This is a genomic window from Pseudomonas fluorescens group sp. (assembly GCF_020093335.1).
Classification (GTDB): Bacteria; Pseudomonadota; Gammaproteobacteria; order Pseudomonadales; family Pseudomonadaceae; genus Aquipseudomonas; species Aquipseudomonas petroselini.
In genome coordinates, this window is record NZ_JAIOKW010000008.1 from 170044 (window position 1) to 227714 (window position 57671).

A 57671-nucleotide genomic window follows, 5' to 3' on the forward strand; every position below is an offset into this window, starting at 1 on the left:
AGGCGCGGCTCGTGCACCAGTGCGCGGGCGATCATCAGGCGGCGTTTCATGCCGCCGGACAACGAACGCGAAGGCACATCGCGCTTGTCCCACAGGCCCAACTGGGTCAGGTACTGCTCGGCGCGTTCCTTGGCAACTTTCGCCGGGATGCCGTAGTAGCCCGCCTGGGTCACAACAATATCGAAGGTCTTTTCAAACTGGTTGAAGTTGAATTCCTGGGGCACCACGCCGATCGAACGCTTGAGCGCCGCCGGGGATTTGTCCAGGTCATGGCCGAAGATATTCACCGTGCCGCTGGTCTTGTTGACCAGCGTGGAGAGGATACCGATGGTGGTGGACTTGCCGGCGCCGTTAGGGCCGAGCAAGGCGAAGAAGTCACCTTCGGCAACGTCCAGATCGATACCACTCAGGGCCTGGAAACCGTTGCCGTAGGTTTTGGTTAGCTGCCGGATGGACAGAGCGGAACTCATATCGGATTACGCACCAAAAGAAGGGAATAGAAAGAGTAGATGAGGGCGCAGCCCAGGTAGTTCAACGGCGGCGCATGACGGGCATGGTGCTTGCCCGCGCCGCACAAGTACAGTCACCCGTATTAATAGTGGGTATTAAGTCAACGCAGTCATCACCGCTTTGCGGTAGGCCGGCCGTTGTTGCAGGCGCTGGTACCAGGCCTCTAGATGGGGCATTGCAGGCCGTTCGATAGGCATTTCAAACCAGGCGTAGATGAAGCTGCCCAAGGGGATATCGCCCATGCCAATCTCTTCACCCGACAGATACGGCTGTGTGGCGAGTGCCTGGTCAACCGTCTTGAGCACATCGATACAGGCCTGGCGACCGGCGTGGATGCTGTCCCAGTTCTGTTTTTCCGCGGGGGTGCGCAGCACGCCCCAGAACACGGTCTTGAACGGTTCAGCGAAGGTCGAGGTGGTCCAGTCCATCCACTTTTCCGCGCTGGCGCGGTCCTTCAGGTCACCGGGATACCAGCTCGAAGCCTGCTTGGCGCAGAGGTAGCGCACGATGGTGTTGGACTCCCACAGCACAAAGTCGCCGTCCTCGATCATCGGCACCCGACCGTTGGGGTTCAACGCCCGGTAATGCGGCGTGTCGACCACACCAAAAGCCCCGCCCGCATCAATTGCTTCATAGTCCAGGCCGAGTTCCTCGGCGCACCACAGTGCTTTCCTGACGTTTGATGAATTTTTACGACCCCAGATTTTCAGCATGACCGCGCCTTTATTGTTGATGAACATGGCTGGATGAACGCAGCAGCATACGCCGGTTCACGCGCGGCTTAAATCGCTCTGCAGATCACCCAGCAGGGTCGGCATGTCCTCGGCAAACAGGTGCGGGTAACACTGCCGGATATGGGCGAAGAAAAACGCCTCGGGCACGTCAGGAAATTGCCCGTGGTCGATGACGTATTCCATCGAACGCTGGCCCTGGCGGTTGAACGCGTGGAAGACACTGTCGTTGATCCCGTCGAACGCCAGCGGCGGTACATCGAACACATCGCACAGTTGCTGGTTGAACGCGGGCGTGGCCTTGACCCAACGATCATGCAGGTACAGTTCGGTGTAGCCGTGCATGGCGAACACATCACTCTTGAGCAAGGCGAGCAGGCGCGGCGTCGATAAATGATTGCGCACGTCCGCCAGGCCGATGCGCGCCGGGATGCCGCAGTGGCGGGCGCATGCGGCAAGCAAGGTGGCCTTGGGCACACAATAGCTTTCGCCGGTGGCCAGGGCGAAGCTGGCGTTCAAGGTGTCGGGATCACGGCTGAAGGTGTAGGGGTTGTAGCGAATCGCCTCACGCACGGCATAGTAAAGGCTGACTGCCTGGTCACTTGCAGCCGCGCGGGTTCCGCGATGTTTTTCGGCGAACTCCACCACCGCAGGGTGGTCACTATCGATGAAGCGGCTGGGACTCAGGTACGTATCCATGAGCGTGATCTCCGGGGGAAGCCTGGAGTTTAACGACAGGTCTGCCACAGAGATAACGACGATTCGGCCAAATGTCGGCGCCTGCTGCCAGGTGCTCCCAGTACAACTTGTAACACCCTGATCACCCCGCTTGCTCGGATGCCGACTAAGCTCCCTGGTGGTTTCGCCCCTGGTTTCACGGAGGATTGAATATGCTGTTGTTGTGGATACTGGTTCTGGTGGTCGGCATTGCCTACCTCGCGCACCGCCGCGTCGCCCCCCTGCCCGCCCTGGGCGTGGTGGCTGTCTATCTGCTGGCGATGGGTGCCTGGAGCCACGCACCGGGTTGGCTGCTGCTGATCTTCTGGGTGTTGATTGCCGTTGTCGCCGCGCCGCTGCTGCTCCCCGACCTGCGCCGCCAATACTTCACCAAGCCGCTGTTCAGTTGGTTCCAGAAAGTCCTGCCGCCGATGTCCGAGACCGAGCGCGACGCCATCGACGCCGGCACCGTGTGGTGGGACGGCGAGCTGTTCAGTGGTCGCCCCGATTGGGACAAGTTGCTGGCCTACCCCAAGGTCCAACTGACCGAAGAAGAACAGGCGTTTATCGACGGCCCGACCGAAGAACTCTGTGCCATGGTCAGCGACTGGGAAATCGGCCAGGCCATGGACCTGCCGCCCGCTGCCTGGGAACACATCAAGACTCACGGTTTCTTCGCCCTGATCATTCCCAAGGAATATGGCGGCAAGGGCTTCTCCGCCTATGCCCACTCCCAGGTCGCAATGAAGCTCGCCACCCGCAGCGGCGACCTGGCCTCGACCGTGATGGTGCCCAACTCCCTCGGCCCGGCCGAGCTGCTGCTGCACTACGGCACCGACGAACAGCGTAACCATTACCTGCCGCGCCTGGCCCGTGGCGATGACATCCCCTGCTTTGCCCTCACCGGCCCGCTGGCCGGCTCCGATGCCGGCGCCATGCCCGACACCGGCGTGATCTGCAAAGGTGAATGGGAAGGCAAGGAAACCCTCGGCCTGCGCCTGAACTGGGAAAAACGCTACATCACTCTCGGCCCGGTCGCGACGCTGCTGGGCCTGGCCTTCAAGGCCCATGACCCGGACCACCTGCTGGGCGAAGAGGAAGACCTGGGCATCAGCCTGGCGCTCATCCCGACCGACACCCCGGGTGTAGAAATCGGCCGTCGCCACCTGCCCCTGGGCGCCGCGTTCATGAACGGTCCCAATTCCGGCAAGGATGTGTTCATTCCCCTGGAGTTCCTGATCGGCGGCCAGGAAATGCTCGGCAAGGGCTGGATGATGCTGATGAACTGCCTCTCCGTGGGCCGTTCGATTTCCCTGCCTGCGGTCGGCACCGGCGCGGCCAAGTTCACCAGCCTGGTGACCGGCCAATACGCCCAGGTGCGCGAGCAATTCAATGTGCCTCTGTCGGCCTTCGAGGGTATCCAGGAAGCGCTTGCGCGTATTGGCGGCAACGCCTGGCTGATGGACAGTGCGCGCATGCTCACCGCCAATGCCGTGGACCTTGGGGAAAAACCCTCGGTGCTGTCTGCGATCCTCAAGTACCACCTGACCGAGCGCGGTCGCGAGTGCATCAGCCACGCCATGGACGTGCACGGCGGCAAGGGCATCATCATGGGCCCGAACAACTACCTGGGTCGCAGCTGGCAAGGCGCGCCGATCTTCATCACCGTTGAAGGCGCGAATATCCTCTCGCGCAACCTGATGATCTTCGGCCAGGGCGCGATCCGTTGCCATCCGTTCGTGCTCAAGGAAATGGCCCTGGCCGGTCGCGAAGACCATGATCAGGCGCTGAAGGAATTCGATGGCCTGTTGATGCAACACATCGGCTTCGCCGTGAGCAACGCCGCCAGCACCTTGGTGCTGAACCTCGGCGTGGGTCATTTCGAGAAGGCGCCGGGCAACCGTTTGAGCCAGGGTTATTTCCGCGCACTCAACCGTCAGGCTGCCGCGTTCGCGCTGCTGGCCGACTTGAGCATGATGCTGCTGGGTGGCGAGTTGAAGCGCCGCGAACGCCTGTCGGCACGCTTGGGTGATGTGCTGAGCCATATGTACCTGGCCTCGGCGGCACTCAAGCGTTATCACGACCTGGACTCACCGGACCACCTGGAACCGCTGTTCGCCTGGGCCATGGAAGAAAGCCTCGGCGAATCGGAACGTGCCCTGGATGAACTGCTCAGCAACTTCCCGAACAAGGTACTGGGCTGCCTGCTGCGGGTCATCGTGTTCCCGTTCGGGCGTCGCCATACCGGGCCGTCCGATGCGCTGGATGCCGAAGTGGCGGCGGTGATCGGCCGCGCCAAAGGCGATCCGACCCTGGAAGAGTTGCTGGCCGGCTGCTACCGCCCGCAGTCCGTGGAAGACCCGGTGGGCGCCCTGCAACATGCCTACGACCTGCTCGGCGCCAGCCATCCGCTGCAGAAGAAACTGCACAGCGCGCTCAAAAGCGGCCAGGTCAAACCGACGGCCGGGGAACACGCCATCGATGCGGCCCTGCACGCCGGCGTGCTGCAACCCGCCGAAGCGCAAACCCTGCGTGACGCTGAAGCAGCGCGGCGCAAGGTGATCGACGTGGATGATTTCAGCAAGGAAGAGCTGACCCAGGCTGAGGGTAAAGTCCGCTGATACAGGCGGTCATATAAATACGGGCGCGAGAGGCATATACTCTCGCGCCCGTTTTTGCTTTAGAGGACTTATCTCGTGTCCAACGTCGTTGCCGATCATCTCGTCTTGCTCGACCATTTGCGCAGCATCCTGGTTGCCGTCGGCGAAGCCGAACAGGTGCCCGAGGAAAGCCATTCGCTGTTCCTGGAGCGCTTCGACGAATTGCGCGCCCTGCTGCCGATCGACCCGATCGAAAGCCAGTACCTGGGCCAGGACCTGATGAGCCAGGTCATCCTGCGCTACCCGCAAATTGCCCACCTGGTGCCGCGCGACCTGCTGTGGTTCTTTGGTGGTGACTGCCTGCACTTCATGCCCGATGAAGAACTGGACCTGTACCAGGCCCTGGAAGAACGTCGCTTCGAAGCCGAACAGAACGACGAACCGTTCGACTGGAACCAGGAAAAACAGCTGCTGGCCATGCCGGACGACCAGAGCAAGCACTGATCAGCAGAACATCACGTCGCGGCTTACTGCCGTGAGCGGGCTTGCCCCGCGCTGGGCTGCGTAGCAGCCCCATTGCCAACACCTAGTCAGATCTCAGTTGCCTGTTCTAGGGCCGCTTCGAACCCAAGCGCGGGCCGTGCGACGATTCCACAAGCCCGCTCACCCCACGCAGTGTCGGTTCGCGCGCCATACACGCCACCAGATAATCGATAAACACCCGCAACTTCGGCGGCAAATACCGCGTGGGTGAATGCAGCAACCACGCCTCGCCATGGTAAGACGCAATAAAGTCCCACGCCGGCAACACCTGCACCAACCGCCCCTCCTCCAATGCATGCCGCGCCGTAAAGTACGGCAAGCTGCCAATCCCCACATGCTGCAACACCGCATCCAGCCGCACACCGGTGTGGTTCGCCGCATACCGCCCGCGCACTGAGACCGTCACAGCCTTGCCGGCCTGGCGAAATTTCCAGCGGGAATCCCCCGGCGTTTCTCCCAGATAGATGCAACTGTGTTCCAGCAAATCATGGGGGTGGCTCGGCGTACCGTGCTCCGCCAAATACTGCGGCGTCGCACACAACAGATGCTCGATGGGTAACAACTGCCGACCGACCAAACCCGGCGGCGGGCTGTCAGTGATGCGGATGCTGAGGTCGACATTGTCATCAATCATGTCCACCTGCCGATCCTCCAGAATCAGCTGCACGTCCACCTTGGGATAACGCCGCAGGAACTCCGGCATATGCGGGTGCACCACGAATCGCCCCACCGCCTTGGGCACGCTGACCCGCACCAGCCCTTCGGCTTCATGATTGAACTGGCCGCTGACCTCCATCACCGAACGCGCGGCGTTGACCATCTCCTGGCAACGCTTGAACACCTCTTCCCCGCCCTCGCTCAGGCGCAACTTGCGCGTGGTGCGCTGCAGCAACCGTGTCGCCAGGGCCTTCTCCAGTCGCGAGATACTGCGACTCACCGATGAAGGCGACGCGCCCATCTGCCGAGCGGCCTCGGAGAAGCTGCCGGCTTCCACCACGTTGACGAAAATCGCCATTTCGCCCAACAGCGACAACGGTAGATTGATGCTCATGGTGCACAGGTCCATTGATAGTTGAGTGGATTATCACCGATGTACGCACTATTTATACTGCCCGCAGAACCCTGATGCGGATGTAGATCATGACCGAGCGCCTGTTTTTCACCCACGACCACCTGACTGCCGAGCTGGAAGTGCTGAGTTGCACACCCCATGAGGGCCAGTTTGCGGTCATCCTGCAGTCGACGATTTTTCACCCACAGGGCGGTGGGCAACCTTTCGATACGGGTTGGCTCGGTGAGAGTTCAGTGCTGCGCGTGACCCAGGAAGCCGATCGCGTGGTGCACTACGTCGACCGCCCGCTGGAGCTTGGCCCAGTCACAGCTCGGGTCGATGAACAGCGCCGTGCGTTGCACAGCCGATTGCATTCCGCCGGGCATTTGATCGGTAACGTGGGTGAAACCTTGGGCTGGATGCCGATCAAAGCCCATCACTGGCCCGGCGAAGGCAAGATCACCTTCATCCGTGGCGAAGCCGCGCAGGCGATGGAGGCCGAGACGATCCAGCAGCAGGTCAACCAATGGATCGCCGCAGACTACCCGCGCCACATGAACTTGGAAGACGGCACCCGCCAAGTAGGCTTCGGCGAACTCCCCGCGTACGCCTGCGGCGGAACTCATGTGCACACGTTGGGCGAGCTGGGCCGCGTCAGCATCCTCGCGATGTCGGAGAAAAAGGGCGCGCTGTCGGTGCGCTACGAGATCGACTGAGACGACACCTTCTCTCTGTAGAGAGCCTTCCAATATAAGGAGCGATGCGCAACACGCCGGCAGGCGCTTGTCTTTTGTAGATTGGCAGCTAGCCTGTTGACTCTACGCGCGCAGTTTTAGCGGTGCTGTGCCCGTAGCCCACTCACAAGAGCACACCACCATGAAAACCGCTTCCCTTCGCTCGTTGTTCACGTTGTTTCTACTGATTCCCCTCAGTGCCTGCATCAACAACCAGCCGACACAGACCCTGGTTACCTTCGCCGATGGTACTCGTGGCCTGAAGACGCCCGTTGACACGGGTGTCCCCGGCCCCTCCCAAGGAGACCTGTTTGTTTTCGCCCAACCGCTGATGGACCAAAACCGCCAGGATATCGGCAGTAACAACGGCTACTGCGTCACCACGCTGGCGGGTATTCACAGCCAATGTCAGTGGACGTTGATATTCGTGGATGCGACTGGAAATGTGACGGGTACCCTTGTCGTCGGCGGGCAAGAGTACGAAAAAGGCGCCTCCACCGTCGCCATCCTCGGGAGTACCGGGAAATACGCAGGCTTTACGGGATCGATGACTTCCGAGCCACAGCCCGATGGAACATTCAAGCAGACCTTGTATCGGGTGCCACATTAAGCGGTAAAAAAGCCGCTCGTTAATGCGCGGCGTTTTCGTATGAAAAGTAGGACATTTCCTTCATTCAGATCTCCCACCCCTTTCCTTCAGAGTGGTAGTGTGTGGAAATATTTCTGACAGTTCGATCAGAAACACCCTACTCACCACCTGCAAAGGAATGCCTCCAGCAATGCACTTTCCACTCAAGCAACTGGCCGCGGCCACCCTGTTCGCGGCGAGCCTCTCAGCCATCACCAGCCCCGCTTTCGCCAACATCACCGCAGAGCAAAGCACGGCAATAATCAAGCGTTTCAACGAAACGTCCGTCACCGACTTTCGGGGTTTCCTCGGTACCCTGGCCAAGGGCGATCTGGGCAAAACCAGCGATGTGGGCCCGGCGACCAGTGCCTTCCTTGATAACAAATCCTTGAGCGCCGACCAGCAGAACGAAATCAATCGCCTGCTGGGCATCTATACCCGAGTGAAATACGGCAAGGCCGCCACTGAGACGCTGCGCGAGCTGGTGGAAATCCCGACCTTTAACGTGGACGGTCTACCACAGTACAAAAACCCGGAATTCATCAAGATCGCCGGCAAGATCCAGGACTTGGCCAAGGCCTTTAACCTGAACTTCCGCAATATCGATAACCGCGTGTACGAAATCTCCTTGGAAGGAAGCGGCGACGAAGTCGTCGGCATCCACGCCCACGCCGATGTGGTGCCGGTGACACCGGAGAATTGGGTGCTGAAGGACGGCACCCAACTGGACCCGTTCAAAGTCACGCTGATCGGCGACCGCATGTACGGCCGGGGCACCGAGGATGACAAGAACGGCATCGTGGTGGCCATGTATGCCATGAAGGTGATCAAGGAAGAGAAGCTGCCGCTGGCGCGCAACTTCAAGCTGCTGGTGGACACCACAGAGGAAACCTCCGGCGACGCCATTCCCTATTACTTCGAAAAGAACCCGACACCGCAGTACAACCTGGCACTGGACGGCGGCTACCCGGTGGTGATTGCCGAGAAAGGCTACGGCACGGTGATGGCGACGTTCCCGCGGCGCAAGGGTGAAGGCAAAGGCGCGGAAATCATCTCGATGACCGGTGGCATGGCGACCAACCAGATTCCGTCGGCATCCGTTGCCACGTTCGTAAGCGACAAGCCTGCGGAATTGGCCGCCAGCCTGCAAAAGGCCGGGACTGAATATGCCAAAGGCAACGGCGGTGATTTTGAAGTCGCCGCCAAGGTCGACGGCAAGCACGTCAAACTGACGGTCACCGGCGTGTCTGCTCACTCGTCCGAGCCGGAATCCGGAGTCAACCCGGTATCGCGCATGCTGGAGCTGATCCACAGCCTCGACGGCAAGATCGCCCTCAAGCACAACCACATCACCGATGCGGCACGGTATGCGTCCGACAACTGGGGGCTGGATTACCTGGGCGGCAAATTGGGCGTGGGCTTTTCCGATGCGTTCATGGGCCCGCTGACCACCTCGCTGACGTTTGTCGGCCTGGATGACAAAGCGTTCAAGCTGGCGGTGAACCTGCGCGTGCCGAAGGGAAAATCCCCGGAAAAGCTCAAGGCCGAGATTGCCGACAAACTGAGCGCCTGGGACAAGAAAACCAAGGTCAACGTGGACTTCACCTACTCGATCGCCGAGCCGATGTACCGCAACCCGGAAGGTGAATGGGTCAAAGCCCTATTGGCGGTGGCCAGCGAAAACCTGGGCATGGAACACAAGTTCGGCACTTCGGCCGGTGCGACCTCCGTGCATGAATTGCCCAACGGCGTGCAATTCGGCCTGGCGCGCCCGGAAGTGAAATACACCGGGCACACCGACAACGAGTTCAAGACCGTCGACCAGTTCTTGCTGGACCTGCAGATCGTTACCGAAATGATGGGCCGCATCGGGCAATTGCCGAAGCTCTGAGCCCCCTCGGATCCGCCGTCCTGGCGGGTCCATCGCGTTGGCTGCCTGGCTGCGCACACACAAAAACGCCGCCCGTGACCGAGCGGCGTTTTTGCATGGGTAAGACGCTCGTAGGAAATATCTCATTTTGTTTTGAGCAGCTCTCCTTCTACCTCACGGTGTTAGCTTCGGCAGGCAATCTCAACTGCCTACGAAGATAGGAGTGCCACAACAATGAAGTCATCACTTAAGCACCTGCTCATCGCTGCCCTGGTAGTCCCCCTTGCAGCATTCACCCTGCCCGTACAGGCCAATATTTCCCCGCAACAAAGCCGCGCCATCCTCACGCACTTCAGTGAGACATCGCCCACTGACTTCCGTGAGTTCCTGAGACAGCTGGGCGTGAGTGAACCCCCCATGAGCAGCGACCTGGGCGCGGCAATCAGCGGTTTCCTTGACGGCACGGCACTTTCCACCGCGCAGCAAAACCAGATTCATCGCCTGCTTGGCCTCTATGCCCGATTGAAGTACGGCGACGCCGCCATGGGCACCCTGCGCGAACTGGTGGCCATTCCGACCTTTCGTGTGGAGGGTGTTGCCCAGCACGATAACCCCGAATTCATCAAGATGGGCAACACACTCAAGACGTTGGCAGAATCATTCAACCTCTCCTTTCGCAACATCGACAACCGCGTTTTCGAGGTCTCGCTCAACGGCACCGGCGATGAAATCGTGGGCATTCACGCGCATGCCGACGTCGTGCCTGCCAATCCGCAGGACTGGGTATTGGAAGACGGCACCCGGCTTGACCCCTTCAAGGTCTCCCAGGTCGGCAACCGCTTGTATGGCCGAGGCACGGAAGATGACAAGAACGGCATCGTGGTGGCGCTCTACGCCATGAAGGTCATCCAGGAGGAGCGGCTACCGCTGGCGAGAAACTTCAAGCTGCTGGTCGATACCACTGAGGAAATCGCCGGCGATGCAATCGCCTACTACTTTGAACGCAACCCGACGCCCCACTACAACGTGGCTCTGGATGGCGGTTATCCGGTGGTCATTGCCGAGAAAGGCTATGGCACTGTCACCGCGAACTTTGCCCGACGTACTGCACAGGGCGACGGCGCCGAAATCATCTCCATGACCGGAGGCCTCGCCGCCAACCAGATCCCGCTGACCTCGGTTGCCATACTGGTGGGGGAAAATCCGATTGAATTGGCAGCCCGCCTGCAAAAGGCGGGTAACGACTATGCGAGGCGCAATGGCGATAATTTCAACGTAATCGCCCAAGTCATCGGCAAGGAAGTCCAACTGACCGTTACCGGCGTGTCTGCGCATTCATCAGAACCCGAATCCGGTGTGAACCCCGTCGCCAGGATGTTGGGCTTCATCCACAGCCTGGACGGGAACATCGCACTCAAGCAAAACCCTATTTCCGATGCCGCGCGCTACGCTGCCGACAACTGGGGGCTGGATTACCTGGGAGGCAAACTGGGTATTGGCTTTTCGGATGCATTCATGGGGCCTCTGACTACATCACTGACCTTTATCGGCATGGATGAAAAGACCTTCACGCTGACGGTCAACCTACGCGTACCAAAGGGAAAACGCTTGGACGTGCTGAAAGCCGAGATTGCCGACAAGTTGGGCGCCTGGAGCACGAAGAACGCCATTGCAATGGACGTGGACTACTTGATGACCGAACCGATGCTCCGCGACCCTGAGGGTGAGTGGGTCAAGGCGTTGCTGGACGTCGCCAGCGAAAACCTCGACATGCCGCGAAAATTCGGCGCCTCTGCCGGCTCAACCTCCGTGCATGACCTGCCCAATGGCGTGCAGTTCGGCCTGGCCAGGCTCGACGTTAAGTACACCGGCCACACCAATAAAGAGTTCAAGACCGTCGACCAGTTCTTGCTGGACCTGCAGATCGTTACTGAAATGATGGGGCGTATCGGGCAGTTGCCGAAGCTCTGATAGCCGAATGAGCCCGTCGCGATGGCGTTTTTTTTCGTCCGGCATAAATCCCACGCAAACAAAAACGCCGATCATCACTGATCGGCGTTTTCGTTGAATATGGAGCGGGAAACGAGACTCGAACTCGCGACCCCGACCTTGGCAAGGTCGTGCTCTACCAACTGAGCTATTCCCGCAAATGGCGTCCCCTAGGGGACTCGAACCCCTGTTACCGCCGTGAAAGGGCGGTGTCCTAGGCCACTAGACGAAGGGGACACACAACTGAAACACATGGTGTGTATTTCAGTGTCCAGAGATTAAATCCGAAGATTATGCCCTGGTTTCACTCAGTACCACCCGAAGGCAATACCGCTTAAATTTGGAGCGGGAAACGAGACTCGAACTCGCGACCCCGACCTTGGCAAGGTCGTGCTCTACCAACTGAGCTATTCCCGCATATTGGCGTCCCCTAGGGGACTCGAACCCCTGTTACCGCCGTGAAAGGGCGGTGTCCTAGGCCACTAGACGAAGGGGACACACGTACAACATTCACTCCCTACCGCGTTTCGCTGTGTGCTTTACGCTGTAAGTGGCGCGCATTCTATGGATGGATTGAAAGGTCGTCAACCCCCAAGGATAAATTTATTTAAATCAATGACTTCGCCCTGCTTTCCGGGCTTATGGGAGGATTGTGCCCGCCCAGGCTTTGGCGCCTATATTCTGGCGTCCGACAAGGCGCTATAGTTCGCTCCGACAAATGATGGCAATGTGCATCCATGTAACGGACGCCTATCTATAGAGAAGCAAACTACCTGGGCAACTGGTCGATCAGCCCTATCCGCCGGATGGCCCAGTCACTACACTCCACTGTAAACCCTATAAAGAGGTCACACCGGTGACACCACTCATGATCACCCTGCTGGTAATAGCCGGGATCGTAATACTGATCGCCATTGGCTATATGAACCACGTGGTGGAAAACAACAAGCTGGAAAAGAAGCGCACCGAGATCGAGCTTAACGATCGCCTGCGCCGTTGCGGTGAAATCACCGAGACCTTCCCCGGCCAGTTGATGTCCCCGGCGCTCAAGTTGTTGCTTACCCGACTGGAACTCAACGTCAACCAGCGCCTGTTGAACCTCAACAAGACCAGCGCCCCCATCAAGGCCCGCATCGCCGAACTCAATACGCTGGTGGCTCAGGGCGAATCGATCCCGGTGAACAACCCACCCGCGCCGATCCAGACCGAAGCCAAGGCCAAGGACGTGCGCTTCCTGCTCGAAGCCCTACATGGTCAGGTCACCCGCGCCGCACAAGACGGTTTCCTGCCGGCCAACGAAGCCAAGCACTGGATCAAGGAAATCCGCCATATCCTGGTGTTGCTGCATATCGAGTTCTTCAACAACCTCGGCCAACACGCCCTGCAACAAGGCCAGCCAGGCCAGGCGCGCCTGGCCTTCGAACGTGGCGTGCAGTACCTGCGCAAACAGCCTGAACCGGTCATCTACAGCGCACAGCTGCAACAGCTGGAAGGCCAACTGGCCCGCGCCAACTCCACGGTGCTGACCAACAGCAAGCCGGCCGAAGACGAAGTCAACGAACTGACCGAAGGCCTCAAAGTGGTCGACGCCGACGCCGAGTGGAAGAAGAAAGTCATCTACGACTGATGCCCCTCTCCTTATACATAGGTATCTACACAACGCTGTAGCAACCAGCCTAACCACGATGCGAAGCGAGCCGCTCTTGATCTTGATCTCGCTTTTGATCTCAGGCGCCCCGTCAAACACGCTGGCCGGAATTCGACAGGGATTTGGGGGGTAAACCGGCAGGGATGCCGGTTTAGCCGCCCCGCGCCATGGATGGCGCGTGGCGGCGGCCCCCCAAATACCTGTCGGATTACGGGCACACCGAGCGTGAGCGAGGTGCCGAGTGTTGGGGCAAGAGCCTTTTTGGTTACTTTTGGGGCTCTTTTCCAAAAGTGACCCGCTGTAAGAGCGGAACCAACAGTGGCCGTTACCTGAATAACGGATATGCACGCGGTTTGATCCAACATCCAGGTCGTCCGTCAGGCCGCCACGGGAGCAAGCTCCCTCGCCACAGGTCCAGCGCCATATCCAGGGTGGTGTAGATACCGAGGCCCCGATGGCGCTGAATCAGTCACCTGATGAATCGACTGACACACCGCTATCGGGGGCAAGCCCCCTCCCACATTTGGATCGCGGCCTAACCGTTAGATGGCGGTCGTCTGCCAGGCCGCCAACGGGAGCAAGCTCCCTCGCCACAGGTCCAGCGCCATAGCCAGAATTGTGTAGATACCGATGCCCGATGGCGCTGAATCAGTCACCTGATGAATCGACTGACACACCGCTATCGGGGGCAAGCCCCCTCCCACATTTGGATCGCGGCCTAACAGTTAGATGGTGGTCGGCTGTCAGGCAGCCGGCGGGAGCAAGCTCCCTCGCCACAGGTCCAGCGCCATAGCCAGAATTGTGTAGATACCGAGGCCCCGATGGCGCTGAATCAGTCACCTGATGAATCGACTGGCACACCGCTATCGGGGGCAAGCCCCCTCCCACATTTGGATCGCGGTCTAACCGTTAGATGGCGGTGGGCTGTCAGGCAGCCAGCGGGAGCAAGCTCCCTCGCCACAGGTCCAGCGCCATAGCCAGAATTGTGTAGATACCGACGCCTCGATGGCGCTGAATCAGTCACCTGATGAATCGACTGACACACCGCTATCGGGGGCAAGCCCCCTCCCACATTTGGATCGCGGTCTAACCGTTAGATAGCGGTCGTCGGTAAGGCCGCCAGCGGGAGCAAGCTCCCTCGCTGCCCATCTGGCGAACACAGTTCACCACATGCCATCACTTTGCACCTATCCCCCCGCCCCCGACTAGCGTAAAAAAGTGCCCCTCACTCCATGAAGTCAGAGGCCTGCTATGCCTGTCGCCGTCATTGATGGACAACCGCTGCACTACGTCGACCAGGGTTCCGGCCCGGTCGTCCTATTGGGCTCAAGTTACCTGTGGGACCGCGACATGTGGGCGCCGCAGATCGAAGCCCTCTCGCAACAGTACCGTGTGATCGTGCCCGAGCTATGGGGGCATGGCGAATCAGGCCCGTTGCCGACGCAAACTCACTCCCTCGATGACCTTGCGCGCCAGATCCTGGCCCTGCTGGACCATCTGGACATCGCACACATCAACCTGGTGGGGCTCTCGGTCGGCGGCATGTGGGGCGCACGCCTGGCACTGGTGGCACCCGAGCGGATCAACAGCCTGGTGCTGATGGACACGTACCTGGGCGCCGAGCCCGAGGCCACGCGCCAGTACTATTTCTCACTGTTCAAGATGATTGAAGATGCCGGCGCCATCCCTGAGCCTTTATTGGACGTGATCGCACCGATCTTCTTCCGCCCGAACATCGACCGCGAATCCGCGCTGTACCAGGACTTCCGCAAACAATTGCAGGGCTACTCCAAAGAGCGCCTGCTGGAGAGCATCGTGCCCCTGGGCCGCTTGATCTTCAGCCGCGAGGCTGTGCTGGAGCAGTTGCCACGCCTGGACGCCGACACCACACTGGTGATGTGCGGCGAACAGGACAAACCGCGCCCACCCGCCGAGTCCGAGGAAATGGCCGAACTGATTGGTTGCAGCCTGATCCTGATCCCGCAAGCCGGGCATATCAGCGCCAGGGAAAACCCGGACTTCGTCAACGAAGCCCTGCTGACCTTTCTCGCCAACCACGCCTGACCACCCTCCCCTGTGATCGCTGCGCAGGCGCGGTGATCACAGGCGGAAGTGCCCCACCATCCCCTTGAGCTCGGCCCCCAACTGCGCCAGTTGAATACTCGACGCGGCGTTGCCCTGCATGCTCAGCGCCGACTGATCGGCACTGGCGCGGATACTGGTGACACTGCGGTTGATCTCTTCGGCCACCGAGCTTTGCTGCTCGGCCGCCGCCGCAATCTGCTGGTTCATCTGCTGGATCAACGACACCGCCACCGCGATGCTGCCCAGGGCACTTTCGGTTTCCAGCGCATCACTCACCGCCAGTTTCACCAGCTCACCGCTTTGCTGGATCTGCTGCACCGATGACTGTGCCGCGCTGCGCAAGGTGCTGACCAGCCGCTCGATCTCTTCGGTGGATTGCTGGGTGCGCTTGGCCAAGGCCCGCACCTCATCGGCCACCACCGCAAAACCGCGCCCCTGCTCGCCGGCACGCGCGGCTTCGATAGCGGCGTTGAGGGCCAGCAGGTTGGTCTGTTCGGCCACGCTTTTGATCACACTCAACACGGTGCCGATATGCTGGATCTCGGTGCTCAGGCTCTCGATGCTCGCGCTGGCGCGTGTGCTGGAGGTGGCCAGCAACTCGATGCGCTGCAAACTCTGGCGCACCACCTGTTGGCCACTGTCGACTTTGTCGTCCGCCGTCTGTGCGGCCTGCGCAGCCTCCTCGGCGTTGCGCGCCACATCGTGCACGGTGGCGGTCATCTGGTTCATCGCCGTGGCGACCTGCTCGGTTTCTTCTTTCTGGCTGCTGACTTCGACGTTGGTCTGCTCTGTCACACTGGACAAGGAATGCGCCGAGCTGGCCAGTTGCTCGATACCGGCTTGCAGGCCGCTGACCATCTGGCTCAGGCCGTTGCCCATCTGTTGCATTGCCTGCATCAACTGGCCGATTTCATCGCGGCGGCTGACCTCCATGCGCCCGCTCAAGTCACCGGCGGCAATCTGCTGGGCCACGGCGATCACACTGCGCAGCGGCGCGACGATCAACCGGGTAATCACCCACGCTGCAATCAACCCCACCAGCAAGGCCAGGGCCGAAGAGCCGATGATCAGCATCGCGCTTTTCTTCAACTGCGCCTGCATCGACAGGTCTTCGGCGGCATAGGCCTGGTTGACCCGGCCGACCACTTGCTCCGCCCGATCATGCAATTGCGTGTAGACCACCTTCTCCTGCGCCAGCAGGCCGGTGTACTCACCGAGCTTCTCGCTGAACGCGGCGATATGCCCAGCCACTTCGTTAAGCACCGTCTGGTAGCCGGGGTCCTTGACCGAGGTCTTCAGTTGCTCAACCTGAGCCAGCGCCTGGTCAGCTTGCTCGATCTTGCCTTGCTCGGCGTCGTCCTGGTCCGCCTTGCGGCTCTGGTCCAGGCGTACGTGAGCTTCGTTCATGGCTTGCAGCATCAGCCGCGACACCTGGCTGACCTGCCCCGCCTGCTCGATAAACTCGGCACCTTCCTTGCCCTGGCTTTCCTTAAGGCCATAAGCACCGTCGTCTGCCAGCCCGGCCTGCAATACGTCGAGGTTATTGGCCACGCTGGACACCGACCAACTGGCCATTTCCAACGCAAGGTCCTTGGTCTGGGTCAATTCGACAAACTCATCGAACGCCTTGCGGTATGCGGCCAGGGCCTGTTCGACCTCGGCCATGACCGGCACGTTGGCGGCCGATTCGGCTTTGAGGCTGGCGGCGAGGGCCGCCAAGGCATCCACACTTTCATGCAGCGCGTCGACGTCCTTGGGGTCGGCATGCAACGCATAGTTCTGCTCGATCAGGCGCACCTTGAGCAAGCCGCTGTTGAGCGACGACATGACCTTGAGGCCTTCGAAACGCTGGCCAACGGTTTGCAGGGACCACACGCCGATCGCCGCGACCAAGGCCGTCAACAGCAGCACGAGGGTGAAGCCCAAGCCCAGTTTTTTTGCCATACCGAGGTTGGCGAATTGTCGTTGCACGGCCGAAATCATTGCACTTGAATCCTCTTGCAATGGCAATTGCCATCGAGCCCGGTTTACATCGGCGAGATTGGCAACCACAAGGCCCTGAGCACAAGTCGTTGGCGCCACAATAATGGCAAAAAGCTACAGGTTCGTCGTTTTCAGAATGCTCGAGGTCGATCTGGCGGGTCCCATGGCGCGGAACAATGCCAAAGCCCGTTGATCAGCAGCATAGGCCACATTGATGCGTAGCCACTCACTGGGTTCGTTGGTCGGGCTGAACAACGCCCCCGGCGATAACAAAACCCCTAGACGCCGGGCACACGCCTGCAACCGTGAGTGATCCGCCTGCCCCGGCCGCGCCCACAAGAACATACCGCCGGCGGGAGTGGCGAACACCTCCCACTCCTCGTCTTCCAGCACTTGCAAGGTCGCCGCCATTTCCATACTCAAGCGCTTGCGCAAGCGTTGCACCCACTTACGATAGGTGCCATTAGCCAGCAGCGTGGCCACCACCGCCTCGGCAAACCGCGAGGTGCCGAAGCCGGTCAACGTCTTGAGGCTCGTCAATTGAGTGATGATCGCCGTGCTGGCACTGAGATAGCCCACGCGCAAGGCGCTGCTCAGGGTCTTGGAAAAGCTCGCGACGTAGATCACCCGGTCATCATGGGGCATTGCCGACAGCCGCGTGCAGCTGGCGTGTTGCAGGTCGCCGAACACGTCCTCTTCGATAATCAGGAAGTTCTCCCGGTGCGCCAGCGCCAATAAGCGCTCCGCCACCTCGCGACACAGGCTGGAGCCGGTCGGGTTGTGATACAGGCTGTTGATAAACAGGCATTTGGGCCGATGCCGCTGCAGCAAAGTTTCCAGTGCAGGAATGTCCGGGCCACCCCGCGTGCGCGGCACTTCCAGCAACTGCACACCGTGGAATGCCAGTTGCCGATAGAGGTTGCCGTACCCCGGCGTTTCGACCACCACGCAATCACCGGCCTTGAGCAGTGTGCGTATCAGCAAGTCCTGGGCATGGCTGGCGCCTGCGGTGGTGAGGATACGGTCAACGCTGCTGGCAATATGCGCCTGGGCCAGGCGCTTGAGCAGTTGCTCACGCAACGCCGGCAGACCCAATGGGGGGCTGTAGTTGAACAGCCCGGCGGTGTCGGTACGGGTGACTTCACGAATCGCGTAACTGATGTCATCGCTTTCGCGCCAGGCATCCGGCAACCAGCCGCAACCCAGCTTGAGCTCGCCCAATGGGTTATCGGCGAAAGCACCCCATTCCCGCTCAGCACCTTCGTACCACTGGCCTTCGTGCGCCTGCGGCGGCTGGGCCACCCTGAAACCTGCCCCCTGCTTGGACACCAGCAAGCCCTGGGCGACCATCCGCTCGAACGCCTCAATGACGCTGGACTGGCTGAGCAGGTTATCGAGGGCCACCTGGCGGATGGACGGTAAGCGTGTGCCAGGGCTCGCCCCACTCGTGCGAATCCATTGCGCCACTGCGCTGATGATCTGCTGCACCACCGGTACAAGGGCTTGTCGATCGATCCCTAAATCCATGCGCCACTCACTTCAACTGTCTGTTATTCAACCCGGAACAGTTAAGCACAGAAGCCCTTGTCGACCCGTCGCCAAGTTTTATTAAAGTATTGATTCTATTGGATTATTTACCTAATGATACACATTCTGACAGGGCACACTGCCAGCTATGGAAAAGCCCCACAGCCCCCCAAACGTTTTCGAATGGAGAGCGAGGTGCGGTCCTAGATCGCCGTCGCGCCACCGTCCACCGCCAACGCTTGGCCAGTGGTAAATGCCGCACCGTCGCTGCACAGGTACAGCACCGCACTGGCGATTTCCTCGACCTTGCCAATGCGCCCGACCGGATGCATGGCGGCGGCGAATTCGGCTTTGCGTGGGTCGGCTTCATAGGCACGCCGGAACATATCGGTATCGATCACCGCCGGGCACACCGCGTTGACGCGGATTTTCTTCTTCGCATACTCGATGGCCGCCGATTTGGTCAGGCCGATCACCGCATGTTTGGACGCGGCATAAATGCTCATCTTCGGCGCAGCGCCCAGCCCCGCGACCGACGCGGTGTTGACAATCGCGCCGCCGCCCTGGGCCAGCAAGAGCGGCAATTGGTGCTTCATGCACAACCACACGCCTTTGACGTTGACGCCCATGATCGCGTCGAACTCATCCAGGCTGCCGTCAGCCAGCTTACCCTTCTCGATCTCGATCCCGGCATTATTGAAGGCATAGTCCAGGCGGCCATAGGCGGCGAGGGTCTGGGCCATCAATTGCTGCACTTCCCCCTCCAGCGTGACGTTGCAGCGCACAAACAGCGCTTCGCCGCCGGCTTGGTGAATCAAGGCAACGGTGCCCTCGCCGCCCGCCGCATCCAGGTCGGCGACCACGACCTTCAAGCCTTCGGCGGCGAACGCCAACGCGGTAGCGCGGCCGATACCGGCGGCGGCACCCGTTACCAGAGCGACCTGGCCGGAAAACGTCATGCTCATAAGAAGATGTCCTGTTGGGAGAATAGCAGTGGGTCGAGTCTAGCCAACGCCGCGCCGGGCGCGTCAGCACTATCAAAAGGCCGGTTGGCGCTGCATGAATCGCAGTGATAAGAGCCACCACCCGACTATCAGCACTGTCTATCGAACGGCATTCGCGCCCTCGGTGAACCTTGCCCTCTACCCGTTCAAGGTCTATCACTTCAGGTTCATTTCCAGAAGAGTCGCTGCCATGACCGCCCAGACCAACCGCCAATTCCTGCTCGCCAAGCGCCCGGTCGGCGCGGCCACCCGGGAGACGTTCACCTACCAGGAAGTACCGGTGGGTACCCCCCAGGATGGCCAAGTGCTGGTGCGCAATGAATACCTGTCCCTCGACCCGGCCATGCGTGGCTGGATGAATGAAGGCAAGTCGTATATTCCGCCGGTCGGCATCGGTGAAGTGATGCGTGCGCTGGGCGTGGGCAAGGTGATTGCCTCGAACAACCCGAAATTCGCGGTCGGCGACTACGTCAACGGCGCCTTGGGCGTGCAGGATTACTTCCTCGGCGAGCCACGCGGCTTCTATAAGGTGGACCCGACACTCGCGCCCCTGCCCCGTTACCTGTCTGCCTTGGGCATGACCGGCATGACCGCTTACTTCGCACTGCTGGACACCGGCGCGCCCAAGGCCGGTGAAACCGTAGTGATTTCCGGCGCAGCCGGCGCCGTGGGCAGCATTGCCGGCCAGATCGCCAAGATCAAAGGCTGCCGCGTGGTGGGCATTGCTGGCGGCGCCGACAAGTGCAAGTTCCTGATGGACGAACTGGGCTTCGACGCCGCCATCGACTACAAAAGCGAAGACGTGCCCGCCGCACTCAAACGCGAGTGCCCCAAAGGTGTGGACGTGTATTTCGATAACGTCGGTGGCGATATCCTCGACGCGGTGCTCAGCCGCCTGGCGTTGAAGGCCCGCGTGGTGATTTGCGGTGCCATCAGCCAATACAACAACAAGGAAGCCGTGAAGGGCCCGGCCAACTACTTGTCACTGCTGGTCAATCGCGCGCGCATGGAAGGTTTTGTGGTGATGGATCACGCCGCAAATTTCGCCGCCGCCGGCCAGGAAATGGCCGCCTGGATGGCGCTGGGCAAGCTCAAGAGCAAGGAGGACATCGTGGAGGGGCTGGAAACGTTCCCGGAGACGCTGATGAAGTTGTTCAACGGCGAGAACTTCGGAAAGCTGGTGCTCAAGGTCAGCTGACAAGCGATAGATCTAGAGGGTGGAGATCTGAATGTGGGAGGGGGCTTGCCCCCTCCCACCTTTGACAATCAGGCGATTTCGGCGACCACGTCAGCCAACGCCTTGGCCGGATCCGCCGCCTGGCTGATCGGACGCCCAATCACCAGGTAATCCGAACCCGCGTCCAGCGCCTGACGCGGGGTCAAGATACGGCGCTGATCATCCTGGGCGCTCCCCGCCGGACGAATCCCCGGAGTCACCAGTTGCAGCGATGGATGCGCAGTTTTCAACGCCTGGGCTTCCAGCGCCGAACACACCAAGCCATCAAGGCCGGCTTTCTGCGCCAGGGCGGCCAAACGCAGCACCTGCTCCTGAGGCTCGATATCCAGGCCGATACCGGCCAGGTCCTCGCGCTCCATGCTGGTCAGCACGGTCACACCGATCAGCAAAGGTTTAGGGCCGCTGCGCTGTTCCAGCACTTCACGGCAGGCCGTCATCATGCGCAGGCCACCGGAGCAGTGCACGTTGACCATCCACACGCCCATTTCGGCGGCGGCCTTGACCGCCATGGCGGTGGTATTCGGGATGTCGTGGAATTTCAGGTCGAGGAACACCTCGAAACCTTTGTCACGCAGGGTGCCGACGATTTCCGCGGCGCAACTGGTGAACAGTTCCTTGCCGACCTTGACCCGACACAGTTTCGGGTCCAACTGGTCAGCCAGCTTCAGTGCGGCGTCACGGGTGGGGTAATCCAGGGCGACGATGATAGGCGTCTGGCAGACGGACATTGGAATGGGCTCTCAGGCAAGTCGAAATCGGCGCGGATTGTAGCGCACGCAGCGCCGTTGCGGGATCCGATGATCGGTAAATACTGCCCAACCGCCCTTGAGCGAGCATTTTTTGGGCAATTGTTTCAAAACAGATACATTCACGACATGCCCCCAACACGCCCCACCGCTAGCCTCGCTCGCACGACCCACCGACCAGCACTTCCAGCCATGTGGCTGGGCGCCTATGCTGACCGCAACAACCAGGCAGATGATCACACTATGCAGACCCCTTCCGCCCCTGTGAACGACGAGCAAAAAGGCGCGGTGATCGCCGATGACAAGCGCTGGAACACCCGTGCGCTGATTGTTGACGACGATGTGCCGATCCGCGAACTGCTGATCGACTACCTGGCGCGCTTCGGTATCCTCGCCACCGGCGTGACCGACGGCACGACCATGCGCCAGGCCATGCAAGCCGAAACCTTTGACGTGGTGGTGCTCGACCTGATGCTGCCTGGCGAGGACGGCCTGTCGCTGTGCCGCTGGCTGCGCTCAGAATCGGATATCCCGATCCTGATGCTCACCGCCCGCTGCGAACCCACCGACCGCATCATCGGCCTGGAGCTGGGCGCCGACGACTACATGTCCAAGCCGTTCGAACCCCGTGAGCTGGTGGCGCGTATCCAGACCATCCTGCGCCGGGTGCGCGATGACCGCACCGAACAGCGTGCCAATATCCGCTTCGACAACTGGCGCCTCAACAGCGTATTGCGCCAGCTGGTGGCGGATGATGGCCTGGTAGTGCCGCTGTCCAACGCCGAATTCCGCCTGCTGTGGGTGTTTATCGAGCGCCCGCGCCGGGTACTCAGCCGCGAGCAATTGCTGGATGCCGCCCGTGGTCGCTCGATCGAAGCCTTTGACCGCAGCATTGACTTGCTGGTCTCGCGCCTGCGGCAAAAACTCGGCGATGATCCCAAGGCGCCGCAACTGATCAAGACCGTGCGGGGCGAAGGCTACCTGTTCGATGCGCGGGATATTGGTTGATGCGTGCCCCCTTCAACACGCTGTTCGGTCGGCTGTTCGGCGTGTTGCTGGTGGCGATCGTGCTGGCCCATGCGCTGGCGTTCTTCTGGTTCCACCATTACGGCCAACCGCCCCCCCCACCGCCTGAACAGTTTATCGAGCAGCCGGACGGCAGGCTGGTGCCGCTGCGCAAGGAGCACCATCGCCCCTGGTTTGGCGGCCCGGTGGTGCCCCTGACGTTTCAATTCGTCTCGCTGATTATCGCCGCCTGGTACGGTGCCAAACTGTTGAGCCGACCGATCCAGCGCCTCAGCGACGCCGCCGAGCGCTTGAGCCTGGACCTCGACAGCCCGCCCCTCGACGAATCGGGACCGCGGGAGGCTCAGCAAGCGGCGTCGACCTTCAACCTGATGCAACGGCGTATCCGCGAACAGGTCAGCCAGCGTGCGCGCATGCTCGGTGCCGTGTCCCATGACCTGCGCACGCCGCTGTCACGCCTCAAGCTGCGCCTGGAACAGATCGAAGACACCAAGCTGCAGGGCCAGATGCGCCAGGACCTGGATGACATGATCGGCATGCTCGACGCCACCCTGAGCTACCTGCACGAACAACGCACCAGCGAAACCCGGCATTGGCTGGATGTGCAGGCGTTGGTGGAGTCGATGAGCGAGAACGCCCAGGACCAAGGCTGCGATGTGCAATTCGCCGGCAGCTGCGTGCCCTTGCAGGTGCAGCCGATGGCCCTGCGTTCCTGCCTCAACAACCTGATCGACAATGCCTTGCGTTATGCCGGTACTGCGCGCATCGAACTGCAAGACAGCCGTGAAGCCTTGGTCATTCGCGTTATCGACCACGGGCCGGGAATTGCGGCAGACAAACGCGAGGCGGTGTTCGAGCCGTTCTATCGGCTGGAATGCTCACGCAATCGCAATTCCGGCGGGGTCGGCCTGGGCATGACGATTTCCAAGGAGGCGGCGGAACGCCTCGGCGGTCGACTGGAGCTTGAGGAAACCCCAGGCGGTGGGTTGACTGCAGTGATGTGGTTACCGAGGACCTGAGATCCAACCCCTCACCACAGACAGCCCACACCCCCATGAGCCCTCACACCACCGTTACAGCGGCTTGTCTTCACGACGCCCCTGGGCCTGGGTCGCGCTCCAATCCATCAACAAGCTGTAGGCCACCGCCAGCAAGGTCGGGCCGATGAACAGGCCGATGAAACCAAAGGCAATCAAGCCGCCGAACACCCCGAGCAGCACGATCACCAGCGGCAGGTTGCCGCCACGGCTGATCAGGTAGGGTTTGAGCACGTTGTCCACGCCGCTGATGATGAAGGTGCCCCACACGCCAAGGAACACCGCGTAGGTGTAGTCGCCCTTCCAGGCCAGCCAGGCGGTGGCCGGGATCCACACCAGCGGCGGGCCCATGGGGATCAGGCTGAGCAGGAAGGTGACGATACCCAGCACCAACGCACCTGGTACGCCGGCGATCAGGAAACCAATCAGCGCCAGCACGGCCTGGGCGGCGGCGGTGCCGATCACGCCGTTGACCACCCGTTGGACCGTCCCCGCCACCAATTCGATGTAGTAGCCGGCGCGGTCGCCGATCAAGCGCTCCAGCAGGCGATGGACGAACATGGCCAGGCGCGGCCCGTCCCGATAGAAAAAGAACACGAAGACCAGGCTCAGGGTGAGTTCCAGGATGCCACCACCGATCTGTGCACTGCGCGCCAGCAGCCAATTGCCGACCTGCCCCAGGTACGGCTTGATGCTGACCATCAAGGCCGCGCCCTGCTGGTCGATGCTGTCCCACATTGCCACCAGCCGTTCGCCGACAAACGGGATCGAGCCGAGCCAGGTCGGTGCCGCCGGCAGGCCATCGACCTGGATATCCTTGATCAATGCCGTGGCATCGCGCACATGGTCCGCGAGGTTGAAACCCAGCCACACCAGCGGCAATGCCACCAGCAACATCCAGCACAACGTGAGGATACCGGCGGCCAGGGATTCACGCCCACCCAGCCAGCGGGTGAGCAGGACCATCAACGGCCAACTGGCAAACGCCAGCACCGCGCCCCAGAACAGCGCCGACCAGAACGGCGCCATCACCCAGAAGCTGGCACCGAACAGCACCAGCAGCAGGATTTGCACCAGCAGGCGATCGTTATTGAGCATGGAGTATCTCTAGAGGAAGGCTGTAGGAAGAGAGCTTAGGCGAACGGCGCGGGTCCGTTCGCCTCTTAACGGTCAGCGTATCAGATGCAGGTGCAGGCCTTTGGTTTCAGCAGTACCGGTTTCCATGCGCGCGGCGCGCACGCCTTTGTCGACCAGGGCCTGGCGCCAGGCTTCGGCATTCGGGCCGGTCAGGCTGACGCGCAAGGTGGCGTCAAGGTTCAACCCACGGGAAATCAGGGTCAGCCAGGTGTCGTCAGGGTCGCCGCCGAGCGCTGGAAAATCCAGCTCGCCGGTGCTTTTCAACTCGCGCAGCAGGGTCGCCGAGGTGGGCAACAGGTTGCCCAGCGGCGCGTTGGCGTCCAGTTGTTCCACATGCAGATAGGCGCGGCGATTGCCACGGGTGATGCCGTACAGCGCCACCAGGGAGTTGTCCTGCGGGGCGGCCAGGCGCAGCAGCAGGTATTCCTGTTGGCCATCGGCACCGACGAGCTTGGCGTTGCCGAATACTTCATTGGCCCACAGGCTGCTTTCGCCACAATCGCGGGCCTGGCACCAGAACAACAGCTGCGCGCCCTTCGCCTGCAACGCTTCACGCGTAGCGGTAAACGCGGCACTGGAGGTGTGCTCGGCGGGCAGCTCATAGGTAATCGCCGTGGCGTGCCCACGGGCGGTGGCCTGCCCTTCGTAACGCAGTTGGCCGCTGATCTTGCGGATCGCGCCCATCGGGTAGATGCGTTCCTTCTCTTCGGCGGGGCGGTAGTCGACGATCTGTGAGTCGACCTGACGTGACACTGCCGGTAAATCCTGGCTTCCTGGCACATCGGCGGCGAACACCAGGGGACTGAAACAGCACAGCCCGAGGGCACGGATAGATCCTTTACGTAGGCTCATCGGATCAATGAGCCCTGGCCATCGGAGCGCACAGCGGTGTTGAGATGGTTCATGGTTGACTCCCTTTCAATCCGCCCAGCCTCGGCAGTTGACCGCGCCAAGTCAAGGCGTGGTGAAGAACCGATTGAAACAGTCTGCAACAAGGACCGCGCCGGGCTCATCATTCAGGTGTAAATGATGGCCACCCGGCAGCGTGGTGACCGTAAAGGGTAGTTGAGAAAGCAATTCTGAATGTTTCGCCAGCATGCCGTCGGCAGCCACCACCAACTGCGTAGGGCAACTGACGCGCCGTACGAAAGCCATGGCCTGTTCGTCGGTCAGGCGCATCGGCGAAGCGAGGGTCAAGCGACTGTCGGTACGCCAGGTGTAGCCGCCCGGCACCGGCATCAAACCGCGCTGGGCCAGCAGTTGCGCGGCTTCGCGACTGACCGCCACCACGCCTTTCATGCGCGCCTCGACCGCTCGGTCCAGGGTGTTATAGACCGGCTTGCGCTTGTCCTGCAGGTTCAATTGCGCCTGCAAGGCCATGCCCAGCCGCTCGGCGGCGTTCTCACCGCTGGCGGTCGGCGGGATCACCCCGTCGATCAATCCCAGGTGCGTCACGCGCTCCGGCAACGCACCCGCCAGCACCAGGGACACGATGGCGCCGAGGGAGTGGCCAAGTAATGCAAAACGTTTCCAACCCAACTGCTCGGCGACTTGCAGCACGTCATACACGTAATCCCACAAGGCATAACCGGCGCCGCTAGGACGATGCGCCGAATGCCCGTGCCCGGCCATGTCCAGGGCAACGATGCGCAGGCCCTGAAGTTTGGGCGCCAGTCGCGCAAAACTGTTGGCGTTGTCCAGCCAGCCATGCAGGGCGATCACCGGCAAACCGTCCTCGGGGCCGAACAGATGGGCCGCCAGTTCGATATGCGGCAGGCTCAAGCGCACCTCTTCAACCGGCGTGCTCATGCGCAACTCTGCTCGCGGGCTTCCCAGCGGGAGAACAACTGCTTGATCAAGGCCGCGGTGTCCTGGGGGCGTTCAAGGGGGAACATGTGGCCGCCGGGCATGGTGAGCATTTCACCCATGGGCAGGCGCCCGACACCGCTGGCGTGGTGACGCATCACCACCCGGCTCTGCCGGCCGCGCACGACGGCCAGCGGCACTTTCAATTGGCGCACCTGGCCGGGGCTGGTATGGGGCACGCCACGGTAGATGCTGATTTCGGTGGCCGGGTCGAAGCGCAAGCGCAGGCGATCGCCCACCTGATGCAGGCCATGTTGCAGGTAAGCGTCGAAGCATTCCGGGTCAAAGCCACGGAACAGGGTCTTGCCGGCGAAATAGCTGCGTGCGGCGTCCAGGTCGCTGAACTCTTCGCGCCGCCCCAGGGTACGCCCGGCCGGGGTCAGGCGGTCGATAAACCCGAAGCGCTTGGCCGCGCGGATCACCCAGCGGTCGGCACGGGTCAGCACCGGCGAATCCAGCATCACCACGCCGCGATACAGCTGCGGGCAACGCATGGCCGCGTGCAGGTGCAAGACCCCCCCGAGGGAATGGCCCACGCCCCACACCGGTGCCGGTTGCTGCTCCAGATGATGGATCAGTTCGTCCACCAGGTTCTGCCAGTTGTCGTCCACCGGAAACCTGGGGTCGTGACCGTGTTGCGGCAGGTGAGCCACTGCGTATTCCGGCGCCAGGGCGGCAAACAACTTGCCGTAGGTGGCCGAAGGGAAACCATTGGCGTGGGCAAAAAACACATGCTGCGACATACCGGATCCATCTACAAAAACAGAGATTGATTGTCACCATGCCCGACGTACACAGCAATGACTGTAACTGCCAGGAATGATGACACTCACGCCACGCCTATCGCGCCGGTGGGGTCTCGCCCAGCGGCACCACGGCCATGGTCAGGCGCGACACGCAGCTGGTTTTGCCATCATCACTGGTCAAGCGGATGTCCCAGACCTGGGTGGTGCGGCCAATGTGGATCGCCTTGGCCACCGCCGTTACGCGCCCGCTGCGCACACCGCGCAGGTGGTTGGCGTTGACCTCCAGCCCCACGCAATAGAACTTGCTGGCGTCGATGCACAGGTAGGCCGCCATGGAGCCGACGCTCTCGGCCAACACCACCGACGCGCCGCCGTGCAGCAGGCCGTAGGGCTGGTGGGTGCGATGATCGACCACCATGCTGGCGGTCAGGGAGTCGTCGTCGAAGCTTTCAAAGCGGATATCCAACAGTTCACCGATGGTGTTTTTCTGGGCCGCATTGAGTTGGTCGATATTCGGTTGGGTACGCCAGAGGCTCATGCCGTTGTCCTTGTTGGTTTTATGATGATCCTAATCCTGCCACAGAACGGTTTCGGAACGCTCGCTCCATGCCTGGAATTGTGCACCGTAAGTCGATTCGATCACGTTGCGCTTGATCTTCAAGGTCGGGGTCAGGAAGCCGTTCTCCACCGCCCAGTTGTCTTTCACCACCACCAGTTGGCGCAGGCGTTCATGCTTATCCAGCGCCTGGTTGACCTGTGCCAGCCAACGCTCAAGGCTGCTGCGCAGTGCGTGCGGGTCCTCGCTCACCGCCGATAACACGCACAACCCTATCGGCGCGGGCAGCCCATCCCCCACTACGCACACCTGCTCGATACGCGCATGTTCAGCCAAGCGGTTTTCAATCGGCGCCGGCGCCACGTATTTGCCTTTGCTGGTCTTGAAGATTTCCTTGAGCCGCCCGGTCAGGCGCAGGCGACCATCGGCATCCTGTTCGCCCTTGTCGCCGGTGCGCAGGAAACCATCGGCGGTAATCGTCTCGGCGGTTTTCTGCGGGTCTTTGTAGTAACCGAGCATAGTCGCACCGCTGCGCACCTGGACTTCGCCTTCGGGGTCGATACGTACTTCCACGCCGGGGCACGGCAGGCCGATCCAGCCGAGGGTCTGCTGGCCGGGGCGGCACACGTGGGAGTAGCCGCAACTTTCGGTCATGCCGTACACCTCCAGCACATCCAGGCCCAGGCGTTGATACCAGCGCAGCAGCGCCTCGGGCACCGGCGCCGCGCCCGACAGGGCAATGCGCAACGCGTCCAGGCCCAGGCCGGCGAGCACCTTGTGGCCCACCCGCTTGCCGATGAAAGGCAGGCGCAGCAGGGTGTCCAGGCGCTTCTCGGGGATTTTGGCGTAGACGCCCATCTGGAATTTGGTCCAGATACGCGGCACTCCAAACAGGGCGGTCGGACGCGCCCTACGCAGATCGGTCAGAAACGTATCCAGGCTTTCGGCGAAAAATACCGTTTGCCCGGTGTAGATCGCCGCCATTTCTACAAACATGCGCTCCGCCACATGACACAGCGGCAAGTACGACAGTAGCCGGTCGCCCTCCCCCAACCCGAACAGCTCGGTGCCACGGGTGGCGGCAAACCCCAGCGCGCCGAAGCTGTGCATCACGCCCTTGGGCAGGCCGGTCGTGCCGGAGGTGTAGATGATGGTGGCCAGGTCCGTAGCGGCCAGCAGCGGCTCGTCCTGGATCGGCGAACAGGCTTGCAGGTCAGCCCAGCTGAAATCGAACGTGCCGGTCGGGCACAGCGGCAAGCTGATGGTCGGGACATTGGACGGCACGCCAGGCGCCATCGCGGGCCAGTCGTCGAGTTTGCCGATAAACACCAGCGCCGCCTCGGAATGGGTCAGCACATGGGCAACGGAGTCGGCGGTGAGGTTGGGGTACAGCGGCACTGAGACGTGCCCGGCCATCCAGATGGCCAGGTCGGCGATGATCCAGTGGGCACAGTTTTTCGAGATCAGGGCAATGTGCGAGCCCTGGGGCAACGCGCGGGCCCGCAGCCAGTGCGCGGCGCAACGGGCCTGGTGGCCGACATCACCCCAGGTGAGGGGCTGCACCTCGCCGCCGCCAGAGGGCTGGACCAGGAAGGTTTGGCGCGGATGACGCGCTTCACGTTCGAAGAAGACCTGCAACGGCAAACGAAAAGCGACGGGCATGGGACGCGCTCCTTTGTGGTCCGACAATAGCCAACCAAGCACTTGCTTGGTTGACTATATAGCACACACAAAGCAGCGATCCAGCCTAAGGTTTTTTTACGCTCACCAGGCTCATCAGCCCCGCCAGCGGGAAATCCCCCTCCAGTTCCGCCAGGCTGGCGGTGTGCATCGGCTGTGGCTGACGCTGATGGCCATGCTGCAAAAAGCTGATCAGGTTGCCCACCAGCGGCTGGTGGCTGACCAGCAGCACGTTGTCATCGGTGTCGAGCTTGTCCAGCACCTGCAGCGGGTTGCCCTCGGGGGTGAGCCACGGCACCGTGCGAACCTCCGGTTCGAACCCCAGCACCTCGCGCACCAGTTGCGCGGTCTGCTGCGCCCGCACATAGGGGCTGGCGATGATCGCGCTGAGGGGCTGGCCCATCAGCTGCGCAGCACTGCGCAATACTTCGGCGCAGCCATGCTCGGTGAGGTTGCGCTCGGCGTCGGTGCGCGCATGCCCTTCGGCCTCACCGTGGCGCAGTATCCACACCTTCATAGCTTCGGCTCTTCGTCACGGACCGGGTGCGGCGCCGGCGGCACGCTGTGGGCAGCTTCGCCCTCCGGCGCGCGCGGGGTCGGCCAGTCGGCGAACGGCCACGGTTTCTGTTCGGAGTGGAAGCTGCCGAAACGGCCGATCTGTGCGAGGAACTGGCTGAGGCTGTCGCCGAAGTTCATCAGCCCCAGGTTCGGTGCGCCATAGATCAATCTGTAAACCAACTGCACCACCACCAGCGCGCCGAGCAGGAACTGCGCCACCTGCCACACCAGGGCAAACACCAGCATCCACAGGATGCGCAGGGCAATGGACTCGTACTTGGGGGCTGCTTTCGGATCGTTCATGACGCGTTCCTCAGTTGAAACCACTGGTGGAAATAAAGTCGACATCGGTTTTCGGCTCGGCGCGCATCAGCAGCTCGATGACTTGGTTCAAGGTGCGCCCTTCAAACAGGATCGCGTGCAACCCGGCGACCAGCGGCATGTACACCCCGACTTCCTGGGCCTTGGCCTTGAGCACCTTGAGGGTGTTGACGCCTTCGGCCACTTCGCCCAGGCGCGTGACCGCGTCTTCCAGGCTCAGGCCCTGGCCGAGGGCAAAGCCGACCTGATAGTTGCGGCTTTTCGGCGAGGAGCAGGTGACGATCAAGTCGCCCACGCCCGCCAGACCCAGGAAGGTCATCGGGTTGGCGCCCTGGTTCACCGCAAAGCGGGTCATCTCCGCCAAGGCGCGGGTGATCAGCATGCTTTTGGTGTTTTCGCCCATGCCCAGCGCCACGGCCATGCCGGCAATGATCGCGTAGACGTTTTTCAGCGCACCGCCCAACTCGACGCCAAAGCGGTCGCTGCTGGCGTAGACGCGGAAGGTACGGCCATGCAGCACGGCCTGGACGCGCTCGCACAGCTCTTCGTCTTCACTGGCGACCACCGTGGCGGTCAGCGCGTGCTCGGCGACTTCCCGTGCCAGGTTGGGCCCGGACAGCACGCCAATGCGCGCCTGGGGCGCGATCTCTTCGAGGATTTCGCTCATCAGTTTGAAGGTCTGCGCCTCGATGCCCTTGGTCAGGCTGACCAGCAGCTTGCCCGCCAGGCGTTCGGCGTGGGGCGCCAGCACCGAGCGCAACGCGCTGGACGGCAGCGCGACGAAGCACAGATCACAGGCCGTAAGGGTTTCCAGCAGGTCGGTAACAGGCTCGACTGCCGGATGAATCTTGATGCCTTTGAGGTAACGCGGATTTTCCCGGTGCACCCGAATGGCCTCGGCCTGCTCGGGATCGCGCATCCATTGGCGCACAGCGTGACCGTTCTCGGCCAGCAGGTTAGCCACGGCGGTACCAAAACTTCCGCCTCCCAGGACCGCGATAGGGCGCTGTTCAGTCATATGCAATCCGTTAATCCATACCAGTGGCGATGGCGGCATTATACGGGCCGACCCGCTTGCGGCCAGCCCCCCTAGCAATTCGTGCGTTTGTCGGAAAACGCCACGCTTACATGAAGTAATTGCAAGTCGGGCGACTGGCAAAAGGCCCCACCTCAGTTAACATGGGCGGCTATCCGTAATTATCAAGGCTGCGCCGTGTATTTGGGCCCTCCTCCTCGTTCATCCCTATGGTTGATGTTGTTGTGCAGCGCACCGGTGCTGGCCGACGACCTGTTCCTCGACAGCCAACCGCTGCCGCAAGTGCTGACCGCCACGCGCCTCAAGCAATCGGCCGCCGCCGTGCCCGGCAGCATGACCGTGATCGACAGCGAGCTGATCAAGGCCAGCGGTGCGCGGGACATCAGTGAGTTGCTGCGCCTGGTACCGGGGATGATGGTCGGCTACACCACCGGCAACCAGGCGGCGGTGAACTACCACGGCACCAGTGCCAGCGACGCGCGGCGCATGCAGGTGTTGATCGACGGCCGTTCGGTGTACCGCGCAGGCCTGGCCACTGTGGACTGGAGTGACATTCCGGTGGCCATGGAAGATATCGAGCGCATCGAAGTCTTCCGCGGCCCCAACACCGTCAGCTATGGCGCCAATGCCTTGATGGCGGTGGTGAACATTCTTACGCGCTCACCGGCCAACAGCCACGGTACGCGGGTCAAAGTGGTGCGTGGCGAACGCGGCATCAATGACTTCTATGCCAGCCAGGGCGTGGGCTGGGAAACCGGCGACTTGCGCCTGTCCCTCTCCGGGCAACAGGACGACGGCTTCGACAGCGATGCCGCGGGCGCCGACCGCCGTGACGGCCGCCGCCTCAACCGCTTCAGCCTGGCGGTCAGCCAGATGCTGAACACCCAACAAAGCCTCGACTGGCAACTGGATGCGAAGGAAGGCACCAACCAGCGTCCTTATACCTACAGTCCGGTATTTGCCGGAATTACCGAAGGCGGCAACAATTCCGACGTCACGGCCAAGGACTACGCCGGCTCCCTGCGTTGGAATGTCGACTTCAACCCTGACCACAGCCTGTATATCCAGGGCTCGGCCCAGCAATGGGACCGCCGGCAAATCTGGAAAGCCTGTGATGCCAAGGTCTCGTTCAGCCCTGAGCTGACCCAGTTGTGGCAGTTGAACCCCAACTACGCCGAACTGCTCGCCCGGCATATGGACACCTACAGCCAGGGCAGCGCGCCACCGGGCAGCGCCGCCGAGCAGGCCCTGGCCAACCAGGTACTGAACCAATGGCGCAACGGCGCCAACCAGAGCGTGTGCGGTGACATCGACCAGAGCACCCGCGAAAGCCGCTACGACCTGGAGATTCAAGACACCCTCAGCCTGTCCGACAGCCTGCGCCTGGTCAGCGGCATGAACTACCGCTATGACCGCGCCGACTCCGACACCTATTTCAATGGCACCCTGGACGACACCACCTGGCGTTTGTTCGGCCAGATGGAATGGCGCGCCAGCGAACATTGGCTGCTGCAAGGCGGCGCGATGTATGAGGACACCCACCTGAGCGGCAACTCGCTGACACCGCGAGTGGCGGTCAACTACCTGATCAACCCGCGCCACGGCCTGCGCGCGGTGTATTCCGAGGCCATCCGCTCGCCGGACATGTTTGAGAACAACGTCAACTGGAGCTACCGCGTCACCAACCTCAGCTCCCCCGCCTATGGGCAGACCACCGGGCAATACTTCGTAAAGACCCGTGGCCCGGGCAACCTCGATAAAGAGCTGATGAAGTCACGGGAACTGGGGTACAACGGTTTCTTTGCCGACATCGGGCTGAACATGGACGTGAAACTGTTTTACGACGAAATCACCGACATGATCAGTTCGCCGCTGCGCAATAACCAGTACATCGCCAGCAACGCCAACAGCTCGCGGTTTACCGGCGCCGAATCGCAGTTCGACTGGCGCGTCAGCAATGCCGACCGCCTGCGGCTCACCTATGCTTACGTCGACGCCACTACCAGCAACCCTTTGGACAAAGCGCAAACCGCACGTAACAGTGGCTCCGCCGGCTGGTTGCGCGAATGGGGCCAGGGCTGGTCCAGTGCGCTGTTCTACTACGGCGATGACGCGCTCAACCAATATCGCTTCGAACGGGTCGACCTGCGGGTGGCCAAGCGCATTGCCCTGGGCAAAGCCAACGTGGAGCTGGCCGGCATGTTGCAACAACGCCTCGATAACCAGCCCACTACGTGGGCCGATAACAATTATGACCATCGCCATGTGCTCTACTTCAGCGCGGAGTTAGAGTTCTGACATGGGCGACTCGTCACGGATGACCTGCTTATTTATCACTTCGCTCTGGCGCCGCGCTGTGCTGCTGGCCTGCCTGCTATGGGCCGCGCCGGCCTGGAGCGCCGACATCCTGCTGACCGCCGCCGAAGACGGCGCAGGCGTGCAGGCTTTTGCCCAGGCCCTGGCCCAGCAACGCCCCGAAGACCACGTCACCTTCACGCCCCTCAACGACTTGCCAGCGCCCAGCCGCCTGCCGGCCAGCACGCGCTTGATCCTGCTGGACCTGCCCGGTCTCGACTGGCGCCTGCAAGACACCCAGGGCCCGCCGACCCTGGTACTGCGCATCAGTCGGCTGCAGGCGCACCAACGCCTGGGCACAACGCAGCACCCACGCATCAGCCTATTGTGGAGCGACCCTGCGCAGGAGCGCCAACTGCGGCTGATCGCCGCCATCCTGCCCCAAGCGCGGCGCATCGGCGTGCTCTACAGTGCCGACAGTGAATTCCTCCTGCCCGAACTGCGCCAGCACGCCAAGCCCCTCGGCCTGGAGATCGTGCCGCAGCGCTGGGACAACACCAGCGACAGCCGGCCACTGCAAACCTTGTTCAGGAACAGTGACGTGCTGCTCGGCCTCGATGACCCGCAGCTGTACAACCCGAAAACCGCGAAGAACCTGCTGCTGAGCAGCTACGCCCAGCAATTGCCGCTGGTGGGGCCGAATGCCGGATTTGTACGCGCAGGCAGCCTGGCCAGCACCTACAGCGACCAGACCGACTGGCTGGCGGTACTCGACCGCCTGCTGGACCTTGCGCCGACGAACTGGCCGCACTCGCTGTACCCGGAACATTTCAAAGTCGTGGGCAACCCGCAGGTTGCGCGCTCATTGGGGATCGAACAGGTAGACGAAGCCAACGTCGCCCTGCGATTGGCCGAAGGAGAAAAACGCCCATGACCTTGCGTCGTCGTTGGGACATCAACACCCGCACCCAGCTCATCACCCTGGGACCGGCGCTGTTGCTGACGTTGCTGTTGATCAGCTTCTTCACCTTCGTGCGTATCCAGGACCTGCGCCAGGAACTGGACCACACCGGCCAACTGATCGCCAACCAACTGGCGCCCGCCACCGAGTACGGGGTGATATCCGGCAACAACGATGTGCTCGACAGCCTGTTGCGCGCCACATTGGCCACGCCCCATGTGCGCTTCCTGGAGATCCAAGACAGCAGCGAAAACATCCTGGTGTATGTCGAACAACCGTCGGAAAAGCACGACCGCTCGCTGTCGGTAAAAGTCTTCCAGGCACCGATCCGCCTGCAACACATCCAATTGGGCAATGACTTTTTCCAGGACAACCTCAACGAATCCAAGGCACCGCGTGCGGACTACCTGGGCCGGGTGATCGTCGGCATGTCCAACGATGCGTTCAGCCAGCGTCAGCAGGAGATCCTGTTCAAGGCCGGCATCCTGGCGCTGTTCGCCCTGTTGTTCACCTTCCTGCTCGCCCGGCGCCTGGCCGCCAGCCTGTCACAGCCGATCAGTGCCATGGGCAACGCGGTCAAGGCCATCCAGCAGGGCGACTACAAGACGCCACTGCCCATCGTGGATGACTCGGAGCTGGGCGACCTGTCGCGGCATATCAACAACCTCGCCGAAGGCCTCAACCAGGCCAGTCGCGAGCAGCAACAGGCCATGGCCCAGCTGATCCAGACCCGCGAAGAGGCCGAGCGCGCCAACAACGCCAAGTCGGATTTCCTGGCGATGATGAGTCATGAGCTGCGCACGCCCATGAACGGCGTGCTCGGCATGTTGCAGTTAATGGAAACCACCGAGATGACCGAGGAGCAGAGCGAATACGCGGCGCTCGCCTCCGAATCCACCGAACACTTGCTCAAGGTCATCAACGACATCCTCGACTTCTCGCGTATCGAGCGCGCCGCGCTGGAACTGGAGCATATTCCGTTCAACCTGGCAGACCTGATCAACAGCTGCGCCCAGGCGTTCCAGCACAGCGCCCAGCAGCGTGGGCTGGCGCTGCAGCTGTCGATTCCGCAAGGAATGGACGCCTTGCGGGTGCAGGGTGACCCGACGCGGATCCGCCAGATCCTGGTGAACCTGATCGGCAATGCATTGAAGTTCACCGAGAACGGCAGCGTCAGCGTCGAGCCGCATTGGCAAACCCTCGACCATGACCTGGTGTGGTTCACCTGCACCGTGCGTGACAGCGGCATCGGGATTTCCGCCGACCGCCTGGAATTGATGTTCGATGCGTTCCAGCAGGCCGACAGTTCCATTTCAAGACGTTACGGCGGCACCGGGCTGGGCCTGCCCATCGCCCGTACCCTGGCTGAACGCATGGGCGGCACGCTGCGCGCTCAAAGCGAGGAAAGCCGCGGCTCGGTGTTCACCCTGGAAATCCCCCTGGCCATCGACCAGCACAGCGTCCCCGCCGTCGCTGCCGATACCGATGGCAAAGCCAGTGCCGGCAATGGCCGCCATGTGCTGCTGGTGGAAGACAACCCCGTCAACCGTACGGTGGTCGAAGCCATGCTGCGCAGCCTGGGCTTTGAAGTGAGCCTGGCCACCGACGGTGCCGAGGCGATCCGCAGCGCCGAGAGCCTGATTTTCACGGCGATCCTGATGGATTGCCGGCTGCCGTTGATCGATGGTTACGAGGCCACCCGACAGATTCGTCAGCTGCCGGGTTGCGCCGACCTGCCCATCATCGCCCTGACGGCCAACGCCTTGCAGGGTGACCGCGAAGCCTGTCTGGCGGCGGGAATGAACGATTACCTGGCCAAGCCGTTCAAACGCACGGATTTGCAGCAAATCCTACAGCGCTGGGTGCAATAGCGCCGCGCCATCAGCCAACTCCGACTGGCGTGAAAGACGAAAGTGCGGCAGTCTTAGGCACCCGAACGGGCCCATAAACAGGCCCGGTTTAAAATTTCAGTGAACAAGTGTACATTCAGTACCTTGCCGCTGTGACTTTCACTACAACGCAATAGTCTATGTGTAGGCTGCCGACATGAGGCATGAACGCTTCATTCGGTTCGGGAAGATTTGCCCTACCCTGCCGCATGGGATTATTGAGGAGCTCGCATGACCAAACAAAACGCCTTTACTCGGGAAGACCTGCTGCGCTGCAGTCGCGGTGAGCTGTTCGGCCCAGGTAACGCGCAACTGCCCGCCCCCAACATGCTGATGGTGGATCGCATCACCCATATCAGTGAAGAGGGTGGCAAGTACGGCAAAGGTGAATTGGTCGCCGAGCTGGATATCACCCCGGACCTGTGGTTCTTCGCTTGCCATTTCGAAGGCGACCCTGTGATGCCAGGCTGCCTGGGCCTTGACGCCATGTGGCAGCTGGTCGGTTTCTTCCTCGGCTGGCAAGGCCTGCCGGGCCGCGGCCGCGCCCTGGGTTCGGGCGAAGTGAAGTTCTTTGGCCAGGTCCTGCCGACCGCCAAGAAAGTCACCTATAACATTCAAATCAAGCGCGTCCTCAAGGGCAAGCTGAACCTGGCCATCGCCGATGGTTCGGTGAGCGTCGACGGTCGCGAGATCTATACTGCCGAAGGCCTTCGGGTCGGCGTATTCACTTCCACTGACAACTTTTAAGGGTTATCCGCATGCGCCGCGTCGTTATCACTGGTCTGGGCATCGTTTCTTGCCTGGGCAATGACAAAGAGACCGTCACCGCTAACCTGCGTGCAAGTCGCCCTGGCATCCGCTTCAACCCGGAATATGCCGAAATGGGTCTGCGTAGCCAGGTTTCCGGCTCCATCGACCTGCCCCTCGAAGAGCTGATCGATCGCAAGATCTATCGCTTCGTCGGCCACGCTGCCGCCTACGCCTACCTGGCGATGAAAGACGCAATCGCCGACTCCGGCCTGAGCGAAGACCAGGTATCGAACGTACGCACCGGCCTCATCGCCGGTTCCGGCGGCGCATCCACCCTGAACCAGATGGAAGCGCTGGACATCCTGCGCGAAAAAGGCGTGAAGCGCGTTGGCCCGTACCGTGTAACGCGGACCATGGGCAGCACCGTTTCCGCCTGCCTGGCCACGCCGTTTGCAATCAAGGGCGTGAACTACTCGATCTCCTCCGCGTGCGCCACCAGTGCTCACTGCATCGGGACTGCCGTTGAGCAGATCCAGCTGGGCAAGCAGGACATCGTGTTCGCCGGCGGCGGTGAAGAAGAGCATTGGAGCCAGTCGTTCCTGTTCGACGCCATGGGCGCACTGTCTACCCAATACAACGAAACCCCGGAAAAAGCCTCCCGCGCCTACGACGCCAAGCGTGACGGTTTCGTCATCGCCGGCGGTGGCGGCATGGTGGTCGTCGAGGAGCTGGAACACGCTCTGGCCCGTGGTGCCAAGATCTACGCGGAAATCGTCGGCTACGGCGCGACCTCCGATGGCTACGACATGGTTGCCCCAAGCGGTGAAGGCGCCATCCGTTGCATGCAGATGGCCATGTCCACCGTGGACACCCCAATCGACTACCTGAACACCCACGGCACCTCGACTCCGGTCGGCGATGCCAAGGAAATGGAAGGCGTGCGTGCGGTGTTCGGCGACAAGGCTCCGGCCATCAGCTCCACCAAGAGCCTGTCCGGTCACTCCCTGGGCGCCGCTGGCGTTCACGAAGCGATCTACTGCCTGCTGATGATGGAAGGCAACTTCATGGCCGGTTCGGCCAACATCGACGAGATTGATCCGGTTGTGGCTGATATGCCGATCCTGACCAAAACCGTTGAAAACGCAAAAATCGACACCGTGATGAGCAACAGCTTCGGCTTTGGTGGCACTAACGCTACCTTGGTGCTGAAACGCTGGCAGGGTAAATAAACCCCGCAGGTTGATCACATGAAAAGCCCCGACTGGTTCGGGGCTTTTTTATGCGTGTTGATGTCGGTGAGTTTCTGTTCGTTCTGCGCCAACGCCTGGGGGCACGATTGACCTACAGGCGCAAGGTTAATGCGCTTTTGCGCAAGACCAAAACGCGATATCAACGTGCCACACCCTCGCGCGCCGCTTTAGGCAGGATGGCCAAGAAGTTGTCCCGCGCGACTTTTTGCGCAACGTCCTCGGGCAAGGCATCCAGAAAAGGGTCAAAGCGGCGCATTTCCTTACCCAGCTTGTTGAAGCGCCCTACTACGTCAGAGCCCAGCATGAAGCGCTCTGGAAAGCGCTCTACCAGCTTTACCCACTCCGGGCGCGGCTGACCCCCATCATCCAGCAAGTACGGCGTGAGCATGCTCCAGGACAGGTCGATATACAGGTTCGGATAGGCCTCCAGCATGCGGCTCAAAGTGGGCAACAAAAAGTCCATCCGCACCTGATGGCGGTGGATCTCCTTGCTGGTGCCAGCATGCGCCCAGATGAAGCGGGTGTGGGGATGGTTGCGCAGCGGCTCCTCCACTTCCGCAAGGTACAGCGGGTTGCGCTCGCGCTTGGAGGTGATGTTGGAGTGCAGCATCACCGGCAGGTCGTTCTCCGCCGCCAAGTGGTAGATGCGGGTCATGGCTTCGTTATTGGCGCGCGGGGTGTCGCCCGCAGTGATAGCCGTCAGGTCATCATGGCGCGTGAAAACTTCGCCGATGCCCTGCCACAGCCCAGGGTTGAGGTCGAGCATGCGCTGGATATGGGCATCGGAGTTCTTGTCGTTGGGGTTGAAGCCCGACAGAAACGGGTGAAAACGCTGGCGCTGCTCAGGGGTCAGTTTGTTGACCGCTGCGGCCACGATCACATCGGTTGCGCTGTACCAGTAGGCATCGGCGTCGTCACCGGCGTAATAGCGTGGGCGCTTGGGTTCGTCTTCGTGCCATTTCTTCGCCACTGGAATGCCGGAAATCATCACGTGCTCGATGCGGTTGTCGGCCATGGCCTTGAGCAGCTTGTCCATGCCCGCCGTTTCCTGGAAGAAATCCACGTAATGCAGGTGCGCGTCGCTGTAGGCATAGTCGCGGGCCTGCGCGGCAAGGCTGCCGGCGGCGAGCAACAGGGCAAGAGTCAGGCGAGTCCAGGGCACGGTAAAACCTCGATAAGGGCTGATACGGGTAGACCTTGCGCGGCGTGCCGCGGTTCATCCCCCAAAAAACGTGGAACACTGAAGTGCCAGCATGCTCTATAACTGCATGACCTTCATCCTGCCCCCCCCCTGTGAGGTTTGCCATGCCTGTTACCGTGAACACCCTGAACCAGGACAACTTTCGCCACAGCGTCAACATCAACAACCATGAGTTGTTTACCGACCTGCCCAAAAGCCTGGGCGGTGACGATTCGGCGCCCTCCCCCCATGACTACTTCGATGCCGCCCTGGCGTCGTGCAAGGCCCTGACCCTCAAGCTCTACGCCCAGAAAAAAGATATCCCGCTCACCGGTGTCACCGTGGAGGTCACCCACGACGCCGCGGAGGAGCAGAAGGGCAAATACAAACTCAACGTCAAGCTGACCCTTAAAGGTGTGCTCACCGATGAGCAACGCGATGAGCTGCACCGCGTGGCCGACCGCTGCCCCGTGCACAAGCTGATGACCACTGCCGAAATCAGCATCGACACTCAACTGTCGGAAGGCGCCTTCAGCCAATAGCGGCAACCTCCCGTCGAGCGGGTTATGCTCAGCACTCTCCAACCCGCTCAGACTGGGACGCACCATGAACACCCTCACCGTGATTCGCCCTCGCGCCGAAGACGTCGAAGGCCAACCGATCCTGCGCCCGCTGCCATCACGGGAATGCCGTAGCGTCGGGCCTTTTGTGTTTTTCGACCATATGCTGCTCACCCGCTATGCACCGGGCGATGGCATGAATATCCGCCAACATCCGCATATTGGGCTGTCCACGCTGACGTACCTGTTCGAAGGGGTATTGCAGCACAAGGACAGCTTGGGCTCGGACCAGGTGGTGCAGGCGGGCGACGTCAGCTGGATGACCGCCGGCAGCGCGATTGCCCACGTCGAGCGTACACCCGAGGCGGTCAGGACCCATGGTTTCAGCCTGCATGGGCTGCAAGTGTGGCTGGCCTCACCCAAGGACCACGAGACCGGGCCAGGCCACTACAGTCATCACCCGGCCGCGAGCCTGCCGGTGAGCGACAACCTGGGCGTGCAGATCCGCCTGATCGCGGGCGACGGTTTTTGCCTTAAATCGCCGGTGCCGGTGCTCTCGCCCACCTTGTATGCCGAGGTGCAAATGCAAACGGCCACCACGCTGCTGATCCCGGATGAGCATGAGGAACGTGCGGTGTATGTGCTGGAGGGCGAGGCTCAGTTGGACGGTGAGGCGCTAGAGGTGCACAGCTTGGTGGTGTTGCCGGCCGAACGGGAGATGACGTTGTCTGCCGATACCGATTGTCACCTGGTCTTGATTGGCGGCGCGGCGCTGGATGGGCCACGGCGGATCAATTGGAATTTTGTCGCGAGTGACCCGGCGGTGATCGAGCAGGCCAGGCAGCGTTGGGCGTCTGGGGATTGGCCGACGGTGCCGGGTGAGTCTGAAAGAATTGAGTTGCCTGTGAGGTAGCTATCGCAGGCAAGCCAGCTCCCACTTTCGACTGTGTTCACAAATCAAACTGTAGGAGCTGGCTTGCCTGCGATGAGGCCCGAACAAGCGCTAGAGATTTAGCCCTTGAACACTTCATCCAACAAGTTATGCATCGACCGGAAGGCCCGCTCAGCAGTCTTCGCGTCGTACATCATCTTGCCCGGCACATTCGCATCCGGGTCGGTGAAGGAGTGCACCGCGCCGCCGTAGCTCAGCAATTGCCAATCCACACCGGCCGCGTTCATTTCATCTTCAAACGCCGGCAGTTGCTCTTTCGGCACCAAGGGGTCCGAGGCACCGTGCAGCACCAGCACTGAGCCCTTGATGTTCTTCGCATCCGCCGGGTTAGGCGTGTCGAGGGTACCGTGGAACGAGATGGCCGCCTTGAGCAGTGCACCGGTACGCGCCAGCTCCAGGGAGCAGCAACCGCCGAAGCAGAAACCAAAAGTCGCCAGCTTGGACGTATCAACCGCTGCCTCAGTCTGGCCCTGCAGCTGCTCAAAGGCCGCCTGCATGCGCTTGTTCAGCAACGCGCGATCATCCTTCAACGGCATCATCGCCGCACCGGCCTCATCGCCGTTCGACGGACGCACAGTCTGCCCGTACAGGTCGGCGATCAACACCACATAGCCGTTGCTCGCCACGCGCTTGGCGATCTCTTCGGCACCCGCACTCACCCCCATCCAATTCGGCGCCATCAACAGGCCCGGCAGCGGACCCTTGTGGCTGGCATCGAACGCCAGGCGGCTTTCATAGGACTGGCCATCAATCTGATAGACCACGGAACGCACAGTGACTTGGCTCATCATTTTCTCCAGTTGAGGTGCAGTAGAACGAAAAAACCCGCCGAAGCGGGTTTTTCTACAACGCTGTTAAACCGACAGTTCAACCAACAGCTTGTTCAGTCGGCGCACATACGCGGCCGGATCTTTGAGGCTGTCACCAGCGGCCAGGGCCGCCTGGTCGAAGAGGATGTGCGACAGGTCGCCAAAACGCTCTTCGCTCTGCTCGCCGTCGAGTTTCTCGATCAGCGGGTGAGCCGGGTTGAATTCGAAGATCGGCTTGGAATCCGGCACCTTCTGACCGCTGGCTTCAAGGATCTGGCGCATCTGCATACCCAGGTCCTGCTCGCCGATGGCCAAAATCGCCGGGGAATCGGTCAGGCGGTGGGAAACCCGCACTTCGCTGACGGCATCGCCCAGGGACGCCTTGATCCGCTCGACCAGGCCTTCTTTGGACTTGGCGACTTCTTCGGCTTCTTTCTTCTCTTCTTCGGAGTCCAGGTTGCCCAGGTCCAGGTCACCACGGGCCACGTCGACGAAGGACTTGCCGTCGAATTCGTTGAGATAGCTCATCAGCCACTCATCGATACGGTCGGTCAGCAGCAGCACTTCGATGCCTTTCTTGCGGAAGACTTCCAGGTGCGGGCTGTTCTTGACCTGTGCGTAGGTTTCGCCGGTGAGGTAGTAGATCTTGTCCTGACCTTCCTTGGCGCGCGCCAGGTACTCGGCCAGGGACACCACCTGCTCGCCATCGTCACCCTGGGTGGAGGCAAACCGCAGCAGGCCGGCGATTTTTTCCTTGTTGGCAAAATCTTCCGCCGGGCCTTCTTTCATGACTTGGCCGAAGTTTTTCCAGAAGCCCTTGTATTGCTCAGGCTCGTTCTTCGCCAGTTTTTCCAGCATGTCGAGCACGCGCTTGGTCAGCGCCGACTTCATGGAGTCGATGATCGGGTCTTTCTGCAGGATTTCCCTCGACACGTTCAGCGACAAATCGTTGGAGTCGACGACGCCTTTGATAAAGCGCAGGTACAGCGGCAGGAAGGATTCGGCCTGGTCCATCACGAACACGCGTTGTACGTAGAGCTTGAGGCCTTTTGGCGCTTCACGCTGGTACAGGTCGAACGGAGCACGGGCCGGTACATAGAGCAGCGAACTGTATTCCAGCTTGCCTTCGACCTTGTTGTGGCTCCAGCTCAGCGGGTTTTCGTAGTCATGACCGATGTGCTTGTAGAACTCCTGGTATTCCTCGTCCTTGATCTCGGTACGCGGACGGGTCCACAGGGCGCTGGCACGGTTGACCACTTCCCATTCCTGGGCAGGCGTCTCTTCGCCTTCGGCGGCCGCTTGTTCTTTCGGCAGTTCGATCGGCAGGGCGATGTGGTCGGAGTACTTCTTGACGATGTTGCGCAGGCGCCAGCCATCGGCGAACTCGTCTTCACCGTCTTTAAGGTGCAGCACGATACGGGTACCCCGATCGGCCTTGTCGACGGTGGCGATTTCGAACTCGCCCTCGCCTTTGGACGACCAATGCACGCCTTCGCTGGCGTCGAGGCCGGCACGGCGGCTGAATACCTCAACCTTGTCAGCGACGATAAAGGCCGAATAGAAGCCCACGCCGAATTGGCCGATCAGGTGCGAATCTTTTTTCTGGTCGCCCGACAGGTTCTTCATGAAATCGGCGGTGCCGGATTTGGCGATGGTACCCAGGTGGGTGATCGCGTCTTCGCGGCTCATGCCGATGCCGTTGTCTTCGAGGGTGACGGTCTTGGCGTCTTTGTCGAAGCTCACACGGATTTTCAGTTCCGCGCCACCTTCCAGCAACTCAGGCTTGGACAGGGCTTCGAAACGTAATTTGTCGACAGCGTCAGAGGCGTTCGAGATCAATTCGCGAAGGAAGATTTCCTTGTTGGAATACAGCGAATGGATCATGAGGTGCAGCAGTTGCTTCACCTCGGTCTGGAAGCCCAGGGTTTCCTTTTGAGTTTCCACACTCATGGTCATCAAACTCCAATTGGATGGCAGTGGCCGCGCCCTGAAGGGTTGGCGGCGGGTTGTCATCAAAGTTGGGGGCTAAGACCAGGATTTCAAGGGCGGCTTGGTTCCTCGATCTTGAAATGCGCGCGGGCGGTGGCGATGGGCTCCGCCGCCGTGCTTTGCCAGGCGGTAATCGCCACATTGGCCACCCGTCGGCCTTGGCGCCACACCTGGCATTTGGCGTAAGTGTCGCGAAATTGGCCGGCGCGCAGGTAATCCAGGGAAAAATCGATGATTTTCGGGATACCCGGTGTGCCAGTAAGCACCAGCAGGTGCAGCGCCGCCGACAGCTCCATAAAACCCGCGATCACCCCGCCGTGCAGCGCCGGCAATATAGGGTTACCAATATTGTCCTTGTTGGCCGGCAGGCGAAACAGCAGCTCATCCCCCAGCCGGGTGCATTCGATGCCAATCAGTTTGGCGTAGGGAATCAGCTCGAGCAGCGCCGCGTAGTCGCCGCGCTCATGGGCTTGTTCCAGACGGGTCTTGAAGCGGTGCGTCATGCCTGCTCTCCTTTGATCGTGCTGCTCAACCCTTGTGTGCCCTTGAGGCGCTTACCCATGCGCATGAAGGTACCGACCACATGCGCAATGGGTTGCTGCGGGTCATCCTGATAGGCGAATCCACGGGTAAAAATCACGTCGGCAGTCACTCGGTAGCATTGAGCAAAGCCGTAGACGGGCTTGCGCGGCTCGGCGGGATGCATGTAGTCGATGCGCAGGTCCAGGGTCGGGCACACCTCGAACTCCGGCAACACACACAGGGTGGCCATGCCGCAGGCGGTGTCCATCAGCGAGGTCAGCGCGCCGCCATGGATCACTCCGGTCCGCGGGTCACCGACCAAATGCAGCGCATAAGACATCACCAGCGTGATGCCCTCCTCGCTGGCCTGATAAGCGGCAATACCCAGTACCTGACAGTGGCGCAAGGCCGATACAAAACGCTTCGCACGCTCTAACAAAGGATTTTCGGTCATGGGCTCCAGACTCTTATGGGTGGGGATATGCCGTGCAGGTGGTACGCGTGAAAGTTCCTTGGCGACCGTGGTTTATATATCTGCGCAATAAAAGGAACTAATGCTGAACGGCCATGCTCGAAAGGCCAGTAGATATCTTCAATAAGGAGAAACACCCCATGCGCAAGACTTTAGCTATTTCCATGATGTTGGCCGCTGCCCTCGGTCTCGCTGCCTGCGATAAAAAATCCGAAGACAAAGCCCAAGATGCCGCCGCGCATTCTGAGCAAGCTCAGAAAGATATGGCGAAAGCTCAGGATAAAGTGAACGACGCTGCGAAAGAAAACGCCGATGCTGCCAAAGCTCAGGCTGAATCGAACGCAGCCGCCGCGAAAGAAGCAGCACCTGCTACGCCTGCCACCGGTTCTTGAGACCGCGGCTTGAAATAGCTTCGCTGCAAAAAGAAAGCCCGCTTAAATAGCGGGCTTTTCTTTGTCTGCTGTTTTTAGTTGAAGCGTTAATTAAACAGCCTCTTTCACCGCCTCGGGCGGCGACGTATCCGTCTGTGTATACACCATCACTTGCAGTACGTCGGAATGGAATTCCCGACGGTACAGTACCAACACTACCCCACTGCTCATCAACATGAATAACCAAGGGCTGACAAACCACGCCAGCATGGTCATGCCGAAGTAATAAGCGCGCAGGCCAAAGTTGAACTGGTTGGCGGCCATGGAGATCACCCGCGCCGCGCGCAGTGCAAACGCCTTGCGCTCCTGCTCCGACACATGCCGCTCACCAATCATCGGTGCCGAGCCGACCAGCACCGCCGCGAAGTTGTATTGGCGCATGCACCAACTGAACGTGAAGAACGCATAGACGAACACCAGCGCCAGGCACAACAGCTTGATCTCCGACATGCCTTGGGAAGCCTGCTGCACCATGGGAATGTCGGCCAACAGCGACACCGCGCGTTCCGAGGCACCCAGCACGGTGAGAATACCGGCCAGGATGATCAAGGTACTGGAGGCGAAGAACGAGGCGTTGCGCTCCAGGTTGCCGATCACGCTGGCGTCGGCGATGCGGTTGTCACGCAGCAGCATGCGGCGCATCCAGTCTTCGCGATACAGGTGCAGCACACTGGCCAGGCAGGCCGTGTCGCGGGCCTTCCAGGTGGCGTAGCGGGTGTAGCCGCCCCAGCAGAGGATGAACCAGAGGGCGGCCAGCAGATGGATCTGATTGGTTTCGACGAACGACATGCGGGTCCTGTTACACAGTGGCGGGTGGCGGAACACGGTCTGAAGGTGGGAGCCCGCTCCCACACTGACCGCATTCCAATGTTTAGATTCTGTAGCCTGTTCGACGCTAGCTCAGGCCAAAAGACACTGCCTGATGCCCATAAAAAATGCCCCGTATCGATTGATACGGGGCATTTCAGTACTGCGCGAACGTGGGTTATGCGATCGCTTCGCTACGCTTGCCGAGCATACGGTCAATCACCACCGCCACAACCAACGTCATCACCGACGGCACCAACCACGCCAGGCCTTGTTCGCTCAGCGGCAGGTTCGCCAGTTGCGACGGCATCCAGCCCGCCAGACCCGCGCCCTTGAGCGCGTCGATGCAACCGAAGATGAACGACACCAGCATCACCGGGCCAACGATGCGGCCCTGCTCCTGCCAGAAGTCTTTGCAGAAGCTCAGCGCCACCAGCACGATGCACGGCGGGTAGATCGCGGTGAGTACCGGGATCGAGAACGCAATCAGCTTGGTCAGGCCCAGGTTCGACACGAACAGCGAGAACAAAGCCAGGATCACGACCAGCGTCTTGTAGGACAGCGGCAGGATTTTGCTGAAGTACTCAGCGCAAGCGCAGGTGAGGCCCACGGCGGTAACCAGGCACGCGAGCGAGATCAACACCGCCAGGAAACCGCTGCCCATGGAACCGAAGGTGTGCTGCACGTAGGCATGCAACACGGCGGCACCGTTAGCCGCACCCGAGGCGACTGCATGGCTGCCCGAGCCGAGGCGGAACAGGCTGATATACACCAGCGCCAGTCCCACACCGGCAATCAGCCCGGCAATGATCGCGTAGCGGGTGATCAGCTTCGGCGACTCGACGCCACGGGAGCGAATGGCATTGACGATCACGATGCCAAATACCAGGGCGCCCAGGGTGTCCATGGTCAGGTAACCATTGATAAAGCCCTGGGAGAACGGCGCAGCCACGTATTCCGGGGTAGCAACGCCCACGTCACCGGCCGGCAAGGCGAACGCCGCGATACCGAGGATGGCCAGCGCGATGATCTTCAGCGGCGCCAGGAAGCGGCCAACAGTGTCCAACAGACGACCTGGGTACAGGGAGACAAAGAACACCACCAGGAAGTACACCGAGCTATAGAGGAACAGCGCCAGCGGGCTTTCGCCGGTCAGCGGCGCCAGGCCCACTTCGAAGGAGACGGTCGCGGTACGCGGGGTGGCGAACAGCGGCCCTACCGCCAGATACGCCGCCGCCGCGAGCAGGCCACCGGCGATCTTGCCGATGGGGCTGCTCAACGCGTCCATACCGCCACCGACCTTGGCCAGGGCGATCACCGTGACCACCGGCAAACCCACTGCGGTGATTAGGAAGCCCAGCGCTGCCATCCAGACATGAGGCCCGGACTGCAAACCCACGATAGGCGGGAAGATGATGTTGCCGGCGCCCACGAACAGGGCAAACGTCATAAAGCCCAGCGCCAGGATGTCCTGGCTTTTCAACACTTTCATTTGAGGAAATACCACACTACTGAATCGGAATTTAGAGGGGGATTCCCTGTGGATGAGGGAAATACTGCCGGCCCTTATGGGCGCCGAACGGTCTAGCGCGCGGCTTCCTTTTGGGATGCGGGCGCATAAAGAGGCGGCAAGGGTACAGAATTGGGCTGACAAACGCACTGTTGCGGGGCGCACTGTCCGATAAGCGACATCTCTATGTCGCATTTTCATACTTAATCTGGCAATGCAGATAAATGTGGGAGGGGGCTTGCCCCCGATGGCGAAGTGTCAGTCACTGTATTTGTTAACTGACCCACTGCAATCGGGGGCCCCCTCCCACATTTTGATCTTTATTAAACCTCAGAAAGCACAAAGGCCACCCGAAGGTGGCCTTTGCTGGTGAAGCGTCAGTAACGCGCGAGGCTTACTTGACAGCCCAACCGGTCAGCTCGGACAAGGCCTTGCCGATGTCTGCCAGCGAACGCACGGTTTTAACGCCTGCGTCTTCCAGGGCAGCAAACTTCTCGTCTGCAGTACCCTTGCCGCCAGAGATGATTGCGCCCGCATGGCCCATGCGCTTGCCCGCAGGGGCAGTCACACCAGCGATGTAGGAAACAACCGGCTTGGTCACGTGTGCCTTGATGTAGGCAGCCGCTTCTTCTTCAGCCGAACCGCCGATCTCACCGATCATCACGATCGCTTCGGTCTTCGGGTCTTCCTGGAACAACTTCAGGATGTCGATGAAGTTGGAGCCTGGGATCGGGTCACCGCCGATGCCGACGCAAGTCGACTGACCGAAACCGGCGTCAGTGGTCTGCTTAACAGCTTCGTAGGTCAGGGTGCCGGAACGGGAAACGATACCGACTTTACCTGGCAAGTGAATGTGACCTGGCATGATGCCGATCTTGCATTCGCCTGGCGTGATCACGCCTGGGCAGTTAGGGCCGATCAGGATTACGCCCAGCTCGTCGCACTTAACTTTAGCGTCCAGCATGTCCAGGGTAGGAATGCCTTCGGTGATGCAGACGATCAGCTTGATGCCGCCGAAGGCCGCTTCCAGGATCGAGTCCTTGCAGAAAGGAGCTGGAACGTAGATCACGCTGGCGGTGGCGCCAGTGGCCGCTACAGCGTCTTTCACGGTGTTGAACACAGGCAGGCCCAGGTGCTCGGTGCCGCCTTTGCCCGGCGTTACGCCGCCAACCATCTTGGTGCCGTATTCGATGGCTTGCTGGGTGTGGAAACTACCTTGCGAACCGGTAATACCCTGGCAGATAACTTTGGTGTCTTTATTGATCAGGACGCTCATTATTTGCCCTCCGCAGCTTTGACAACTTGTTGAGCAGCGTCGGTCAGGCTGGTAGCCGCGATGATGTTCAAACCGCTTTCTGCCAGTACTTTAGCGCCCAGTTCAGCGTTGTTACCTTCAAGGCGAACAACAACCGGGATTTTAACGCCCACTTCTTTCACTGCACCGATGATGCCTTCGGCAATCATGTCGCAACGAACGATGCCGCCGAAGATGTTGACCAGTACTGCAGCGACGTTGGAGTCGGACAGGATGATCTTGAAAGCTTCGGTTACGCGTTCTTTGGTAGCACCACCGCCCACGTCGAGGAAGTTGGCTGGTTTGCCGCCATGCAGGTTGACGATGTCCATGGTACCCATGGCCAGGCCAGCACCGTTGACCATGCAACCGATGTTACCTTCCAGGGCTACGTAGTTCAGTTCGAACTTGGCAGCGTGCGCTTCGCGCGGATCGTCTTGCGACGGATCGTGGAAAGTCTTCAGCTTAGGCTGACGGTACATGGCGTTGGCGTCGATGTTGATCTTGGCGTCGAGGCAATGCAGATCGCCGTCAGCCTTGATCACCAGCGGGTTCACTTCCAGCAGGGCCAGATCGTGATCCTGGAACAGTTTGGCCAGACCTACGAAGATCTTGGCGAACTGGGCAACTTGCTTGCCTTCCAGGCCCAGCTGGAAAGCCAGCTCGCGACCCTGGAATGGCTGAGCGCCAACCAGTGGATCGATAGTGGCTTTCAGAATTTTTTCTGGGGTTTCTTCGGCGATCTTTTCAATGTCCACGCCACCTTCGGTGGAAGCCATGAACACGATGCGACGGCTCGAACGGTCAACGACAGCGCCCAGGTACAGCTCTTTAGCGATATCAGTGCACGATTCAACCAGGATCTTGGTGACTGGCTGGCCATTGGCATCAGTCTGGTAAGTCACCAGACGCTTGCCCAGCCACTGCTGTGCGAAGGCCTTGGCGTCTTCTTTGCTGCGAACCAGCTTAACGCCGCCCGCTTTACCGCGACCACCAGCGTGGACCTGGGCTTTGACAACCCACTCAGTGCCGCCGATTTTGTCGCAAGCTTCTGCTGCTGCTTCCGGGGTGTCTACTGCGTAGCCCTTGGAAACTGGCAGGCCGTATTCAGCGAACAGCTGCTTACCCTGATACTCGTGAAGATTCATGCTTTTTACCGTCTTCGTTAGGTACTGCGCATTCGGCGCTGCGCTCATTATGAGTGCCGCGCCACCTGTGACTGCTGCTTGCGCAGCTTGCGGGGCTCAAGGCCCGTAAAGCTGCGCAAGACTGCGTCCAGCGGATATTCCGCGGTGAGTCTTGCGCGCAAGGCTCACGACGGGCAACTCCGCCGTGGTTTCTTATTATCTCGCTTAACGCTTCTTCTTGTTGGCGATGTGGATGGCGCCGCCATTCACTGCCAATGCTGCTTCGTGCAACGCTTCGGACAGGGTCGGATGGGAGAAGACCATCATGCCCAGGTCTTCGGCACTGGTGCCGAATTCCATACCGATTGCGCCTTGCTGAACCAGTTCTGCAGCGCTTGGGCCAATCACGTGGACGCCCAATACGCGGTCAGTCTTGGCATCAGCGATGACTTTGACAAAACCACCGGTGTCGTTGGCTGCCATGGCACGGCCAGAAGCGGCAAACGGGAAGGTGCCGACGTTAACTTCAACGCCTTCAGCTTTCAACTGCTGTTCGTTCTTGCCGACCCATGCAATTTCCGGGTGGGTGTAGATAACCGACGGGATCAGGTCGTAGTTCATCTGGGTTTTGTGGCCCTTGATGCGCTCTACAACCATGATGCCTTCTTCGGACGCCTTGTGCGCCAGCATCATGCCGCGAACCACGTCGCCGATGGCGTAGACGCCAGGCACGGTGGTAGCGCAGTGATCGTCAACGTGGATGAAGCCACGCTCGTCGATGTTCACGCCGCTGTCCGAAGCCAGCAGGTCGGTGGTCACTGGACGGCGACCCACGGCGACGATCAGCTTGTCGAAAGTGATGGTCTTTTCGCCATCCTTGTCGGTGTAGTTGACGACAACTTCTTCACCGTTGACTTTCGAACCGGTCACGCGAGCGCCCAGCTTGATGTCCAGACCTTGTTTGGTCAGGGTCTTCAGCGCTTCTTTGGACACGGCGGTGTCGGCAGCCAGCAGGAACGTGTCCAGGGCTTCCAGCACGGTGACTTCGGAACCCAGGCGGGACCAGACCGAACCCAGTTCCAGGCCGATCACGCCAGCGCCGATCACGCCCAGACGCTTAGGTACCGCTTGGAATTCCAGGGCGCCGGTCGAATCGACGATCACGTTCTGGTCCACCGGAGCCGGTGGAATGTCGATTGGACGCGAGCCTGGTGCCAGGATCACGTTTTCGGCTTCGATGATTTCGGTCGAACCGTCTGGCTTGGTGATTTCAACTTTCTTGCCGGCCAGCAGCTTGCCGTGGCCTTGCAGGGAAGTGACGCCGTTGGCCTTGAACAAGGTGGCAACGCCGGAGGTCAGGCCTTTGACGATGTTGGCTTTACGGCCGACCATTGCTGGTACGTCCATGGTCACGCCAGCATGGTTGATACCGTGGATCGCGAAACCGTCTTGGGCTTCGTGGAATTTCCAGGAGCTGTCCAGCAGCGCCTTGGAGGGAATGCAACCAACGTTCAGGCAAGTACCGCCCAGTGCCAGTTTGCCTTCCTTGTCGGTGTATTTTTCGATGCAAGCAGTCGAGAGGCCCAGTTGTGCGGCCTTGATGGCGGCAACATAGCCGCCAGGACCTGCACCAATCACTACAACGTCAAATTTCTGCGACATGAAAATAGTTCCTCTATTCAGCGACAAGCTTCAAGCGACAAGCCGCAAGCCAAGCTGCTTTTTCCTACAGCTTGTAGCTCGCAACTTGCCGCTGCGTCTTTAGATGTCCAGCAGCAGACGAGCCGGGTCTTCCAGCAGGTTCTTGATGGTCACCAGGAAAGTCACGGCTTCTTTACCATCGATCAGGCGGTGATCGTAAGACAGTGCCAGGTACATCATTGGGCGGATCACGACTTGGCCGTTGATGGCCATCGGACGCTGGATGATGTTGTGCATGCCCAGGATCGCGGCTTGTGGCGGGTTGACGATCGGGGTCGACATCATCGAACCGAAGGTACCACCGTTAGTGATCGTGAAGGTACCGCCGGTCATCTCGTCGATGGTCAGCTTGCCGTCACGGGCTTTCTTGCCGAAGCCGGCGATGCCGCCTTCGATTTCAGCCAGGCTCATCAGTTCGGCGTTACGCAGGACCGGTACCACCAGGCCACGGTCGCTGGAGACGGCAACGCCGACGTCTGCGTAGCCATGGTAAACGATGTCGCCGCCGTCGATGGAAGCGTTGACCGCCGGGAAGCGTTTCAGCGCTTCGGTGGCCGCTTTCACGAAGAACGACATGAAGCCCAGGCGTACGCCGTTGTGGGACTTCTCGAACAGGTCCTTGTACTTCGAACGCAGGGCCATGACTTCAGTCATGTCGACTTCGTTGAACGTGGTCAGCATCGCCATGTTCGACTGTGCTTCAACCAGGCGCTTGGCCACGGTGGCACGTACGCGGGTCATCGGAACGCGCTTCTCGGTGCGGTCGCCGGCAGCGAACACAGGTGCAGCGGCAGCCGGGGCAGCAGCCTTGGCAGGTGCGGCAGCGGGAGCGTTTTTCTTGGCTTCAACAGCGGCAACCACGTCTTCCTTGGTCACGCGGCCGTCTTTGCCGGTGCCCTTGATGGACGCCAGGTTGATGCCGTTCTCGTCAGCCAGCTGACGGGCAGCCGGTGCAGCGATTGGGTCTTCAGCGCCAGCAGCCGGAGCGGCAGCAGGCGCCGAAGCAGCAGCCGGTGCAGCGGCGGCGGCAGGAGCGGCAGCAGCAGCGCCGCCCTCTTCGATCGAACCCAGTACCTGGTTCGACAGAACGGTAGCGCCTTCTTCGGCAACGATTGCGCCCAGCACGCCGTCAGCCTCAGCCAGCACTTCCAGCACGACCTTGTCAGTCTCGATGTCAACGATCAGGTCGTCACGCTTGACGGCCTCACCTGGTTTCTTGTGCCAGGTGGCAACGGTGCCATCGGCAACCGATTCCGGGAATGACGGGGCTTTGATTTCGATAGCCATTATCTGTGGGTCCTTAAAATTCGGTTTCAGTCAGCGCGAAGGCGTTAAACAGTGAAAGCATCTTGCAGCAGTTTTTCCTGCTGCTCGGCGTGCATCGACGCATAACCACACGCAGGTGCAGCGGAAGCATCACGGCCGGCATATTCCAGGCCCAGGGCCTTGTTATGGTTGCCGATGCTGCGACGCAGGTGATGCTGGCTGCTGTACCACGCGCCCTGGTTCATCGGCTCTTCCTGGCACCACACCACGTGAGTGAGGTTGGTGTAAGGCGCGATGGCCTCCATCAGGTCGTCTTCCGGGAACGGGTAAAGCTGCTCGATACGCACGATAGCGATGTCTTCGCGGCCTTCGGCACGGCGTTTTTCCAGCAAGTCGTAGTAGACCTTGCCGCTGCACAGGACCAGGCGAGTCACCTTAGCCGCGTCCAGCGTGTCGATTTCTGGAATAACGGTCTGGAACGAACCATCAGCCAGATCTTCCAGGGTCGAGATGGCCAATTTATGACGCAGCAGCGACTTCGGTGTCAGCACAACCAGCGGCTTGCGCAGCGGGCGGATCACCTGGCGACGCAGCAAGTGGTAGATCTGGGCCGGGGTAGTCGGCACGCACACCTGGATGTTGTGCTCGGCGCACAGCTGCAGGTAACGCTCCAGACGGGCCGAGGAGTGCTCAGGACCCTGACCTTCATAACCGTGTGGCAGCAGCATGGTCAGACCGCACAGGCGACCCCACTTGTGCTCGCCGCTGGTGATGAACTGGTCGATAACCACCTGTGCACCGTTGGCAAAGTCGCCGAACTGGGCTTCCCAAATCACCAGCGCCTGAGGCGTGGTGGTCGAGTAACCGTATTCGAACGCCAGAACGGCTTCTTCGGACAGGAACGAATCGTACAGGTCGAAACGTGGCTGGCCTTCGTACAGGTTCTGCAACGGGATGTAGGTGCCCGCGTCTTTCTGGTTGTGCAACACCGCATGACGGTGCGAGAACGTACCACGGCCGATGTCCTGGCCGGTCATGCGGATCGGGTGACCTTCGAACGCCAGGGTCGCGTACGCCATGGTTTCGGCGTAACCCCAGTTGATCGGCAGGCCGCCGGCTTGCATCTTCTGACGGTCTTCGTAGATCTTCGAGACCTGACGCTGCACCACGAAACCGTCCGGAATTTCCAGCAGTTTGGCGGACAATTCCTGCAAGGTCTTCAGATCGAACGACGTATCGTGACGCGCAGTCCAGGCGTGGCCCAGGTACGGACGCCAGTCCACGAACAACTCTTTGTTCGGCTCTTTAACCAGGCTTTTTACAACATGCAGGCCATTGTCCAGCGCGTTGCGGTATTCATCGATTTTCGCCTGAACACGCGCGTCATCCAGTACACCGGCCTTGGTCAGGCTTTCGGCGTACAGCTCACGGGTGGTGCGCTGCTTGCTGATCTGCTGGTACATCAACGGTTGGGTGCCGCTTGGCTCGTCCGCTTCGTTGTGACCGCGACGGCGGTAGCAAACCAGATCGATCACCACGTCACGCTTGAACTGCATGCGATAGTCGATGGCGAGCTGGGTCACGAACAGCACGGCTTCCGGATCATCGCCATTCACATGGAGGATCGGCGCCTGGATCATCTTGGCAACGTCGGTGGCGTACTCGGTAGAGCGCGCATCCAGCGGGTTGCTGATAGTGAAACCAACCTGGTTGTTGATGACGATGTGAACCGTACCGCCGGTCTTGAAGCCGCGGGTCTGCGACATCTGGAAGGTTTCCAGGACCACGCCTTGACCGGCAAATGCCGCGTCGCCGTGGATGGAAATCGGCAGGACCTTCTCACCGGTGGTGTCGTTACGACGATCCTGGCGAGCCCGCACCGAACCCTCGACCACTGGAGAAACGATTTCCAGGTGGGATGGGTTGAACGCCATGGCCAGGTGAACTTCACCGCCGGTGGTCATCACGTTGGACGAGAAGCCCTGGTGGTATTTAACGTCACCGGAACCCAGCTCGACCTTCTTCTTGCCTTCGAACTCGTCGAACAGCTCACGCGGGTTCTTGCCGAAGGTGTTGACCAACACGTTCAGGCGACCACGGTGAGCCATGCCGATCACGACTTCCTTGGTACCGTAGGAACCGGAACGCTGGATCAGCTCGTCGAGCATCGGGATCAGGCTTTCGCCGCCTTCCAGGCCGAAACGCTTGGTGCCCGGGTATTTGGTGCCCAGGTATTTTTCCAGGCCTTCGGCAGCGGTAACGCGCTCGAGCAGGTGGCTGCGTACGTCGGCGGACAACACCGGACGGCCACGCACACCTTCCAGGCGATGCTGGAACCAGTGACGTTGCTCGGAATCGGTGATGTGCGTGAACTCAGCGCCAATGGTGCGGCAATATGTCTGCTGCAACGCTTCGTGAATTTCGCGTAGGCTCGCTTCCTCTTTGCCGATGAACAGGTCGCCGGCACGGAAGGTCGTATCAAGATCGGCATTGGTCAAGCCGTAATGATTGATCGACAGGTCAGCAGGTGCAGGACGCTGCCAGAGCCCCAGCGGGTCAAGCTGGGCCGCCTGGTGGCCACGCATCCGATAGGCCTGGATCAGTCGCAGTACTTCAACTTGCTTCTTCTCGTGCTCACTGCTCACGCTGCCGGCGGAAACCGGTTGAGCGCGGCGCTGGTTCTTTGCCAGCAGCACGAATTGATCGCGAATCGTTGCATGCGATACATCGGTGGCAGCGTTGCCGTCTGAAGACAACGTCTGAAATTTGGTGCGCCATTCTTCTGGCACAGCGTTAGGGTCGTGCAGGTAGAGCTCATAAAGCTCTTCCACATAGGCAGCGTTACCACCTGAAAGATAGCCGCTGTTCCACATGCGCTGCATCACGCTTTCTTGCATGCTTGGTCACCCTCGATTTGGGGACACCACCGGCGAAAACACCGAGTTTGCTTGCAAAAGGCCAAGTGCAGCGACCAAAACAAGCCACTTAGGATCACGCTGATAGTTCGGGTACCAACCCGAATGCCCCTGCTTGTCTCATTTCTTCAAAATAAGAGCCGCGGCTTTGTAAGTCGCTGCTCAAGTTAAAACTACGGCGCCGGTTGAAGCCTGCGCCGTAGCATTTACGGGCACAACGGTCCTGCCTTGTTACAACGTCAGTTACACGCCGCTCTGCAGCAGCATGTTACGAATGTGACCAATGGCCTTAGTCGGGTTCAGGCCTTTGGGACATACGTTGACGCAGTTCATGATCCCGCGGCAGCGGAATACGCTGAACGGGTCATCCAGCGAAGCCAGACGCTCGGACGTCTTGGTGTCACGGCTGTCTGCCAGGAAGCGGTACGCTTGCAGCAGGGCAGCTGGACCCAGGAACTTGTCCGGGTTCCACCAGAAGGACGGGCACGAAGTCGAGCAGCAAGCGCACAGGATGCACTCGTACAGACCGTCGAGCTTCTCGCGCTCTTCCGGGGACTGCAGACGCTCGATGGCCGGGGCCGGCGTGTCGTTCTGCAGGAACGGCTTAACTTTCTCGTATTGCTTGTAGAAGATGCTCATATCGACGACCAGGTCACGGATAACCGGCAAACCTGGCAGAGGACGAACGATCAGCTTGTTGCCTTTAACCACGGCGGACAGCGGCGTGATGCACGCCAGGCCGTTTTTGCCGTTGATGTTCATGCCGTCGGAACCGCACACACCTTCACGGCAAGAGCGACGATAGGAGAAACCTTCGTCCTGCTCTTTGATCAGTGCCAATACATCCAGCACCATCAGGTCTTTACCACCGGTATCGACCTGGAACTCCTGCATGAACGGCGCAGCGTCCTGATCAGGGTTGTAGCGATAAACACTGACTTTCAACATGGCAGCCACCCTTAGTAAGTCCGAATCTTCGGTTCAAACGTCGGAACCGTCTTCGGCGAGAAGTTCACGGCACGCTTGGTCACGCGCTTGTCACCCGGGAAGTACAGGGTGTGGCACAACCAGTTTTCGTCGTCGCGGTCTTCAAAGTCTTCACGAGCGTGGGCACCACGGGATTCTTTACGAACCTCGGCGGCGATCGCGGTCGCTTCGGCCACTTCCAGCAGGTTTTGCAGCTCAAGGGCCTCGATACGAGCCGTGTTGAACGCCTGGCTCTTATCGTTGATCTTGACGTTGGCGATGCGCGTGCGCAGGTCAGCCAGCTGGGCGATGCCCTTCTGCATGTATTCGCCGGTACGGAACACACCGAAGTAGTTCTGCATGCAGCTTTGCAGCTCGCGACGCAGGGTTGCCACGTCTTCGCCATCGGTGCGCTCGTTCAGAGCGTTCAGGCGCGCCAGGGCAGCTTCGATGTTGGCG

General features: G+C 60.6%; 50 protein-coding genes, 4 tRNA genes and 1 pseudogene (2 of these 55 only partly in view). 19 read left to right on the forward strand and 36 right to left on the reverse strand.

Annotated elements, in window-relative coordinates:
• The 3 genes from K7431_RS12025 to K7431_RS12035 form a co-directional block, all read right to left on the reverse strand.
• On the reverse strand, window positions 1–470 hold the 5' portion of the coding sequence (locus K7431_RS12025) for an ABC transporter ATP-binding protein (protein WP_012723133.1). The gene continues 463 nt to the left of window position 1, outside the view; the window shows 470 of its 933 coding nt (coding positions 1–470); it begins with the start codon at window positions 468–470; its stop codon lies off the left edge, out of view.
• A 135-nt stretch (window positions 471–605) separates the two neighbouring features.
• Entirely contained in the window at window positions 606–1223 is a 618-nt protein-coding gene (locus tag K7431_RS12030; RefSeq protein ID WP_012723132.1) for a glutathione S-transferase family protein, read from the reverse strand.
• A 57-nt stretch (window positions 1224–1280) separates the two neighbouring features.
• A complete protein-coding gene (locus K7431_RS12035) occupies window positions 1281–1940 on the reverse strand; it encodes a transglutaminase-like domain-containing protein (protein WP_012723131.1) in 660 nt (219 codons plus the stop codon).
• A 191-nt stretch (window positions 1941–2131) separates the two neighbouring features.
• Between K7431_RS12035 and K7431_RS12040 the strand changes: the two genes are divergently transcribed.
• Both K7431_RS12040 and K7431_RS12045 read left to right on the forward strand, forming a co-directional pair.
• A complete protein-coding gene (locus K7431_RS12040) occupies window positions 2132–4579 on the forward strand; it encodes an acyl-CoA dehydrogenase (RefSeq protein ID WP_043205039.1) in 2448 nt (815 codons plus the stop codon).
• A 75-nt stretch (window positions 4580–4654) separates the two neighbouring features.
• A complete protein-coding gene (locus K7431_RS12045; protein ID WP_010211653.1) occupies window positions 4655–5062 on the forward strand; it encodes a PA2817 family protein in 408 nt (135 codons plus the stop codon).
• A 106-nt stretch (window positions 5063–5168) separates the two neighbouring features.
• Here K7431_RS12045 and K7431_RS12050 read toward each other — a convergent pair whose 3' ends face one another.
• Window positions 5169–6152 carry a LysR family transcriptional regulator gene (locus K7431_RS12050; protein ID WP_012723129.1) on the reverse strand — a complete coding sequence of 328 codons (984 nt, stop codon included), beginning with the start codon at window positions 6150–6152 and terminating at the stop codon, window positions 5169–5171.
• 89 nt (window positions 6153–6241) lie between these two features.
• Between K7431_RS12050 and K7431_RS12055 the strand changes: the two genes are divergently transcribed.
• From K7431_RS12055 to K7431_RS12070, 4 genes are all read left to right on the forward strand, one after another.
• The gene (locus K7431_RS12055; RefSeq protein ID WP_012723128.1) at window positions 6242–6868 is read left to right on the forward strand and encodes a hypothetical protein; all 627 of its coding nucleotides are present in this window, start codon (window positions 6242–6244) and stop codon (window positions 6866–6868) included.
• Window positions 6869–7028: 160 nt separating this feature from the next.
• Complete coding sequence (locus K7431_RS12060; RefSeq protein WP_043205038.1) at window positions 7029–7496, forward strand: hypothetical protein; 468 nt, start codon at window positions 7029–7031, stop codon at window positions 7494–7496.
• Window positions 7497–7665: 169 nt separating this feature from the next.
• The gene (locus tag K7431_RS12065) at window positions 7666–9405 is read left to right on the forward strand and encodes a dipeptidase (RefSeq protein ID WP_012723126.1); all 1740 of its coding nucleotides are present in this window, start codon (window positions 7666–7668) and stop codon (window positions 9403–9405) included.
• A gap of 213 nt (window positions 9406–9618) precedes the next feature.
• Complete coding sequence (locus K7431_RS12070) at window positions 9619–11355, forward strand: dipeptidase (RefSeq protein WP_012723125.1); 1737 nt, start codon at window positions 9619–9621, stop codon at window positions 11353–11355.
• A 100-nt stretch (window positions 11356–11455) separates the two neighbouring features.
• Here the strand turns inward: K7431_RS12070 and K7431_RS12075 are convergent.
• The 4 genes from K7431_RS12075 to K7431_RS12090 all read right to left on the reverse strand — a co-directional run bounded on the left by K7431_RS12075 (window position 11456) and on the right by K7431_RS12090 (window position 11870).
• Window positions 11456–11531: transfer RNA gene (locus tag K7431_RS12075), tRNA-Gly, on the reverse strand.
• Window positions 11532–11534: 3 nt separating this feature from the next.
• Window positions 11535–11610, reverse strand: a tRNA-Glu gene (locus K7431_RS12080).
• A 104-nt stretch (window positions 11611–11714) separates the two neighbouring features.
• A tRNA-Gly gene (locus tag K7431_RS12085) sits at window positions 11715–11790 on the reverse strand.
• Window positions 11791–11794: 4 nt separating this feature from the next.
• Window positions 11795–11870, reverse strand: a tRNA-Glu gene (locus K7431_RS12090).
• Between the two features lie 359 nt (window positions 11871–12229).
• Here K7431_RS12090 and K7431_RS12095 point away from each other — a divergent pair.
• Window positions 12230–13000, forward strand: coding sequence for a hypothetical protein (locus K7431_RS12095; protein ID WP_012723124.1), 771 nt, complete (start codon window positions 12230–12232; stop codon window positions 12998–13000).
• Between the two features lie 1272 nt (window positions 13001–14272).
• Window positions 14273–15085, forward strand: coding sequence for an alpha/beta fold hydrolase (locus K7431_RS12100; RefSeq protein ID WP_012723123.1), 813 nt, complete (start codon window positions 14273–14275; stop codon window positions 15083–15085).
• A gap of 36 nt (window positions 15086–15121) precedes the next feature.
• On the opposite strand, the gene K7431_RS31115 is transcribed toward K7431_RS12100, so the two are convergent.
• From K7431_RS31115 to K7431_RS12115, 4 genes and pseudogenes are all read right to left on the reverse strand, one after another.
• The gene (locus K7431_RS31115) at window positions 15122–16039 is read right to left on the reverse strand and encodes a methyl-accepting chemotaxis protein (protein WP_370636081.1); all 918 of its coding nucleotides are present in this window, start codon (window positions 16037–16039) and stop codon (window positions 15122–15124) included.
• Window positions 16028–17089 (reverse strand): annotated as a pseudogene (locus tag K7431_RS31120) (HAMP domain-containing protein); the annotation flags it as partial. The gene K7431_RS31115 and the pseudogene K7431_RS31120, both read right to left, overlap by 12 nt.
• 114 nt (window positions 17090–17203) lie before the next feature.
• The gene (locus K7431_RS12110; protein WP_012723121.1) at window positions 17204–18616 is read right to left on the reverse strand and encodes an aminotransferase-like domain-containing protein; all 1413 of its coding nucleotides are present in this window, start codon (window positions 18614–18616) and stop codon (window positions 17204–17206) included.
• Window positions 18617–18819: 203 nt separating this feature from the next.
• The gene (locus K7431_RS12115; RefSeq protein WP_012723120.1) at window positions 18820–19581 is read right to left on the reverse strand and encodes an SDR family oxidoreductase; all 762 of its coding nucleotides are present in this window, start codon (window positions 19579–19581) and stop codon (window positions 18820–18822) included.
• A gap of 229 nt (window positions 19582–19810) precedes the next feature.
• On the opposite strand from K7431_RS12115, the gene K7431_RS12120 reads away from it, so the two are divergent.
• Entirely contained in the window at window positions 19811–20818 is a 1008-nt protein-coding gene (locus tag K7431_RS12120) for an NADP-dependent oxidoreductase (protein ID WP_012723119.1), read from the forward strand.
• A 68-nt stretch (window positions 20819–20886) separates the two neighbouring features.
• Here K7431_RS12120 and pyrF read toward each other — a convergent pair whose 3' ends face one another.
• Window positions 20887–21585 carry an orotidine-5'-phosphate decarboxylase gene (gene pyrF / locus K7431_RS12125; RefSeq protein WP_012723118.1) on the reverse strand — a complete coding sequence of 233 codons (699 nt, stop codon included), beginning with the start codon at window positions 21583–21585 and terminating at the stop codon, window positions 20887–20889.
• Between the two features lie 261 nt (window positions 21586–21846).
• Between pyrF and K7431_RS12130 the strand changes: the two genes are divergently transcribed.
• Together K7431_RS12130 and K7431_RS12135 are read left to right on the forward strand one after the other, a co-directional pair.
• A complete protein-coding gene (locus K7431_RS12130; protein ID WP_043206166.1) occupies window positions 21847–22611 on the forward strand; it encodes a response regulator in 765 nt (254 codons plus the stop codon).
• Window positions 22611–23648 (forward strand): sensor histidine kinase, encoded by a 1038-nt coding sequence (locus tag K7431_RS12135; protein ID WP_043205037.1) that lies wholly within the window; start codon window positions 22611–22613, stop codon window positions 23646–23648. The genes K7431_RS12130 and K7431_RS12135 overlap by 1 nt, the downstream gene beginning before the upstream one ends.
• Before the next feature lie 54 nt (window positions 23649–23702).
• Here K7431_RS12135 and K7431_RS12140 read toward each other — a convergent pair whose 3' ends face one another.
• The 9 genes from K7431_RS12140 to K7431_RS12180 form a co-directional block, all read right to left on the reverse strand.
• Window positions 23703–24764, reverse strand: a complete 1062-nt coding sequence (locus K7431_RS12140) for an AI-2E family transporter (RefSeq protein ID WP_012723115.1) — start codon at window positions 24762–24764, stop codon at window positions 23703–23705.
• Window positions 24765–24836: 72 nt separating this feature from the next.
• Entirely contained in the window at window positions 24837–25655 is an 819-nt protein-coding gene (locus tag K7431_RS12145; RefSeq protein WP_012723114.1) for a DUF4892 domain-containing protein, read from the reverse strand.
• Between the two features lie 102 nt (window positions 25656–25757).
• On the reverse strand, window positions 25758–26612 hold the full coding sequence (locus tag K7431_RS12150; protein ID WP_012723113.1) for an alpha/beta hydrolase: 855 nt from the start codon (window positions 26610–26612) through the stop codon (window positions 25758–25760).
• A complete protein-coding gene (locus K7431_RS12155) occupies window positions 26609–27412 on the reverse strand; it encodes an alpha/beta fold hydrolase (RefSeq protein ID WP_012723112.1) in 804 nt (267 codons plus the stop codon). Before K7431_RS12155 ends, K7431_RS12150 begins: the two co-directional genes overlap by 4 nt.
• 97 nt (window positions 27413–27509) lie before the next feature.
• Window positions 27510–27953 (reverse strand): hotdog fold thioesterase, encoded by a 444-nt coding sequence (locus K7431_RS12160; protein WP_012723111.1) that lies wholly within the window; start codon window positions 27951–27953, stop codon window positions 27510–27512.
• Window positions 27954–27983: 30 nt separating this feature from the next.
• A complete protein-coding gene (locus K7431_RS12165) occupies window positions 27984–29633 on the reverse strand; it encodes an AMP-binding protein (RefSeq protein WP_012723110.1) in 1650 nt (549 codons plus the stop codon).
• 85 nt (window positions 29634–29718) lie between these two features.
• Window positions 29719–30168, reverse strand: a complete 450-nt coding sequence (gene sixA / locus K7431_RS12170; RefSeq protein WP_012723109.1) for a phosphohistidine phosphatase SixA — start codon at window positions 30166–30168, stop codon at window positions 29719–29721.
• A complete protein-coding gene (locus K7431_RS12175) occupies window positions 30165–30512 on the reverse strand; it encodes a DUF4389 domain-containing protein (RefSeq protein WP_012723108.1) in 348 nt (115 codons plus the stop codon). The genes sixA and K7431_RS12175 overlap by 4 nt, the downstream gene beginning before the upstream one ends.
• Before the next feature lie 10 nt (window positions 30513–30522).
• Window positions 30523–31548 (reverse strand): NAD(P)H-dependent glycerol-3-phosphate dehydrogenase, encoded by a 1026-nt coding sequence (locus K7431_RS12180; protein ID WP_012723107.1) that lies wholly within the window; start codon window positions 31546–31548, stop codon window positions 30523–30525.
• Between the two features lie 195 nt (window positions 31549–31743).
• Here K7431_RS12180 and K7431_RS12185 point away from each other — a divergent pair, with 195 nt between their 5' ends.
• From K7431_RS12185 to fabB, 5 genes are all read left to right on the forward strand, one after another.
• Complete coding sequence (locus K7431_RS12185) at window positions 31744–33864, forward strand: TonB-dependent receptor plug domain-containing protein (protein ID WP_012723106.1); 2121 nt, start codon at window positions 31744–31746, stop codon at window positions 33862–33864.
• A gap of 1 nt (window position 33865) precedes the next feature.
• Window positions 33866–34795, forward strand: coding sequence for an ABC transporter substrate-binding protein (locus K7431_RS12190; protein WP_043205034.1), 930 nt, complete (start codon window positions 33866–33868; stop codon window positions 34793–34795).
• Window positions 34792–36693: an ATP-binding protein gene (locus K7431_RS12195; RefSeq protein WP_012723104.1), complete on the forward strand. Its 1902-nt coding sequence runs from the start codon at window positions 34792–34794 to the stop codon at window positions 36691–36693. Before K7431_RS12190 ends, K7431_RS12195 begins: the two co-directional genes overlap by 4 nt.
• 249 nt (window positions 36694–36942) lie before the next feature.
• The gene (fabA, locus tag K7431_RS12200; RefSeq protein WP_010211704.1) at window positions 36943–37458 is read left to right on the forward strand and encodes a 3-hydroxyacyl-[acyl-carrier-protein] dehydratase FabA; all 516 of its coding nucleotides are present in this window, start codon (window positions 36943–36945) and stop codon (window positions 37456–37458) included.
• A gap of 11 nt (window positions 37459–37469) precedes the next feature.
• Complete coding sequence (gene fabB / locus K7431_RS12205; protein ID WP_012723103.1) at window positions 37470–38690, forward strand: beta-ketoacyl-ACP synthase I; 1221 nt, start codon at window positions 37470–37472, stop codon at window positions 38688–38690.
• Between the two features lie 160 nt (window positions 38691–38850).
• Here the strand turns inward: fabB and K7431_RS12210 are convergent, their stop codons facing one another.
• Window positions 38851–39873 (reverse strand): amidohydrolase family protein, encoded by a 1023-nt coding sequence (locus tag K7431_RS12210; protein ID WP_012723102.1) that lies wholly within the window; start codon window positions 39871–39873, stop codon window positions 38851–38853.
• Window positions 39874–40016: 143 nt separating this feature from the next.
• Between K7431_RS12210 and K7431_RS12215 the strand changes: the two genes are divergently transcribed.
• Window positions 40017–40433, forward strand: a complete 417-nt coding sequence (locus K7431_RS12215; RefSeq protein ID WP_012723101.1) for an OsmC family protein — start codon at window positions 40017–40019, stop codon at window positions 40431–40433.
• Window positions 40434–40497: 64 nt separating this feature from the next.
• Window positions 40498–41364, forward strand: coding sequence for a pirin family protein (locus K7431_RS12220; RefSeq protein WP_012723100.1), 867 nt, complete (start codon window positions 40498–40500; stop codon window positions 41362–41364).
• Between the two features lie 98 nt (window positions 41365–41462).
• Here K7431_RS12220 and K7431_RS12225 read toward each other — a convergent pair whose 3' ends face one another.
• From K7431_RS12225 to K7431_RS12240, 4 genes are all read right to left on the reverse strand, one after another.
• Window positions 41463–42191, reverse strand: a complete 729-nt coding sequence (locus K7431_RS12225) for a dienelactone hydrolase family protein (RefSeq protein WP_043205031.1) — start codon at window positions 42189–42191, stop codon at window positions 41463–41465.
• A gap of 66 nt (window positions 42192–42257) precedes the next feature.
• On the reverse strand, window positions 42258–44162 hold the full coding sequence (gene htpG, locus K7431_RS12230; protein WP_043205029.1) for a molecular chaperone HtpG: 1905 nt from the start codon (window positions 44160–44162) through the stop codon (window positions 42258–42260).
• Between the two features lie 89 nt (window positions 44163–44251).
• A complete protein-coding gene (locus K7431_RS12235; RefSeq protein WP_012723097.1) occupies window positions 44252–44704 on the reverse strand; it encodes a PaaI family thioesterase in 453 nt (150 codons plus the stop codon).
• Window positions 44701–45177 carry a PaaI family thioesterase gene (locus K7431_RS12240; protein WP_012723096.1) on the reverse strand — a complete coding sequence of 159 codons (477 nt, stop codon included), beginning with the start codon at window positions 45175–45177 and terminating at the stop codon, window positions 44701–44703. The genes K7431_RS12235 and K7431_RS12240 overlap by 4 nt, the downstream gene beginning before the upstream one ends.
• A gap of 158 nt (window positions 45178–45335) precedes the next feature.
• On the opposite strand from K7431_RS12240, the gene K7431_RS12245 reads away from it, so the two are divergent.
• Window positions 45336–45587: a hypothetical protein gene (locus K7431_RS12245; protein ID WP_012723095.1), complete on the forward strand. Its 252-nt coding sequence runs from the start codon at window positions 45336–45338 to the stop codon at window positions 45585–45587.
• A gap of 90 nt (window positions 45588–45677) precedes the next feature.
• Here K7431_RS12245 and K7431_RS12250 read toward each other — a convergent pair whose 3' ends face one another.
• The 9 genes from K7431_RS12250 to sdhA form a co-directional block, all read right to left on the reverse strand.
• On the reverse strand, window positions 45678–46415 hold the full coding sequence (locus K7431_RS12250) for a DUF599 domain-containing protein (RefSeq protein ID WP_012723094.1): 738 nt from the start codon (window positions 46413–46415) through the stop codon (window positions 45678–45680).
• Between the two features lie 196 nt (window positions 46416–46611).
• The gene (gene brnQ / locus K7431_RS12255; protein ID WP_012723093.1) at window positions 46612–47925 is read right to left on the reverse strand and encodes a branched-chain amino acid transport system II carrier protein; all 1314 of its coding nucleotides are present in this window, start codon (window positions 47923–47925) and stop codon (window positions 46612–46614) included.
• 412 nt (window positions 47926–48337) lie between these two features.
• Window positions 48338–49219 carry a succinate--CoA ligase subunit alpha gene (sucD, locus tag K7431_RS12260; protein ID WP_012723092.1) on the reverse strand — a complete coding sequence of 294 codons (882 nt, stop codon included), beginning with the start codon at window positions 49217–49219 and terminating at the stop codon, window positions 48338–48340.
• Window positions 49219–50385, reverse strand: a complete 1167-nt coding sequence (gene sucC, locus K7431_RS12265; protein WP_003210567.1) for an ADP-forming succinate--CoA ligase subunit beta — start codon at window positions 50383–50385, stop codon at window positions 49219–49221. Before sucC ends, sucD begins: the two co-directional genes overlap by 1 nt.
• Window positions 50386–50589: 204 nt before the next feature.
• Window positions 50590–52026, reverse strand: a complete 1437-nt coding sequence (lpdA, locus tag K7431_RS12270) for a dihydrolipoyl dehydrogenase (RefSeq protein WP_012723091.1) — start codon at window positions 52024–52026, stop codon at window positions 50590–50592.
• Window positions 52027–52125: 99 nt separating this feature from the next.
• Window positions 52126–53352 carry a 2-oxoglutarate dehydrogenase complex dihydrolipoyllysine-residue succinyltransferase gene (gene odhB / locus K7431_RS12275; protein ID WP_012723090.1) on the reverse strand — a complete coding sequence of 409 codons (1227 nt, stop codon included), beginning with the start codon at window positions 53350–53352 and terminating at the stop codon, window positions 52126–52128.
• Window positions 53353–53396: 44 nt separating this feature from the next.
• On the reverse strand, window positions 53397–56228 hold the full coding sequence (locus tag K7431_RS12280) for a 2-oxoglutarate dehydrogenase E1 component (RefSeq protein ID WP_012723089.1): 2832 nt from the start codon (window positions 56226–56228) through the stop codon (window positions 53397–53399).
• A 261-nt stretch (window positions 56229–56489) separates the two neighbouring features.
• A complete protein-coding gene (locus tag K7431_RS12285; protein ID WP_003172807.1) occupies window positions 56490–57194 on the reverse strand; it encodes a succinate dehydrogenase iron-sulfur subunit in 705 nt (234 codons plus the stop codon).
• Between the two features lie 11 nt (window positions 57195–57205).
• On the reverse strand, window positions 57206–57671 hold the 3' portion of the coding sequence (gene sdhA / locus K7431_RS12290) for a succinate dehydrogenase flavoprotein subunit (RefSeq protein WP_012723088.1). 1307 nt of this gene lie beyond the right edge of the window; only the last 466 of its 1773 coding nucleotides appear in the window; its start codon lies off the right edge, out of view; the stop codon is at window positions 57206–57208.

What these genes read in the sequence shown, in the direction of transcription:
- K7431_RS12050 (WP_012723129.1), bottom strand. Translation starts at nt 6,152, where the DNA reads ATGAGCATCAATCTACCGTTGTCGCTGTTGGGCGAAATGGCGATTTTC.
- K7431_RS12030 (WP_012723132.1), bottom strand. Translation starts at nt 1,223, where the DNA reads ATGCTGAAAATCTGGGGTCGTAAAAATTCATCAAACGTCAGGAAAGCA.
- htpG (WP_043205029.1), bottom strand. Translation starts at nt 44,162, where the DNA reads ATGAGTGTGGAAACTCAAAAGGAAACCCTGGGCTTCCAGACCGAGGTG.
- sucC (WP_003210567.1), bottom strand. Translation starts at nt 50,385, where the DNA reads ATGAATCTTCACGAGTATCAGGGTAAGCAGCTGTTCGCTGAATACGGC.
- K7431_RS12175 (WP_012723108.1), bottom strand. Translation starts at nt 30,512, where the DNA reads ATGAACGATCCGAAAGCAGCCCCCAAGTACGAGTCCATTGCCCTGCGC.
- pyrF (WP_012723118.1), bottom strand. Translation starts at nt 21,585, where the DNA reads ATGTCCGTCTGCCAGACGCCTATCATCGTCGCCCTGGATTACCCCACC.
- K7431_RS12225 (WP_043205031.1), bottom strand. Translation starts at nt 42,191, where the DNA reads ATGAGCCAAGTCACTGTGCGTTCCGTGGTCTATCAGATTGATGGCCAG.
- K7431_RS12120 (WP_012723119.1), top strand. Translation starts at nt 19,811, where the DNA reads ATGACCGCCCAGACCAACCGCCAATTCCTGCTCGCCAAGCGCCCGGTC.
- lpdA (WP_012723091.1), bottom strand. Translation starts at nt 52,026, where the DNA reads ATGTCGCAGAAATTTGACGTTGTAGTGATTGGTGCAGGTCCTGGCGGC.
- sucD (WP_012723092.1), bottom strand. Translation starts at nt 49,219, where the DNA reads ATGAGCGTCCTGATCAATAAAGACACCAAAGTTATCTGCCAGGGTATT.
- K7431_RS12280 (WP_012723089.1), bottom strand. Translation starts at nt 56,228, where the DNA reads ATGCAAGAAAGCGTGATGCAGCGCATGTGGAACAGCGGCTATCTTTCA.
- fabA (WP_010211704.1), top strand. Translation starts at nt 36,943, where the DNA reads ATGACCAAACAAAACGCCTTTACTCGGGAAGACCTGCTGCGCTGCAGT.
- K7431_RS12150 (WP_012723113.1), bottom strand. Translation starts at nt 26,612, where the DNA reads ATGAGCACGCCGGTTGAAGAGGTGCGCTTGAGCCTGCCGCATATCGAA.
- K7431_RS12070 (WP_012723125.1), top strand. Translation starts at nt 9,619, where the DNA reads ATGAAGTCATCACTTAAGCACCTGCTCATCGCTGCCCTGGTAGTCCCC.
- K7431_RS12245 (WP_012723095.1), top strand. Translation starts at nt 45,336, where the DNA reads ATGCGCAAGACTTTAGCTATTTCCATGATGTTGGCCGCTGCCCTCGGT.
- K7431_RS12040 (WP_043205039.1), top strand. Translation starts at nt 2,132, where the DNA reads ATGCTGTTGTTGTGGATACTGGTTCTGGTGGTCGGCATTGCCTACCTC.
- K7431_RS12285 (WP_003172807.1), bottom strand. Translation starts at nt 57,194, where the DNA reads ATGTTGAAAGTCAGTGTTTATCGCTACAACCCTGATCAGGACGCTGCG.
- K7431_RS12035 (WP_012723131.1), bottom strand. Translation starts at nt 1,940, where the DNA reads ATGGATACGTACCTGAGTCCCAGCCGCTTCATCGATAGTGACCACCCT.
- K7431_RS12060 (WP_043205038.1), top strand. Translation starts at nt 7,029, where the DNA reads ATGAAAACCGCTTCCCTTCGCTCGTTGTTCACGTTGTTTCTACTGATT.
- K7431_RS12155 (WP_012723112.1), bottom strand. Translation starts at nt 27,412, where the DNA reads ATGTCGCAGCATGTGTTTTTTGCCCACGCCAATGGTTTCCCTTCGGCC.
- brnQ (WP_012723093.1), bottom strand. Translation starts at nt 47,925, where the DNA reads ATGAAAGTGTTGAAAAGCCAGGACATCCTGGCGCTGGGCTTTATGACG.
- K7431_RS12100 (WP_012723123.1), top strand. Translation starts at nt 14,273, where the DNA reads ATGCCTGTCGCCGTCATTGATGGACAACCGCTGCACTACGTCGACCAG.
- K7431_RS12190 (WP_043205034.1), top strand. Translation starts at nt 33,866, where the DNA reads ATGGGCGACTCGTCACGGATGACCTGCTTATTTATCACTTCGCTCTGG.
- K7431_RS12065 (WP_012723126.1), top strand. Translation starts at nt 7,666, where the DNA reads ATGCACTTTCCACTCAAGCAACTGGCCGCGGCCACCCTGTTCGCGGCG.
- K7431_RS12130 (WP_043206166.1), top strand. Translation starts at nt 21,847, where the DNA reads ATGCAGACCCCTTCCGCCCCTGTGAACGACGAGCAAAAAGGCGCGGTG.
- K7431_RS12180 (WP_012723107.1), bottom strand. Translation starts at nt 31,548, where the DNA reads ATGACTGAACAGCGCCCTATCGCGGTCCTGGGAGGCGGAAGTTTTGGT.
- K7431_RS12140 (WP_012723115.1), bottom strand. Translation starts at nt 24,764, where the DNA reads ATGCTCAATAACGATCGCCTGCTGGTGCAAATCCTGCTGCTGGTGCTG.
- K7431_RS12250 (WP_012723094.1), bottom strand. Translation starts at nt 46,415, where the DNA reads ATGTCGTTCGTCGAAACCAATCAGATCCATCTGCTGGCCGCCCTCTGG.
- K7431_RS12110 (WP_012723121.1), bottom strand. Translation starts at nt 18,616, where the DNA reads ATGGATTTAGGGATCGATCGACAAGCCCTTGTACCGGTGGTGCAGCAG.
- K7431_RS12235 (WP_012723097.1), bottom strand. Translation starts at nt 44,704, where the DNA reads ATGACGCACCGCTTCAAGACCCGTCTGGAACAAGCCCATGAGCGCGGC.
- K7431_RS12195 (WP_012723104.1), top strand. Translation starts at nt 34,792, where the DNA reads ATGACCTTGCGTCGTCGTTGGGACATCAACACCCGCACCCAGCTCATC.
- fabB (WP_012723103.1), top strand. Translation starts at nt 37,470, where the DNA reads ATGCGCCGCGTCGTTATCACTGGTCTGGGCATCGTTTCTTGCCTGGGC.
- K7431_RS12165 (WP_012723110.1), bottom strand. Translation starts at nt 29,633, where the DNA reads ATGCCCGTCGCTTTTCGTTTGCCGTTGCAGGTCTTCTTCGAACGTGAA.
- K7431_RS12145 (WP_012723114.1), bottom strand. Translation starts at nt 25,655, where the DNA reads ATGAGCCTACGTAAAGGATCTATCCGTGCCCTCGGGCTGTGCTGTTTC.
- K7431_RS31115 (WP_370636081.1), bottom strand. Translation starts at nt 16,039, where the DNA reads ATGGAGGTCAGCCGCCGCGATGAAATCGGCCAGTTGATGCAGGCAATG.
- K7431_RS12135 (WP_043205037.1), top strand. Translation starts at nt 22,611, where the DNA reads ATGCGTGCCCCCTTCAACACGCTGTTCGGTCGGCTGTTCGGCGTGTTG.
- K7431_RS12055 (WP_012723128.1), top strand. Translation starts at nt 6,242, where the DNA reads ATGACCGAGCGCCTGTTTTTCACCCACGACCACCTGACTGCCGAGCTG.
- odhB (WP_012723090.1), bottom strand. Translation starts at nt 53,352, where the DNA reads ATGGCTATCGAAATCAAAGCCCCGTCATTCCCGGAATCGGTTGCCGAT.
- K7431_RS12240 (WP_012723096.1), bottom strand. Translation starts at nt 45,177, where the DNA reads ATGACCGAAAATCCTTTGTTAGAGCGTGCGAAGCGTTTTGTATCGGCC.
- K7431_RS12215 (WP_012723101.1), top strand. Translation starts at nt 40,017, where the DNA reads ATGCCTGTTACCGTGAACACCCTGAACCAGGACAACTTTCGCCACAGC.
- K7431_RS12115 (WP_012723120.1), bottom strand. Translation starts at nt 19,581, where the DNA reads ATGAGCATGACGTTTTCCGGCCAGGTCGCTCTGGTAACGGGTGCCGCC.
- sixA (WP_012723109.1), bottom strand. Translation starts at nt 30,168, where the DNA reads ATGAAGGTGTGGATACTGCGCCACGGTGAGGCCGAAGGGCATGCGCGC.
- K7431_RS12160 (WP_012723111.1), bottom strand. Translation starts at nt 27,953, where the DNA reads ATGAGCCTCTGGCGTACCCAACCGAATATCGACCAACTCAATGCGGCC.
- K7431_RS12220 (WP_012723100.1), top strand. Translation starts at nt 40,498, where the DNA reads ATGAACACCCTCACCGTGATTCGCCCTCGCGCCGAAGACGTCGAAGGC.